This is a genomic window from Sphingobium sp. SA916, from assembly GCF_002894065.1.
Taxonomy (GTDB): Bacteria; Pseudomonadota; Alphaproteobacteria; order Sphingomonadales; family Sphingomonadaceae; genus Sphingobium; species Sphingobium fuliginis.
Window position 1 is genome coordinate 1 of record NZ_LXYF01000056.1, and the last position, 42314, is coordinate 42314.

The 42314-nt window shown below is 64.1% G+C and carries 48 protein-coding genes and 1 tRNA gene; 16 read left to right on the top strand and 33 right to left on the bottom strand.

Features of this window, described 5'->3' with window-relative positions; translation table 11 throughout:
• Nucleotides 1–77 precede the first annotated feature (77 nt).
• The 16 genes from A8G00_RS17390 to A8G00_RS17470 form a co-directional block, all read right to left on the bottom strand.
• Nucleotides 78–1211 (bottom strand): phage tail protein, encoded by a 1134-nt coding sequence (locus A8G00_RS17390; protein WP_253258027.1) that lies wholly within the window; start codon nt 1209–1211, stop codon nt 78–80.
• Nucleotides 1212–1222: 11 nt separating this feature from the next.
• The gene (locus A8G00_RS17395) at nt 1223–1774 is read right to left on the bottom strand and encodes a phage tail protein I (protein WP_103001265.1); all 552 of its coding nucleotides are present in this window, start codon (nt 1772–1774) and stop codon (nt 1223–1225) included.
• On the bottom strand, nt 1771–2664 hold the full coding sequence (locus A8G00_RS17400; protein ID WP_103001289.1) for a baseplate J/gp47 family protein: 894 nt from the start codon (nt 2662–2664) through the stop codon (nt 1771–1773). Before A8G00_RS17400 ends, A8G00_RS17395 begins: the two co-directional genes overlap by 4 nt.
• A gap of 78 nt (nt 2665–2742) precedes the next feature.
• Nucleotides 2743–3447 (bottom strand): hypothetical protein, encoded by a 705-nt coding sequence (locus tag A8G00_RS17405; protein ID WP_216365635.1) that lies wholly within the window; start codon nt 3445–3447, stop codon nt 2743–2745.
• The gene (locus A8G00_RS17410; RefSeq protein WP_103001266.1) at nt 3440–3964 is read right to left on the bottom strand and encodes a TIR domain-containing protein; all 525 of its coding nucleotides are present in this window, start codon (nt 3962–3964) and stop codon (nt 3440–3442) included. Before A8G00_RS17410 ends, A8G00_RS17405 begins: the two co-directional genes overlap by 8 nt.
• Before the next feature lie 78 nt (nt 3965–4042).
• Complete coding sequence (locus A8G00_RS17415) at nt 4043–4714, bottom strand: phage virion morphogenesis protein (protein ID WP_103001267.1); 672 nt, start codon at nt 4712–4714, stop codon at nt 4043–4045.
• Nucleotides 4711–5229, bottom strand: coding sequence for a phage tail protein (locus tag A8G00_RS17420; RefSeq protein WP_103001268.1), 519 nt, complete (start codon nt 5227–5229; stop codon nt 4711–4713). Before A8G00_RS17420 ends, A8G00_RS17415 begins: the two co-directional genes overlap by 4 nt.
• 132 nt (nt 5230–5361) lie before the next feature.
• Nucleotides 5362–5757: a hypothetical protein gene (locus A8G00_RS17430; protein ID WP_103001269.1), complete on the bottom strand. Its 396-nt coding sequence runs from the start codon at nt 5755–5757 to the stop codon at nt 5362–5364.
• Nucleotides 5754–6206 (bottom strand): D-Ala-D-Ala carboxypeptidase family metallohydrolase, encoded by a 453-nt coding sequence (locus tag A8G00_RS17435; protein WP_103001270.1) that lies wholly within the window; start codon nt 6204–6206, stop codon nt 5754–5756. Before A8G00_RS17435 ends, A8G00_RS17430 begins: the two co-directional genes overlap by 4 nt.
• Nucleotides 6207–6208: 2 nt before the next feature.
• Nucleotides 6209–6541 carry a hypothetical protein gene (locus A8G00_RS17440; RefSeq protein WP_103001271.1) on the bottom strand — a complete coding sequence of 111 codons (333 nt, stop codon included), beginning with the start codon at nt 6539–6541 and terminating at the stop codon, nt 6209–6211.
• A 3-nt stretch (nt 6542–6544) separates the two neighbouring features.
• Nucleotides 6545–6769 carry a tail protein X gene (locus A8G00_RS17445; protein WP_103001272.1) on the bottom strand — a complete coding sequence of 75 codons (225 nt, stop codon included), beginning with the start codon at nt 6767–6769 and terminating at the stop codon, nt 6545–6547.
• Nucleotides 6769–7251, bottom strand: a complete 483-nt coding sequence (locus A8G00_RS17450) for a head completion/stabilization protein (protein ID WP_103001273.1) — start codon at nt 7249–7251, stop codon at nt 6769–6771. The genes A8G00_RS17445 and A8G00_RS17450 overlap by 1 nt, the downstream gene beginning before the upstream one ends.
• Nucleotides 7252–7345: 94 nt before the next feature.
• Nucleotides 7346–7573, bottom strand: coding sequence for a hypothetical protein (locus A8G00_RS17455; protein WP_103001274.1), 228 nt, complete (start codon nt 7571–7573; stop codon nt 7346–7348).
• Between the two features lie 124 nt (nt 7574–7697).
• Nucleotides 7698–8504: a phage terminase small subunit gene (gpM, locus tag A8G00_RS17460; protein WP_103001275.1), complete on the bottom strand. Its 807-nt coding sequence runs from the start codon at nt 8502–8504 to the stop codon at nt 7698–7700.
• A 39-nt stretch (nt 8505–8543) separates the two neighbouring features.
• Nucleotides 8544–9626, bottom strand: coding sequence for a phage major capsid protein, P2 family (locus A8G00_RS17465; protein ID WP_103001276.1), 1083 nt, complete (start codon nt 9624–9626; stop codon nt 8544–8546).
• A 60-nt stretch (nt 9627–9686) separates the two neighbouring features.
• A complete protein-coding gene (locus A8G00_RS17470) occupies nt 9687–10505 on the bottom strand; it encodes a GPO family capsid scaffolding protein (RefSeq protein ID WP_172451900.1) in 819 nt (272 codons plus the stop codon).
• A gap of 218 nt (nt 10506–10723) precedes the next feature.
• Between A8G00_RS17470 and A8G00_RS17475 the strand changes: the two genes are divergently transcribed.
• Together A8G00_RS17475 and A8G00_RS17480 are read left to right on the top strand one after the other, a co-directional pair.
• Nucleotides 10724–12538, top strand: a complete 1815-nt coding sequence (locus A8G00_RS17475) for a terminase family protein (protein ID WP_103001277.1) — start codon at nt 10724–10726, stop codon at nt 12536–12538.
• Complete coding sequence (locus A8G00_RS17480; protein ID WP_103001278.1) at nt 12535–13584, top strand: phage portal protein; 1050 nt, start codon at nt 12535–12537, stop codon at nt 13582–13584. The genes A8G00_RS17475 and A8G00_RS17480 overlap by 4 nt, the downstream gene beginning before the upstream one ends.
• 53 nt (nt 13585–13637) lie before the next feature.
• Here A8G00_RS17480 and A8G00_RS17485 read toward each other — a convergent pair whose 3' ends face one another.
• On the bottom strand, nt 13638–13961 hold the full coding sequence (locus A8G00_RS17485) for a hypothetical protein (protein WP_103001279.1): 324 nt from the start codon (nt 13959–13961) through the stop codon (nt 13638–13640).
• Nucleotide 13962: 1 nt separating this feature from the next.
• Nucleotides 13963–14136, bottom strand: a complete 174-nt coding sequence (locus A8G00_RS25270) for a hypothetical protein (RefSeq protein ID WP_172451902.1) — start codon at nt 14134–14136, stop codon at nt 13963–13965.
• A 933-nt stretch (nt 14137–15069) separates the two neighbouring features.
• On the opposite strand from A8G00_RS25270, the gene A8G00_RS24865 reads away from it, so the two are divergent.
• The 8 genes from A8G00_RS24865 to A8G00_RS17515 all read left to right on the top strand — a co-directional run bounded on the left by A8G00_RS24865 (nt 15070) and on the right by A8G00_RS17515 (nt 20876).
• Nucleotides 15070–15621 (top strand): hypothetical protein, encoded by a 552-nt coding sequence (locus A8G00_RS24865; protein ID WP_146032613.1) that lies wholly within the window; start codon nt 15070–15072, stop codon nt 15619–15621.
• Between the two features lie 277 nt (nt 15622–15898).
• A tRNA-Val gene (locus tag A8G00_RS17490) sits at nt 15899–15974 on the top strand.
• Nucleotides 15975–16062: 88 nt separating this feature from the next.
• A complete protein-coding gene (locus A8G00_RS25275; protein ID WP_167706718.1) occupies nt 16063–16236 on the top strand; it encodes a hypothetical protein in 174 nt (57 codons plus the stop codon).
• A gap of 55 nt (nt 16237–16291) precedes the next feature.
• Nucleotides 16292–16519 carry a zinc-finger domain-containing protein gene (locus A8G00_RS17495; protein WP_025549953.1) on the top strand — a complete coding sequence of 76 codons (228 nt, stop codon included), beginning with the start codon at nt 16292–16294 and terminating at the stop codon, nt 16517–16519.
• 306 nt (nt 16520–16825) lie between these two features.
• Nucleotides 16826–18268 carry a metalloprotease TldD gene (gene tldD, locus A8G00_RS17500; RefSeq protein WP_044661254.1) on the top strand — a complete coding sequence of 481 codons (1443 nt, stop codon included), beginning with the start codon at nt 16826–16828 and terminating at the stop codon, nt 18266–18268.
• 55 nt (nt 18269–18323) lie between these two features.
• Nucleotides 18324–18899 (top strand): DUF924 family protein, encoded by a 576-nt coding sequence (locus A8G00_RS17505; protein ID WP_025549955.1) that lies wholly within the window; start codon nt 18324–18326, stop codon nt 18897–18899.
• A 283-nt stretch (nt 18900–19182) separates the two neighbouring features.
• On the top strand, nt 19183–19521 hold the full coding sequence (locus A8G00_RS17510; protein ID WP_013847864.1) for a P-II family nitrogen regulator: 339 nt from the start codon (nt 19183–19185) through the stop codon (nt 19519–19521).
• An 11-nt stretch (nt 19522–19532) separates the two neighbouring features.
• On the top strand, nt 19533–20876 hold the full coding sequence (locus A8G00_RS17515; RefSeq protein WP_025549956.1) for an ammonium transporter: 1344 nt from the start codon (nt 19533–19535) through the stop codon (nt 20874–20876).
• 101 nt (nt 20877–20977) lie between these two features.
• Here the strand turns inward: A8G00_RS17515 and A8G00_RS17520 are convergent, their stop codons facing one another.
• From A8G00_RS17520 to crtY, 4 genes are all read right to left on the bottom strand, one after another.
• Complete coding sequence (locus A8G00_RS17520; protein WP_103001280.1) at nt 20978–21931, bottom strand: phytoene/squalene synthase family protein; 954 nt, start codon at nt 21929–21931, stop codon at nt 20978–20980.
• Between the two features lie 354 nt (nt 21932–22285).
• Entirely contained in the window at nt 22286–22867 is a 582-nt protein-coding gene (locus A8G00_RS17525) for a TIGR00730 family Rossman fold protein (RefSeq protein ID WP_103001281.1), read from the bottom strand.
• Nucleotides 22868–22881: 14 nt separating this feature from the next.
• The gene (locus tag A8G00_RS17530) at nt 22882–24363 is read right to left on the bottom strand and encodes a phytoene desaturase (protein WP_061940066.1); all 1482 of its coding nucleotides are present in this window, start codon (nt 24361–24363) and stop codon (nt 22882–22884) included.
• A 13-nt stretch (nt 24364–24376) separates the two neighbouring features.
• A complete protein-coding gene (gene crtY / locus A8G00_RS17535; RefSeq protein WP_061940068.1) occupies nt 24377–25537 on the bottom strand; it encodes a lycopene beta-cyclase CrtY in 1161 nt (386 codons plus the stop codon).
• Nucleotides 25538–25612: 75 nt separating this feature from the next.
• On the opposite strand from crtY, the gene A8G00_RS17540 reads away from it, so the two are divergent.
• From A8G00_RS17540 to A8G00_RS17550, 3 genes are all read left to right on the top strand, one after another.
• Nucleotides 25613–25885 carry a metal/formaldehyde-sensitive transcriptional repressor gene (locus tag A8G00_RS17540; RefSeq protein WP_025552137.1) on the top strand — a complete coding sequence of 91 codons (273 nt, stop codon included), beginning with the start codon at nt 25613–25615 and terminating at the stop codon, nt 25883–25885.
• Nucleotides 25882–26901, top strand: a complete 1020-nt coding sequence (gene dmeF, locus A8G00_RS17545) for a CDF family Co(II)/Ni(II) efflux transporter DmeF (protein ID WP_103001282.1) — start codon at nt 25882–25884, stop codon at nt 26899–26901. The genes A8G00_RS17540 and dmeF overlap by 4 nt, the downstream gene beginning before the upstream one ends.
• Nucleotides 26902–27073: 172 nt before the next feature.
• Entirely contained in the window at nt 27074–27328 is a 255-nt protein-coding gene (locus A8G00_RS17550) for a hypothetical protein (protein ID WP_048577896.1), read from the top strand.
• 359 nt (nt 27329–27687) lie between these two features.
• On the opposite strand, the gene A8G00_RS17555 is transcribed toward A8G00_RS17550, so the two are convergent.
• The 4 genes from A8G00_RS17555 to A8G00_RS17570 form a co-directional block, all read right to left on the bottom strand.
• Nucleotides 27688–28872, bottom strand: coding sequence for an NAD(P)/FAD-dependent oxidoreductase (locus A8G00_RS17555; RefSeq protein ID WP_103001283.1), 1185 nt, complete (start codon nt 28870–28872; stop codon nt 27688–27690).
• Nucleotides 28872–29300 (bottom strand): TIGR01244 family sulfur transferase, encoded by a 429-nt coding sequence (locus A8G00_RS17560; RefSeq protein ID WP_025551865.1) that lies wholly within the window; start codon nt 29298–29300, stop codon nt 28872–28874. The genes A8G00_RS17555 and A8G00_RS17560 overlap by 1 nt, the downstream gene beginning before the upstream one ends.
• Nucleotides 29301–29407: 107 nt before the next feature.
• Nucleotides 29408–31180: a DNA helicase RecQ gene (recQ, locus tag A8G00_RS17565; RefSeq protein WP_025551867.1), complete on the bottom strand. Its 1773-nt coding sequence runs from the start codon at nt 31178–31180 to the stop codon at nt 29408–29410.
• 84 nt (nt 31181–31264) lie between these two features.
• Nucleotides 31265–31579, bottom strand: a complete 315-nt coding sequence (locus A8G00_RS17570) for a hypothetical protein (RefSeq protein WP_048577894.1) — start codon at nt 31577–31579, stop codon at nt 31265–31267.
• Nucleotides 31580–31617: 38 nt separating this feature from the next.
• Between A8G00_RS17570 and A8G00_RS17575 the strand changes: the two genes are divergently transcribed.
• Nucleotides 31618–32739: a serine hydrolase gene (locus tag A8G00_RS17575; RefSeq protein ID WP_048577893.1), complete on the top strand. Its 1122-nt coding sequence runs from the start codon at nt 31618–31620 to the stop codon at nt 32737–32739.
• Nucleotides 32740–32814: 75 nt separating this feature from the next.
• Here A8G00_RS17575 and A8G00_RS17580 read toward each other — a convergent pair whose 3' ends face one another.
• The 6 genes from A8G00_RS17580 to A8G00_RS17605 form a co-directional block, all read right to left on the bottom strand.
• Nucleotides 32815–33603, bottom strand: a complete 789-nt coding sequence (locus A8G00_RS17580; RefSeq protein WP_048577892.1) for a PhzF family phenazine biosynthesis protein — start codon at nt 33601–33603, stop codon at nt 32815–32817.
• Nucleotides 33604–33714: 111 nt separating this feature from the next.
• Nucleotides 33715–35493 (bottom strand): SLC13 family permease, encoded by a 1779-nt coding sequence (locus A8G00_RS17585; protein ID WP_103001284.1) that lies wholly within the window; start codon nt 35491–35493, stop codon nt 33715–33717.
• 327 nt (nt 35494–35820) lie between these two features.
• Entirely contained in the window at nt 35821–36909 is a 1089-nt protein-coding gene (gene aroC / locus A8G00_RS17590) for a chorismate synthase (RefSeq protein WP_103001285.1), read from the bottom strand.
• A gap of 89 nt (nt 36910–36998) precedes the next feature.
• A complete protein-coding gene (fabI, locus tag A8G00_RS17595) occupies nt 36999–37805 on the bottom strand; it encodes an enoyl-ACP reductase FabI (protein WP_025552145.1) in 807 nt (268 codons plus the stop codon).
• On the bottom strand, nt 37802–38773 hold the full coding sequence (locus tag A8G00_RS17600) for a YihY/virulence factor BrkB family protein (RefSeq protein ID WP_103001286.1): 972 nt from the start codon (nt 38771–38773) through the stop codon (nt 37802–37804). The genes fabI and A8G00_RS17600 overlap by 4 nt, the downstream gene beginning before the upstream one ends.
• Nucleotides 38774–38787: 14 nt before the next feature.
• Nucleotides 38788–39726, bottom strand: coding sequence for a DnaJ C-terminal domain-containing protein (locus A8G00_RS17605; protein ID WP_103001287.1), 939 nt, complete (start codon nt 39724–39726; stop codon nt 38788–38790).
• 123 nt (nt 39727–39849) lie between these two features.
• On the opposite strand from A8G00_RS17605, the gene pdxH reads away from it, so the two are divergent.
• Complete coding sequence (pdxH, locus tag A8G00_RS17610; RefSeq protein WP_103001288.1) at nt 39850–40425, top strand: pyridoxamine 5'-phosphate oxidase; 576 nt, start codon at nt 39850–39852, stop codon at nt 40423–40425.
• Between the two features lie 174 nt (nt 40426–40599).
• The gene (locus A8G00_RS17615; protein ID WP_025552151.1) at nt 40600–41931 is read left to right on the top strand and encodes a dicarboxylate/amino acid:cation symporter; all 1332 of its coding nucleotides are present in this window, start codon (nt 40600–40602) and stop codon (nt 41929–41931) included.
• 88 nt (nt 41932–42019) lie between these two features.
• Here the strand turns inward: A8G00_RS17615 and A8G00_RS17620 are convergent, their stop codons facing one another.
• Nucleotides 42020–42202, bottom strand: a complete 183-nt coding sequence (locus A8G00_RS17620; protein WP_007685461.1) for a hypothetical protein — start codon at nt 42200–42202, stop codon at nt 42020–42022.
• Between the last annotated feature and the right edge of the window lie 112 nt (nt 42203–42314).

Genomic DNA, 42314 nt, shown 5'->3' on the forward strand with positions numbered 1-42314 from the left:
AGACCATCGAACACCGACGCTTGCAGCACCGCAAGCTCGCCGCTTAATATCAACCCCAGGACGAGGCCCGCGCTCCGCTAATCTACGCCGCGATCTGCGCCAAATGTTCTGACGACAGACACTCCCGTTTCATGCAGGTAGATGATGGCCTGATTGGCACCACTATTCGGCAGCGCCACTTGCCCCGCATAGATGGTCGGAACAGCGATGTTCCCTGTAAACGTGTCGCCTGCCCTGTTCGCTGGCGTATATCCAAGCCGGGCCGTGATGTTGCTATAGTAGCTCCCGTCCTGCCCATCGAGCAGATCGGCGTCGAGGCCGGATCCGCTACCATCATTGTCAGGGCCGAATAGATGGTTGCTACCACGGCGAACGATCGCGCCGTTTATATCCAGCGCGCCACCAGAAAGATTGTTATCAAAAACGAAATTGCCTTGATCGGTGACGTCAACGGTCCCCTTCAAGCGTGTTCCAGACCATCCGATTTTGACGACGTTGGCCGCCAGTTGGCCGTTGCCCGTGCCCTGCTGGACCGGCGTGTATCCGAGGCGAGCGGTGATGTTGGAATAATAGCTGCCCTGCTGGCCGTCGAGCAGATCGGCGTCGAGGCCGGAGCCTGCGCCGTCGTTCGCCGGATGCCAGATGCCCGAATTATTCGCGCCAAAACGGGCATCGAGCCATGCGGCAACGGCATCCTTGACCATCTTTTCAGCCGGGACGCGCGAGGTATCGAGGCCCGCAATCGTCTCGGCGAGGGTGGACAATTCCACCACGCCCATCCGTTCCGACGTGGCAGGCGGGTTGAGGAAATTAGCGTTGCCAAAGGTGATGGTAGTGGCAGCGATGTCTTCGAATTTGACGTCGATGCCGAGCAACATCATGGCCTGCGCGGATTTCTCGATCAGCACGGAGGCCTGACCGTAGATGCCGAACAGCGTGCCATCGGCCAGATACATGGCGAGGCTGCGGACCGTGAAAACATCGCCGCTTTCATCGCGGACAATAAGATGGATTGTGTCGTCCGCCACGACGTCACCCGAAAGGGTAGCGAGGCGCTTGAACTCACCGGGAAGCGCCGCCGTTGCGAGGGTGGGTGTGACGGCAGTTGCCGTTAATCCGACCTGCGTAATGGTTACGGGGGCGGTGCCCGTATTGGCCGCGTTTACAAGCGCGGCGCGGCCCGCATTAGTGACGATGAAGGTAAGGGCCATGATTCCTCCGGTCAGGCCGCCGGTGCAGTACAGGACAGGCGGGCGTAGATGGTCGGGCGAACAGCCGCGATCAGGCCGACGCTGGCCTTCGCGGTGATTCCTTGGGTGAAGGTGAAGTGGCTGCGCACCGGCTTGGCGCGGCTGACTTCGGCGATGACCTGATCGACAAATGCCGCCGAAACTGGCGCGCCGCTCTGGTCAAGGTTGAGAACAAGGCTGAATGTGAAAGGGTCGCCTTTTGGCTCCATCTGCCACCATTCGCGGATTGCAACTGAGCCGCCGAAGCTGGCGACCACTGAGCGCACGGAATCTGCCGTTCCCTTCTGGCGCGCAATGGCGATGGCCTTGCGCACGCGCTCGCGCTTGATGCCTTCCGGCCAATCGCTGGACCAATTATCGAGCGACAGGCCCCAAGCCAGCCACGGCAAAAGGGCGATCGGGCAGTTGGAGGGCGACCAGACTTCCCTGACCAGCACGGCGATGTCGAGCAGTCGGGCAATGACCTGTTCCAGCGCCTTTTCAAGATCCGTCGAGGCGGGGGGCAGAATGGACGGATAGGTCATTCGCCCGTCCCCGCGTAGCTGAGCGTGATGCCGGTGCAGTGGGGGGCCTGCTCGCGCGAAACGACGATGTCCGCAGCCGGGGACGTCAGCATAACATTCTGCACGCCCTCGACATGCAGGGCGGCGAAGATTCCCGATCGGGTGATGTCGCGGCCAAGACGGTGGCTGGAGGCGACATAATCATCCAGCTTGGCGCGGGCCGCGTCGAGAACCACGCTACCATCGGGGCCGCTGAATGTCGTGATGGTGGCGTTGACGTTGTAATTGACGATCGCGGCGGATTGGACGGTCACAAAGTCGGTCAGCGGGCGGCGCGTTTCGTCGGACACATAGGCGGCGACAGTGGCTATCAGCCCGGCGGACGCCACGCCGGATCCAGTGCGGGACAGAACCGACACCAGCACTTCGCCGGGACCGGGGCTGGTCGCGCTGGCGTCCAGCACATCCGGGTCTGCCGACAGGGCGTGGAAGATATAGGCCCCTTCCGGCCCCGCCACGGAATAGCCTTCGGGGGCGAGCACCATGCGGCGGCGGAAATCGGCGTCGCTCTCCATGACAGCCGGGATCCCCAGCACGTCATCCGCCGGGGTGATGGTCAGGCGGGTGATGCCGAACAGGGCGGCGATATTGTCCAGATCCGCGCCCACGGCATAAGCGGGCATGACAGCGCGGGCGGCGTCGTTGACACGCTGGCGCAGCAGCTGGGCGAAATAGGCGAATGTCTGGAGCAGCTTGGACGCCGGGTCGCTGTCCCGGCTCACAAAATCCGGCATCAGCGTCTGCAGATATGCGACGGCATCCGCATAGATCGTTTCGAAATCTAGCGGGTCGATGATGTCCGGCGCGGGAAGGCGCGACAGATCAACGGCGGTGAAGGTTGCATCGGCCATGGCGGCCATGTCGGGGCAGGCGATGGGGGTGCGCTATGCCCCTGTATTTGGACAGGCGGCTATCCAAATGGACTGTAATTACGACAGCTTCATTGAAGGGGTCTGACCGCCTGCCTCTCCGTAGACGAGAGCCCTCATGGCAGCACGATAGGCTATAAGGCGCGCATTCACTTGGAGAAGATCAGCCTGCAATTCAGCGAAAGCCGGGAAGTCCCGCTGGACTAGTTGTGGCTCCAGCCCCTTCCGTTCGGCTTGGTCCATCTGATGCTGAAACCAGCCCCGAAAACGGGCCTGCCAGCGGGTCAGATGAGGCCGAAGGCCCTCATTCAGAACTGCAATAGACATATTTATGATTTTCTGTGTGCTTTTATCTGTAACTTTCGTCACAGGCACTGACTTGATCAAGTCACGAGTGACCCCGAAAAACGTATGCCAGGAATCGTAAATTTCTGAAACGACATCGTGTTCTAGGTCAATTTCCAGACCGATCTTTCGAGTGCTGAGTTCTACCCAAACTTGATAGGCAACTTGGCGATCTGTGTTGTTTGGACGAAGCTTCATTTTGCCGCTTCCAATGCCAATGACGGCTTCGTCAAACTCCATGGAGCGAGTCCAGCGCCCGATCCTACCCCTAAGAATGAACAGAGCGACAAGAAAGATCGCCGCCGCGCAGAGCAGCAACCACGCATTCGCATGAAGAACGATCTCGTGCTTGCCGGTGTCGAACACCAAGTTAAGCAATGATATAGTCGTCTCAGCTTCCGCAATATTCTTGTCAGCCATTACGCAATCGCCGCGCCCGCGAATTGGTGATAAGAAGTTTGGACCGTTTATTCGCTTCCTCTACCGTTGCAGTCATTGCTTCTGCGTTAATAGTAAAGTTCTCCCACCATGTCCAAACGGCATAACCGCTGTCTATGTTGTCCTGTAGCCTAGCAGGTTTGTCGCAACCGTCACCTATGACTGTTAGATCTGGCAGCTTCACTGCAACAAGCGCCATTTTTTGGTCCAGAGCCGCCTTTATTTCCCAGTCAACGTACTTTCGCTTATTGGTCCCTGAACCGCACAACACGACGAGCGTGGACGCGCCCTTAAGGTGTGTCTCCCGTATATGCCGCATAATGTAAGTTGGATCATCGCTGTCGCGGGCGCGATCCAACGAACGATCTGTGAATAGGTCGAGTTGCGTGCCGAAGTGATGCGAGAACGCATCATAGTAGGCTTGATGCCCGCGATGAAAGTAGCTCACGAACACCTTCCGCTTTGGAGGTGGTGCCCAACCATTCCAGATACTTGCCATATCGATTCCCCCCGGCCAGCTATAGCGTTTTTGCCAAAGGATGGGAGTCGCTATTTCGCCTCTGATGCTTGACGCAACTTATTGCTGATCAAGGTGGATTAGCAGGGTATCGAGCAGCTGCTGGCGATCGGCAGCGGTTGCGCCGAGCAGTTCACGCTTGGGGTAGGGCACAGCCTGTGCCCGCAGGGACGGCTTGTCGCGCAGGCCATATTGGTGGACGCCCGCGATCTGCGACACCTTGCCCGAAAAGCCGACCCAGAAGCCCTGATCGTCCGTGCCGGTGCGCAGGAATCGCCCGCTCGCCAAGCGCCGGAACATGGCGCGGCGACGCAGGCCACCCCGGCGGCGCAGGCTGCTGCCGCCCGCGTTGCGATGCTCCTCCGGGACCGGGAGCCATTTGACGACCTTGTCGAACTCGAATGAGCGGATCCCGCCCGCCTCAATATCGAAGCCGGTCATCATGCGGCCTGTCGTCCAGGCGAAAGACTTCATGATGACCTTGCGCGGCTCGCCGCCGCCGCCGGAAGGATAGAGGAAGCATGTCGCGCCCCGGCCCGACACTGGCGGGGCTTTCTCCTTTCGCGCCTCGAATTTTGATCCGTCAGGCTGGCGCTGGGCGGCGATGCGCTCGCGCTGGCTCTGGGCCAAGGTGCGGGCCATGCGGCGCATGAGGGTGCGGCGCTGGCCTGACGACAGACTGCGGATGAGCGCCCCGGCAATGCGCTCGATCTCGGAAAGATCTTCGCTCATGCGTCGGGCGGAATCGCCGGGGTCAGATCGGCGTCGGGATCGGACGTTTCAACCAACAGTTCGGCATTGCCGAAGCCCTGAAGGAAGGAAGCTGTCACGCCGTCAAAGGCGTCGCAGAAATTCGGTTCCGCCGGGTGCTGGACGTCATAGCCGCTGCCATCCTCGCGGGGCAGGACCAGCACGGTTTCGGTCAGGTCGATCGAGATCAGGATGTCCGACGCTTCGCTGTCGAGCAGTTCGGCCTGAAAGGTGAAGGGCTGGCTATCGGTGCGGCGCAGCAGCTGGGGCTGTTCCTTCTCGATCCATGCCAGCATCGGCACCATGATCGTGTCGGCATCCCCGGCAAATTCCCAGATCCCGACCTTGAGCGTATAGGCATAAACGAATGACAGGGTGCGGGACTGGCGCGTGCCGATCTGGCCTTCCTCGACATAGATCTGAAGGCGGTCAGGATGGGTTTTCAGGTCGGGCAAGAAGGCGGTGAGCCACTGCCGCAGGCTGTCGGCCTTGCGCATCGTCAATCCGCCCGTGCGTTCGCCATGCGGGCCTGCGCCTGCAATTCGATCAGGGTGGCGCGGATCTGGCCCGCGACGTCAAAGATGCTGGTGAGACTGCCGAGGCATTGCGCCCCGGTCATCTCGCCCCCGTCAGTCCGCTGGACTTTCGGCAATGGGGCGGGTGTCGCCAGCAATCCCCCAGAGATCTTCGCTGTTGGCCGTGGCTGCGGCGCGGTCGAGCAGGCCGACGCCATCAGCATCGACGCACAGATTGCGATAGACCGGCTTTTCGATGACCTTCTGAGTTTCATTGTAGATTTCCCTGACATTGCCCTGCCGGGCATATTCCGCCGCCTGTGCGCGCTCGGTCGAGGCGTCCAGCTGGGCCTGTAGCTTCTTGGCGGCGGCCTCCCGCGCATCGTCGGCGCGTTTCTGCGCCGCCTGTTCCTGCGCGCTGCCGACGCTGGTGCCGTAGAAGAAGCCGCCGATTCCTGCCGTGCAGGCGGCCAGCGCGGCGGCCATGGCGAGGTGCGATTTCCCGATCATGCCAGTAGCCCCTTGAAATAGGCCCGGCGCGAATAGGTCAGGACGTCCTTGCGCAGCCGGCCATCCCGATAGCTGACATGGACCCAGCCGCTGTTGGGCTGGCCCCGCGTGTAATTTTCGAGGATCAGTTGATCAAAAGGCAGGTGGTCGCGGATGAAGGTCGCCACGGTCACATTGTCGATGCCGACAATTTCCAAATCACCGGCTTCGCCCTTCGGATGCTGGCTGCTGTCGGTCGACCCAACGGCGCGGTTCAGGCGCGACGAGCGGAACCCCGAATTGATCCGGACGGGCCGCCCGAAATGGGCGCGCAGCGGCTCCAGCACCTTGACGCATAGCAGGCGCATGGCGGCGATCTGGGCAGCGTTGGGCGTGTTGTCGATCCGCTGCGCGACGGCGGTCGCCGATGCGGTGAATTCGGCCAGGCTAAAATTGGGCGACAGCTGCATGGTCAGTCCTTCTTGGGCAGGAAGCGGTCAGCGACGCGGCCCGGCACGCTGGTCAGCGTGTCGATCGCGGCCTTGGCGATGCGGGGGGTAGCGTCGAAGGCGAGCAGCGCGACGGCGAAGGCGATCGACTGCGCGGCGAAGTGGTTCCATCCCGTCACGGCGATGATGGCGATGGTCGCGTAATAGCTGACCGTCGATCCAACCACCCACTGGAGGAAACGCTGGCGGAAAGGCAGGGCGGGCTTCCATGCCTGCGCGACGGCGGAACCGATCAGCGACGGGGTTAGCGAGCCGATCAATTCGGCGGCGGATTCCAGAAGGTGGCGCAGGTCCATGGATCAATCCCAAAGCTGAATGAGGGGGCGCACGCGGGTTGCGCTTGCGTCGGCGGTTGCGGGCACGATGACGATCGTGCCGAGCGGAAGAATGGGGCCGAGATCGGCCAGCCCCGGATTGGCGTCGCAGACGCGGGAAATCTCGCTGGGACCAAGCCCGGCATCGCGCCACAGCAGCAGGTCCAGCTTGTCCCCTGATCGGGCGACAAGGCGCTGCTCGGACGCCATCAGATCAGATCCACGACGGTCCGCGTGACGCCCAGCATGTCGCGGATAGCGTGCATCGCGTCGCGGCGCAGTTCGCCGATCGTCGGGGTGAGTTCGTCCGCCTGCCCGCCACCGGCGGCGGTGGTGTCGAAATCCCGGTGCCGCTCGATCAGTTCGGCCTTCGCATAGAGCGCGATGGCACGGCTGTAGCGGAACATCTGCACGCTCTCGCCGCCCATCGGCGGCGCGGGCACGTCGGCAAGGGTGGCATGGCCTGCGGCGATGGAAGCTGCGGCGAATGCGCGCAGGTCGATTTCCACCGTCATGATCGCGCCGAGGATGGCGGCGCGCAGACGGGCGGGCGTGATGCTGGTCGGAATCCTCGCGGCCTCGCGCACCGCCGCCGGGTCAACATCGGGGAAAAAGCCGTCGTTGCCGATGACTGTTTCTTCTGCCGGGGGCTGTTCGATCTCGGAGGCGGGAGGGCGGGCGACGAAGGTCATGGCAATACCGCATCAAAAAACAGAAGGAGCCAGATGGTGGGGATCGCAGCGAGAAGGCCGCCCATCGCGCAGGCGGCAATGCGCTCGCGAACCGTCATACCATCGCGATCTGAGCGAGGCCGGAACCCGCATAGATGAAAGCGAGGACGCCGAGGCCCGCCAGACCCCAGCAGAGCCATGCGAAGCGCGCGATGGTGGAGGGATGGGCCTCCAAGCCCATGACAAAGCGGAAGGTGATGCCGAAGGCGACCATGATGCCGCCGATCGCCATGATGATCAGCAGCAGGACGGCCTTGATGATCAGCCAAGCGAGAGTGAGCATTGATGATTCCTCCGATTTTCGGCCCACCGGCTTACAGGGGTGAGGATCGGGGCAGAGTGCGGCCCTACGGCCCGAAAGCCTCCCGCATCGCGCGATCCGCCCCTGAGCGCCGGGGGCGAGCCTGTCAGGCGGCAGCGCCGCCCTGTTCGTTATTCTGTTCGGTAATGGCCTTCTCGCGGGCGGCGGTGATGACCGCCATCAGCTTGAGGCCGCGCTTGATCTTGTCCTTCACACCGACGCGTTCATGCAGACGCTGGGCTTCGTTGAGAGTGGAAACTGCCGCCGTCAGCGCGTTGAAGGCATCGTCGGCGGGAAGATCCTCAGCATCGCTCAGTTGCTCGACGCCGATCGCCTTGAGCAGCTTGGCACGGACTTCGTCATGAATGTCCAAACTGGCGGTCAGATCGGAGACGCGATCGAGAATTTCGAGGGGGAAGGATGCGCCTGCGCCCTGCGCCTTGAGGGCTGCGGTGGCGATTTCCTCCACGACGATCGTCGCCGCGTCACGCTGATAGCGCGAAGGCATGGCGACCTTGTGCGCCAGCATGAAGGGGACGAGGTCGAGGGCATCGGCGTAAGCGCCGGTGTCGATCAGCCAGACCATGACAGTGGGCACGACTTCGGCGGCGAGGCCGGTGCCCACGCCAGCATCTGCCCCCACGATTCCGGCTACCCAATCCCGATATTCGGGCAGCATTTCACGCTTCGCTGCCACCTTGGCGTCGATCGAGCGGATTTCCTTGAGGCGGCGCAGATCGTGCGTCAGGCGCAGGCCGATCTGCGCCGCCGCGCGGGCTTCTGGGGAGGCGTTGGCCGCCCCCGCTGCCGGCAGAGTTGCGGCAGCGGGGGTGGCGTCCGCTCCACCTTCGGGAGCAGACGCGACGGTTTTTGCAGCAAGGATCCTGTCCCTGTGGCCGCGAGCAAGGCTCATGTGCGTGTCCTGTCAGATGGAGGGGATTGCGGGATCAGATCAGGCGGGCTTCTTGCCCATCACGACGTTTTCGACCAAGGCGCAGCGGCCATAGTCTTCCACGACATAGGCTTCGTTGACGCTCTCATAATTCTCGATCTGGTCGAGGGCCGGTTCGTCCTTGATCTGGCGACGGCGGGTCTCTTCCTGCCAATAGATCGACAGATTATCGAGGCTGGTGATCAGCAGCGCGTCTTCCGGGAAGAAGGGCACGATGACGGCGCGCTTGCCCGCCAGCTGCTTGGGTAGGGTCAGGATGCGGTGCGCCGCTTCGCCTTCGGTTGCAGTGTCGCCCGCTGCCTGGAGCAGATTGGAATATTTGTCCTTCACCAGCTTCCAGCCGACGATGACGACAAGATCGGTGTCGCTGCGGTGCCAAGGATCGAGCAGATCCAGCGCGTCGAAGGCCAGCGCGTCGAGATTGGCGAAATCCGCATCGGCGGTGGCGACGTTGGTGGCGTCGGCATCGACCACTTCGACCCCGGCGGCGACGTAGATCGCCGTGGTGCCGCCCGAGGTCAGCGCGCCATCGCTCAGCACCCGCTCTGCGGCATGGGTGCGGATCTTGTGCAGCCAGCCTTCGTTGACGTCCTGCAATAGCGGGTTGGTGCCGACATTGGTGGCGGCGGCGGCGGACGTGCCGTTGAAACCGATCATGATGCGGTCGCGGCCCTGCTGCTTGAGGATCACGTCGCGCAGCAGCGTCTGGAATTCCGGCTTATGGCGCCAAGCGTCCAGCTTCGCATATTTGATCGCATGATCGAAGTTGGTCTGCTTGCAGAAATAGCCGCCGTCGTCCGTGGTGTCGGTCGGATCGGTGGGGGTGCGGCGGGTGCCGCCTGCGGTGTTGGTGCGGCTCGCCAGCGGACGCGTGACGGTGACGCCGACCTTCTGACCCGACTGCTCGGGCACGCCGACGACGTTGATCTGGCTCAGGAACTCGCTCGATTCCTGAATTTTCTCTTCCAGCTTCTGCTCCACGACGGGCGCGACGCTGAATTTGACGGTGGCGTCGGCAACGCTGTTCAGCAGGGCGATCTGGCTGACATAGGCGGTGAAGAGAAGGCGGGTCGAATTACGCATGTGCGTTGGCTCCTAGTGGGGCGTTTGGGCGGGGCGAGCGGGATCGGGTGTGGCGGCTGATCAGCAATCGGTCTGGATGGTGCCGTTGCCGCCGGTGGCGGGCGTGCGCTTGAAGGTCTGCTGCTGCTCCGTCGATCCCAGCTTGGTCTTGAGCGCGGTCAGTTCGGACTGGAGGGCGGTGACGGCGTCGCCGACGGGCTTCACGGCGTTGGCGATCTGGGTGCTCATGACGGTGGCGAACCGCTCGACATCGAAATTGTCGTTAGCCGGGGGCTGCTGCGGCGGCGGTGCTGGATTTTCCTTCGGCGGCGTCGCCTTGAACAGCGTCGCGAAGGCGCTGAGGAAACCGGCCTTCGCGCCTTCGGCGATCGTGGCGGCATCGGTCGGCAGAACAGCCAAAAGCTCGATCTCCGTCTCATGCGCCGACGTGAACACGTTTGGGCGCGACATGACGGCGAATTTCAGGGCTTCGGTGCCGAGGGACGCGGGCTGATCGGTCACAGCAAGGCCGACCAGATAGGCTTTGCCCTCGCCCGCGAAGTTGGGATGGATTTCGCAGCTGGTGAACAGCTTCTGACCGGCCTTGTTGATCTCGACCAGCTGATCATTGGCGTCGATCTCGGCATAGAGCGCAAGCAGCGTCTTCTTTTCGCCGTTGATGGTCAGTTCGACTTCTTCGGCCTTGAGGGACAGGACGGAGCCATAGGCATTGAAGGGGCGATCGGGGCTGTAACCGGCGATATGCTCGCAATTGATCCGCGCCGTGTAGGTGGCCGGGTCATAGCTGGCCGCCATCTGCTCGATCCATGCGCGCTCGATGACGCGGCCATCGACGGTCGCACCTTCGACTGCGACGCGGAAAAATTTGGTCTTTGCCATGATCGGTCCGGTTCCCTTGGTTGCTTGGGCGAGCAGGCGGTGGCCTGAATGACCGCAGAAAGGGGCTGTCGGGCGAGCAGGCTCAAGGCCCTGCATTTGGATAGCTGCCTGTCCAAATAGACGCCCATGATCAGGCGCTTGGGCGCGGGGCATGGTCCGCCACGATGACTGATCTGAATTCCTCTGGGCAATCCCCCCAGCCCGGCGCGCCCAGCGTTATGTGGCAGTTCGATCCGCGCCGCCACGCACGGAGCCTCTACTGGCGCGGCTATGGCGTGACGCAGATCGCGGAGGAATTCGCACTGCACGGCATCGTGGGCGACAGCGGCGGGCCAATCCCCCGCGCGACGATCGAGGCGTGGAAGCAGCGCGACCGCTGGGATGATGCGCCGTCGATCCGCAAGATCGAGGATTCCCTTGAGATCAAGCTGATGCAGCTAATCCATAAGGAGAAAAAGACCGGCGGCGACTATGTCGAAATGGACGCCCTGTCCCGGCAGATCGAAACGCTGGCCAAGGTCCGCCGCTATGAGGCCCCCGGCGGCCACGCGGGCGATCTCAACGACAAGGTCGCGAACCGGAACGCGGGCGAGCGCAAGAAGCCGAAGAAAAACCATTTCACCGCCGAGCAGGCGGAAGAACTCAAGCGCATCTTCCTCGACGGCTTGTATGATTATCAGCATCGTTGGTGGCAGGCGAAGGATCAGCGCACCCGCATGATCCTCAAGTCGCGCCAGATCGGCGCGACCTATTATTTCGCCTTCGAAGCGTTGATGGACGCGATCGAGACGGGCCGTAACCAGATCTTCCTGTCGGCATCAAAAGCCCAGGCACATCAGTTCCGGTCCTATATCGTCAGCTTCGCCAAGCTGGTCGGCGTCACGCTGACCGGCGACCCTATGCTGATCACATCGGATCTGCGGCCAGCGGAGGAAGCGGCGGCGGAACTGCACTTCCTTGGAACCAATTTCCGCACCGCGCAGGGCCGTCACGGCAATTTCTATTTTGACGAATTCTTCTGGGTCCATTCGTTCGAGGAATTGAACAAGGTCGCCTCTGGCATGGCGACGCATAAGAAGTGGCGGAAAACCTACTTCTCGACGCCGTCCAGCGTGGCGCATCCCGCCTATCCCTATTGGACCGGCGAGCGGCGCAACCGGCGGCGCAAGAAGGAAGATCAGATCAAGATCGACGTCAGCCATGCCGCGCTGGCGATCGGCATGGTCGGCCCGGATCGGATCTGGCGCAACATCGTCAATATCCGCGACGCCGAAATGGGCGGGTGTGACCTGTTCGACATTGAAGAACTGGAAGACGAATACGCGCCCGACGAATTCGCCAACCTCTTCATGTGCGATTTCGTGGACGACAGCCAGTCGGCCTTCAAGTTCAACGACATGATCGCCTGCGGCGTCGATAGCATTGTCGAGTGGGAGGACTTCAACCCAGAGGCGGCGCGGCCCTATGGCAATCGGTCGGTCTGGGCGGGCTATGATCCGCAGGAAAGCGAGAATGGCGACAATGCCGCGCTGGTCATCGCCGCGCCGCCGCTGGTCGAGGGCGGCAAGTTCAGGATCCTTGAGCGTCACCAGTTGCGCGGCCTCGATTTCGAGCAGCAGGCGGAATTCATCAAGGCGGTTCTGAGCCGCTATACCTGCACCTATCTGGGCATCGACGCCAAGGGGGTCGGCGCGGGCGTCTATCAGATGCTCGCCAAGCCGGGCGCGCTGCCGGGCTGTTCGGTCGCCAAGATCGAATATTCGCTCGAACTCAAGGCGCAGATGATCATGAAAGCGCAGAATGTGGTGCGCCGGGGCCGCCTCGCGTTCGACGTCGGGTTCCTCGACATCGTTTCCGCCTTCGTCTCGATCAAGAAGACGCTGACCACCAGCGGGCGCAACATCACCTTCAAGGCAGGGCGCGGCGGCAATGACGGCCACGCGGATCTGGCTTGGGCGACCATGCACATCCTCATGAATGAACCGCTCGACGGCAAGGAAGCGCCCAAGGGCACGATGGAGATTATCGAATGAGCAAGCGTGCACGCCGTATAAACCGCCGGGAATCGGCAGCAGCGTCTGACGGCGCGATCGTCGCGACCAACGATAATCGGCGGGGCGTGGTCGAAGCGTTCACCTTCGGGGATCCTGAGCCGGTGCTGAGCCGGGCCACCATGCTCGACATGCTGGAATGTTGGGACAATGGCCGCTGGTACGAGCCGCCGATCGCGCTGGACGGTCTTGCCCGCGCCTTTCGCGCGTCGCCGCACCATAGCAGCGCCATCATGCTCAAGCGGAACCTGTTGGCGGCCAGCCTCGATCCCACGCCGTTTCTGTCGCGCAAGGCTTTCGCCGGGATGGTGCAGGACTATCTGGTGATGGGCAACGCCTATGCGCAGGAGATCCGCAACCAGTTGGGCGGGGTCATGCGGCTTGAGCATCCCCTCGCGAAATATACGCGGCGCGGTGTCGAGCCGGGCCGCTTCTGGTGGGTGCCAGGGTATCGCAATGAGCGCGAGTTCGAGCCGGGGACAGTACATCAGATCCTCGCGCCCGACATCAATCAGGAAATCTACGGCCTGCCCGAATATCTGTCGGCGCTCCAGTCCGCCCTGCTCAATGAAAATGCCACGCTGTTCCGCCGCCGCTATTTCGAGAATGGGAGCCATGCGGGCTATATCCTCTATGCCACCGGCGAGTTCGCCAATGGCGACATCGACGCGATGCGCGAGGCGCTGAAACGCGCGAAGGGGCCGGGCAATTTCCGCAATATGTTCGTGCATTCGCCGAACGGGAAGGACGGCGGCATCAAGATCATCCCGATCGCGGAGGTCGGGGCCAAGGACGAATTTCTGGGCATCAAGAACACGACGCGGGACGACGTGCTGGCCGCGCACCGCGTGCCGCCCCAACTGCTCGGCATCATCCCGGCGAACGCTGGCGGGTTCGGCGATCCGGCCAAGGCGCTCGACAGCTTCTTCGAACTGGAGATCGAGCCGTTGCAGTCCGTCTTCCTCGATCTGAACGACCAGTTGGGCTTCGAAGCGGTCCGGTTCATCAAGCGGGTGAAGGCGGTGTAGGAGCGGCAATCCTGCTTTTCGCTGAGGCGGTCCGGTTCCGGGCCGCCTTTTTGCTATCCGCGAAAGCGATTGACCGCGCGCTTCCATTCCCGTTCGTCGGGCAGGGGCAGGCAGATCCGTGGCGGATCATCGCAGGTTTCTATCCATGACGGGCGCACCTTGCGCCCCGCGCGCTGCGAACAGGACCGGCAATAGAAGCGACGGCGCGCATCGCGGAAGTCATCCGTCCAGCCCTTGCGCTGGAATTTCCACCATAGGCCGTGGCCGTCGAACAGGCCGACGTTCCCGCACCGGCATTGGACCTTGACCGTGCGATGCCATGCCGCCGCCTCGAATATGCAGGTGGCGACCTTCAACCCATTGGCGTAGCGCGCCACATCATTCCGCCGCGACTTCCATGCGGCACATCTGGGCGCAGGCGAGCGCGCCGATCATGTAGGGACCGTCGTCCCGCTGGCCGTCGCGGATCTCGCCCAAGAACTTCCGGTTGTCGAGGCCGCGCGCCTCCAGCGCCTTCGCGACCGCGTCGCGAATGTCGTCAATGCGTTGCATGTCGTGTCTCCTGATTTGGAACATATGAAGAACATCGTTCGAGTCGGTCAACAGGATTTCGGCGAGTGGTGGACGCGGCCTGATCGGGATCGCGCAACATTCTTACGCGCGATGCCACGGTGTTCGGGGGCACCGCCGGGGGTGGCGAGGCAGCGAGGCCGCCGCGCGCCCGCACGCCGGGGTCTCCCGCCGGGGCCGCCCCCTACCACCCCTCAAAACGCGCTTTTCCCCCCGCCTCGCCCGCGCGCTTTTCATGTCCCTTTTGATGCACATAGAGACCGTCAGGAACGCGGCTCAGATCCTTGGCCTTTTGCCAGTCATGCGGCGATCTGCGCTGATGCGTTTTGATGCACCTAGAGGAAGATCAGCGCCCCCAGAGCCACGCCTATTATAAACCCGGCCGCAATGAGGAGCGGCAGGCTTATAGGTTTCCGCTTCGGCGGGTTGAAATGAAGGATCGGACCTTAGCACTCATCCAAGGACTTCAGCCGCTTTTCACGACGAAATGGTTGAATGTCAGTCATGATGCCCCCTGACACTCATTTACCCTTTAAGGTCATGCTGACGCAATCCGCCTTCCCTGTTGTGAGCGGGAGGGGTCGGGAAAAAGGTAATCTCGCCAACATGATCCGATCATCCGCTAAAAAGTGGCGGACTTCTGCGGTTTTAGGGGTTGGCCTTTCCCTATAATCTTCTGCAACCTCTGAGGCGGTAAAACTATAATCCCTTTGAAAAGAAAGGCTTTTTTCTGGCCGTCAAATCACTCTCAAAAGGTATAATCTGGTTATAGAAAGATTATAGGTAATGTTATCTGTAAGTGATTGAATTTACAGGGAGGTTATAGAGATTACCTTTTTCCCGACCCCTCCCGCCTTACTAAATGGCTTACCCCCTACAGGGGGGAGAAGGGCAGATCATCGTCGCAATGCTCGATTGAAAATCGAAGCAGGAGCCTCAATCGGACGTGCCACGAAAGGGCTGGCATGGGTGGTTAGCGGACGGGCGGGTTTAAACTATCGTGTAAGCTATACCTGCCATTATCGGCCGATCATTCGAAAGGTGCCCATAGAAATGAATGGCCTAGAAAAATTTGGCATCCGGTCATCTGATGATATTGCCCTCAATGAGTCCGCCGATGATTTAGAGCGTGACATACGTGCGGTGCCGGGGCTTGCAGGCTTATTGGAAGATGACTGTATGTCGTTTCATCTCGGTCATGCCATGATAAATAGCGTAGTGCGCAACTTAAACTCTCCAAAATTTCTGGATTTGTCTAGTGATGCCATTGGTCAAATGCTGGCAAATCTCCGGGGTAGATCTGAGAACTGTTTATTTTTTATGTTCATACGCGGTTGCAATAAAGATACTATTTCTATGGAGCCAAATTCTTTTCTTCAAAAGGCAGGCTGGTCAATTCTCCGTGGCGACGACGAGCTTATTTTCTATGAGGCGTGGTTAGAAGCTGGCAAAAAATGGACAGCTTGAGTGACCGTTTCTCCGGCAATTAAATGTGGCTCGGAATGGCAAAAAATGGTCGCCTGCGGCCCGGCGGCTATCATTTGGGGCGTTGGCAAAGGACAACGCATAGACGCTTCCATTCGCTCAACCTTAGTGACCTAAGGGCAAGGCCGTCCCCTGAGCGACTTCGGGAATAGTTCGGGACTCTCAGGTCCGTTCCGTTCTGGCTGTTGCTGTTACGTTCCGCAAATGTGCGCTTGACCGGTGGGCAAAATCGCCTAGAAGCGCCGGGAAATCCCCACGGGGGCGATTAGCTCAGTTGGTAGAGCGTCTCGTTTACACCGAGAATGTCGGCGGTTCGAGCCCGTCATCGCCCACCATGCCCCCTTCTTCGAGAAAGCTGTTCCCGCGGCCGGGGGAATGGCGTAAGGTTCCGGCAACGGAACGCTTTTGTGAGGCACTTGCATCATGTCTCTCACGCTTCTTCTCGCTGGAACAGTGGCCCCCTTCCTGCTGATGTTTTCGCCGATTTCGCTGGCGGCCGCCCGCGATTGCCTGGATTGGGAAGCGCCGGCCAAGGCGGTGGACCTGGGCGTGGAGAAGCCCTGCCCGAAAAAGAAGCCGCCATTGCTGCTGATGTAAGCCCCGTCTCCACGGATATTGCGGCGCAGCGCCAGCGCTGCTAATCGGTGCGGCCATGATCCAGCCGCCTGAAATCATCCGAGTCACCAAGTCCCGCGTCTCCTGCGACGGTTCGGGCGACATTCCCGCCGCGCTCGGCCATCCGCGCGTCTTCCTTGAGATCGATGAGCATGGCTATATCGACTGCGGCTATTGCGACCGCCGCTTCGTGCTGGCCGGCAGCGTTGCGGATACGCCGGAAATCGCCGGGCTGCCGGATATTCCTTCGGGCGCCAGCCTTTAAGTACGGCAATCCCATTCAAATCGTCATTCCCGCGAAGGCGGGAATCCATCTCCTGCACGTTCCGCCTGACGCGAGTGGGGGAGATGAATCCCCGCCTTTGCGGGGATGACGGAAATGCCTTTTTAGTTGGGCTTAGAGCCAATCGACATTCAGAAGATGACGAGCCGAAAATGGTGGATTTCCGTGACCCGGAGCGCAGCCTACTCAAAGTAGGTGAGCACCGGAAGCAAGGAAAAGCGTCATTTGCAGGCCGTCAGGGCTGAATGTCGATTGGCTCTAGCCTCTGCCGCTCCTATATCGGACGGCATGACCGATGCTGCTCCCCAGTTCACCGACGCCCGCGGCCTGCTCTACCGGCCCGGCCTCCTCGATCCCGACGGCGCGCGCCGCCTGACCGCCGAGGCGCTGAAAGGCTGCGACGATGGCGAACTCTACCTGCAATATCGGGCGAGCGAGAGCTTCGGATTCGATGACGGGCGGCTGAAGACCGCCGATTATTCGACCGATGCGGGCTTTGGCCTGCGCGGCGTGTCGGGCGAGATGACCGGTTTCGCCCATGCCAATGACATCAGCGAAGCCGCGATCCGCCGGGCGGCCGAGACGCTGACGCTGCTCGATCCGGCCAAGGGGCAGCCCGCGCCGCCGCCGCAGCACACCAACCGCCATCTCTATACCGACGTCAATCCGCTGGAGATCGTGCCCTTTGCCGAGAAGGTGACGCTCTGCGCCGCCATCGACGCCGCCGCCCGTGCGCGCGATCCGCGCGTCGCGCAGGTGTCGGTGAGCCTGGCGGGAAGCTGGTCGGTGGTCGAGATCGTGCGCGCCGACGGCTTTACCGCGACCGACATCCGCCCGCTGGTGCGGCTCAACGTCTCCGTCATCCTGGAGGAGAATGGCCGCCGGGAGACGGGCGTGTTCGGCATTGGCGGGCGCTATCTCTACGATGAGGTGATGGAACCCGCCATCTGGAACCGCGCCATTGACGAGGCGCTGGCGCAGGCGCGGGTCAACCTGCGTTCCGTGGCCGCGCCCGCGGGCGAGATGACCGTGCTGCTGGGACCGGGCTGGCCGGGCGTGCTGGTGCATGAAGCCATCGGGCACGGCCTGGAGGGCGACTTCAACCGCAAGGGCACCAGCGCCTTTTCCGGCCGCGTGGGCCAGCGGGTCGCCGCGCCGGGAGTCACGGTGGTCGACGACGGATCGATCATGAGCCGGCGCGGCTCGCTCTCCATCGATGACGAGGGCACGCCGACGAAGGAAAATGTGCTGATCGAGGACGGCATCCTCAAGGGCTATATGCAGGATCGGCTGAACGCCCGGCTGATGGGCGTCGAACCCACCGGCAACGGCCGCCGCGAAAGCTATGCCCATGCGCCGATGCCGCGCATGACCAACACCTTCATCAAGGGCGGACAGGACGATCCGGAAGAACTGCTGAGCCGGATGAAGTCGGGCATTTTCGCGAAAAGCTTCGGCGGCGGGCAGGTCGACATCGTGTCGGGCAAGTTCGTCTTCTCCTGCACCGAGGCCTATAAGGTCGAGAATGGCAGGCTGGGCGAGCCGATCAAGGGCGCGACGCTGATCGGGGACGGGCCGACGGCGCTGACCAAGGTGATCGGCATCGGCCATGACTGGGCGCTGGACGAAGGCATCGGCATGTGCGGCAAGGCCGGGCAGAGCGTGCCGGCGGGCGTGGGCCAGCCGACCCTGCTAATGGAGGGCCTTACCGTGGGCGGCACGGCGACCTGAGGCACCAACGCCACGGGCGGAGGAACCAGCGTGAGACTGCGTCTTTATCTCTTTCATGAACATGCTGACCGACAGCCATGATGCGGTGACCGCCGATTGGGCGGCTGCCCTGCTGGATTTCTGGTTCAACCGGATCGGGGAACAGGGGTGGTGGAGCCATGATCCGGCGCTGGACCGGGCCTGTCAGGCGCGCTTCCGCGCATTATGGGAGGAAAAGCGCCATTTGCCCGCCGAAGAGTTTCTGGAGCGGGCCGATGACGCGCTGGCGGCGGTGTTGCTGTTCGACCAGTTGCCGCGCAACATGTTCAGGGGATCGGCGGCGGCGTTTTCGACCGATCCTCTTGCCAGGGAAGTGGCGCGCGGTGCGGTTGCCCATGGCTATGACATCCAGATCGGCGGGGCGGGGCGTCTGTTCTTCTACATGCCCTTCCAGCACAGCGAAGCGCTGGACGACCAGAAACTGTCGCTGAGCCTGTTCGAGGGAGCGGGCGACGAGAAGTCGCTGGCCTTTGCGCGGGAGCATTATGAGATGATTGAACGCTTCGGTCGCTTTCCGCATCGTAATGCGACGCTGGGTCGCGCGAACAGACCGGGCGAGGAAGAAGCGGCGAAGGAAGGGGGGAGTTGGTGAAGGCTTGGTAAGGCTTTACCCCCACTCCTCCGTCATGCTGGACTGTTTCAGCATGACGTTGGGGATGACTTCGTTACGACTGGGCTGATGGCTTCATCCCAATTGGGGAGGGCCTGATCATAGGCAACGGCCGTGCCTAATTTTTAAGCATCGTCCTGACGCTGCCCATTTTTTCAGCGCCCTGTTTTGACGCACCGCATCAAAAGCCCGCATTAACCCGCCTTTTACGAATTGGCACGCCTCTTGCTGAGTAGTTTGTCGCACACCAGTAACAGGGGGCGACATGAAACTTGTCATGGCTATCATCAAGCCGTTCAAGCTTGACGATGTCCGCGAGGCACTTTCCTCGCTCGGCATCGCCGGCATGACGGTGAGCGAAGTGAAGGGCTTCGGCCGCCAGAAGGGGCAGACCGAAATCTATCGCGGCGCCGAATATTCGACCAACATGGTTCCGAAGATCAAGATCGAGGTGGTCTGCGACGACGACCTCGCGCCGCGCGTCGTGGAAGCCACCCAGGCCGCCGCCAATTCCGGCGCCATCGGCGATGGCAAGATCTTCGTTCTCGATGTCGAGCAGGCAGTGCGCATCCGCACCGGCGAAACCGGCGAAACCGCTCTGTAAGGGGGGAATTAATGACCTTTTCCAAGAAGCTTAGCGGCGTCGCGGGGGCCATGGGCCTGTCGCTGTTCGCCGCGATGCCCGCCTGGGCACAGGCCGCCGCGCCCGCGGCCACCGTCGACAAGGGCGATACGGCCTGGATGATGACCTCCACGGTCCTGGTGCTGGCGATGATCCTGCCCGGCCTGGCGCTGTTCTATGGCGGCCTGGTCCGCACCAAGAACATGCTGTCGGTCATGACGCAGATCGGCGCCGTGGCCTGCCTCGCCATGCTGATCTGGGTGATCTACGGCTATTCCATGGCGTTCGGCCCGGATTACACCAGCGGCCTCAGCAACTTCATCTCGACCTTCGACAAGGCCTTCCTGAAGGGCATCACGCCCGCATCGCAGGCGGCGACCTTCACCGCGGGCGTCGAAATCCCCGAATATGTGTTCGTCAGCTTCCAGATGACCTTTGCCGCGATCACCGTGGCGCTGGTGCTGGGTTCGGTGGTCGAGCGCATCAAATTCTCGGCCGTGATGGTGTTCGCCATCGTGTGGCTGACCATCGTCTACTTCCCGATCGCGCACATGGTCTGGGCGGCGAGCGGCCTGTTCTTCAAGGCTGGCGCGCTGGACTTCGCGGGCGGCACCGTGGTCCACATCAACGCCGGCGTCTCGGCGCTGGTCGCCTGCCTCATCCTGGGCAAGCGCGTGGGCTTCCCCAAGGAACCGATGCCGCCGCACAGCCTGACGCTGACCGGTGTCGGCACCGGCCTGCTGTGGGTCGGCTGGTTCGGCTTCAACGCCGGTTCGGCGCTGGAAGCCAATGGCTCGGCCGCTCTCGCGATGATCAACACCTTCGTCGCCACCGCCTCGGCCGGTCTGTTCTGGATGCTTGCCGAGCGCGTCAACGGCCACAAGGGTTCGGCCCTGGGCTTCTGTTCGGGCATCATCGCCGGTCTGGTCGCCGTCACCCCGGCCGCCGGCAATTCCGGCCCCTTCGGTGCGATCGTCCTGGGCGCCGTCGCTTCGATCGTCTGCTTCTATGCCGTCACCGTCCTCAAGCCGAAGCTCGGCTATGACGACTCGCTGGACGCCTTCGGCATCCACGGCATCGGCGGCATGATCGGCGCCATCGGCACCGCCATCGTCTACTCGCCCTCGCTGGGCGGTCCGGGCGCTGCGGACTATGACATGGGCGCCAAGCTGGTCGTCCAGATCGAAGCGGTCCTGACCACCATCGTCTGGGCGTCGATCGGCACCGCCATCGCCATCTTCATCGCCAAGGCGGTCACTGGCCTGCGCGTCAGCAAGGAGGTCGAACTGGAAGGCCTCGACCTCGGCGAACATGGCGAGCGCGCCTACAACCCGTAAGTTTGGCAGGGCGGGCCGGTAAGGACGGCCCGCCCGCCCCACCTTGTTCCTCCTGCGAACATGCCTTGGGACCGATGCGCAAGTATCGGTCCCTTTTTTTGTCAGGTCCGGGGGCGGGTCCAGAGCATGTCCGGCCGCGATGTTCCGGCGGGCCAGCGGCGGGCGCGGCCCGGCACCTGAAGGCCCGCGCGAAGGACCCAGCGGAGCTTGTCGCCTTTCGGCGTGGTGACGCGATGGTCCCAGGCATGGTCGCCCCGGCGCGCCACTTCTCGGGCGATGTCGCCATAGATGCCGGCGGCGGCGAGGACCGCCCACGCGGATCGCGGCGGCAGGGCGCCGGTGCCGTGGCGGGCGCTTTCCTCATAGGCGGCGGCCATGTTGGCTATGCGACGGGCAAGGATGGCGAGGCGCGGGCGGACCCACGGCTTCATATGCTCGCCCGGCGGGATGTCCATTTCGACCAGCCATTCCTCCGGCAGGTAGCAGCGGTCGGCGGCCTCATCCTCGCTGATGTCGCGGGCGATATTGGCAAGCTGGAAGGCAAGGCCCAGGTCGCAGGCGCGGTCGAGCGTGGCTTCGTCGCCGGGATCGACGCCCATCAGGACAGCCATCATGCAGCCGACCGTGCCCGCCACATGGTAGCAGTAGCGCAGCATGTCCGCCTCGCTGCGGGGGCGCCATTCGCGTGCGTCCAGGGCGAAGCCTTCGATCAGGTCATGAGCGTAGCGCTCCGGAATCGCGCATTCGCGCATGACGAGGCCGAAGCCGTCGAAGGCCGGATCGCCGGTGGGTTCGCCCTGAAGCGCCGCACCGGTCAGCACGCGGATGGTGGAGAGGCGCGCCTGCCCGTCCGCGACGCCGCGCATCGTGCCGCCATGGTCCTGCCCGTCCGCGATGTCGTCGCATTTGCGGCACCAGGCGTAGAGCAGCCATGCCCGTTCGCGGGTGGAACGGTCGAAGAGTCTGGAAGCGAGCGCGAAGGATTTTGAACCCCTGGCGATGCTGTCGCGAGCCTGGGCGATGAGGGAGGGGCGGTCAGGAAATTCGGAGGACATGTTCAGGACATGCCCTGCGCAGGCGCCAAAGTCACCCGACCTCCGTTCATTTCGAGCGAAGTTGAGAAACGGCTATGCGGCGTGGACAAATTCAAGACTCGCCGGATTGGGTGATTTGGGTGGATTGCGGACATTCCCCCTCCCGCAGGCGGGAGGGGGCTAGGGGGTGGGCTGGCGCGGCATCTGCGTGAATTTTCAACGGCTAAGCTGGAAGCTCGCTACGCTCGCGCCCACCCCTAACCCCTCCCGTTTACGGGAGGGGAATGTCTTGGATTGGCCATTTCCCGACATTCCGAATTTATCCGCAGCGTGGCTCAGCGCTTCCCGTTTCTCGGAACGGGTCTTGCTATGGGATCACAACCGATCCGCCTTCATCGCGAAGATGGTTTCATGCGGCTGATAGGCCGCCATCCTGTCGAGCAATGCCTCGATCGCGTTGGCATGGATCAGGATATTGGCGTGTTGCGCGCGGATGAAGCCCGCCTCCACCATATGCTGGTTGAAGGCGATGAGTTGGTCATAGAAGCCCGCGACATTGAGCAGGCCGACCGGCTTGCGGTGATAGCCGAGCTGCGCCCAACTGATCGCTTCCCACAATTCATCCATCGTGCCGACACCGCCCGGCAAGGTCACGAAGCCGTCGGACAGGTCGGTGAAAAGCTGCTTGCGCTGGTGCATGGTCTGGACGACATGCAGTTCCGTGCAACCGCGATGGGCGACTTCGGCCCCGACCAGCGCTTCGGGGATGACGCCGATCACCTCCCCACCCGCTTCCAGCACCGCATCGGCCACCGCGCCCATCAGTCCCAGCCGGCCACCGCCATAGACGACGCCGATGCCCCGTTCGGCTAGGATGCGTCCGACATGGCGGGCGGCTTCGACATAGGCGGGATCGGCCGGGGTGGCCGAGCCGCAATAGACAGCCAGTCTCTTCATAAATCCTTCATGTGTCAGGCCAGGTCTTCCAGCATCAACGCGGCCGTCGCCTTGGCGCTGCCGACCACGCCGGGAATGCCCGCCCCCGGATGCGTGCCCGCCCCTACCAGATAGAGGTTGGGAATGACGTCGTCGCGATTATGCGCGCGGAACCAGGCGCTCTGGGTCAACAGCGGCTCCAGGCTGAATGCGCTGCCCAGATGCGCCGACAGGTCGCGACGAAAGTCTGGCGGCGCATAATGGAACCGCGTCACGATGCGCGAACGGATGTCGGGAATCAGGCGATGCTGGATCTCGTCGAGGATACGTTCCGCATAGGCCGGCGCGAAACGGTCCCAATCGATAGGCAGCTTGCCCAGATGCGGCACCGGGGCAAGCGCGTAGAAGGTCGAATGGCCCTCCGGCGCCATGCTGGGGTCGGTGACGGTCGGATGGTGCAGATAGAGCGAAAAATCCTGCGGCAGCACGCCATAATCATAGATGTCGGTCAGCAGCCCTTCATAGCGCGGGCCGAACAGGATCATATGGTGCGGGATGCCCGGCCAGCTTCCCCGGATGCCGAAATGCAGCACGAACAGGCTGGGCGACCAGCGCTTGCGGGCAAGCTTCGCCGCCTGTTTCTCGCCCCTGGGATGATGGCCGATCAGGTCGCGATAGCTGTGCATCAGGTCGGCGTTGGAGGCGACGGCATCCGCCTCCCCCCGCCAGCCCGAAACGGTGCGCACGGCGACGGCGCGGTCGCCATAGGTTTCGATCTGCACCACCGGATCGGCGAGGCGCAGCGTGCCGCCCAGCCGCTCGAAATGCGTGGCCATCGCCTGGACGAGGCGGTTGGTGCCGCCCTTGGCGAACCAGACGCCGCCATCCTTCTCGAGCTTGTGGATCAGGGCGTAGATCGAGCTGGTCTGCATCGGATTGCCCCCGACCAGCAGCGTGTGGAAGGAGAGCGCCTGCCGCAGCTTCTCATCCTTCACATGGGAGGAAACCACAGAATAGACGGAGCGCCACGCCTGATGCTTCATCAGCGCGGGCGCGGCGCGGACCATGGAGGCGAAGTCGAGGAAGGCGACCGAGCCGAGCTTGCGATACCCCTCCTGATAAACGCCGTCGGCATAGTCGAGGAAGCTCTCATAGCCCGCGACATCCTCCGGATTGAGCCGGGCGATCTGGGCGCGGAGGGCGGTTTCGTCGTTGGAATAGTCGAAATTCGTGCCGTCGCGCCAGTTGAGCCGGTAGAAGGGGGAGACGGGGACGAGGCTGACATCCTCCGCCATGTCGTGGCCCGAAAGGCGCCACAACTCGCCCAGGCAATCGGGATCGGTGATGACGGTCGGCCCGGCGTCGAAGACGAAGCCGTCCTTTTCCCACATATAGGCGCGGCCCCCCGGACGGTCCCGCGCCTCCACCAGAGTGGTGTCGATTCCGGCGGATTGCAGGCGGATGGCCAGCGCAAGGCCGCCGAAGCCCGCGCCGATGACGATCGCTTTCCGGTTCATCGGGTCCGGTTCATCAGGCGGGAGGGCTCAACAGGGCGCGCATGGCGTCCCTTATGGGCACGGGGGGCCGCCCGCACAAGATGCGGATGCGATCCCCGAGCGTCGAGCGGCCCGCATAGAAGCGGCCGATAAGGGAGGGATCAAGCCGATAGAAACGTTCGAAGATGCGCCAGCGCTGGTCCGGTCTGGCCGCGCCGAACAGCATGCGGCCGAGCAACCGGTAATAAGCGCCCTGCCGCCAATGGTCCCGCGCCCAACCGCGCGTGGCCTGGGCGAGCAGTTGCCCCTCCACCGGCCATTCATTCGCCAGGCGCAGCGCGAAGCGCACCGCATCGGGCAGGGAATAGCCGGTCATGGGCTGGAATAGCGCCGCCCTTGCCCCCAGCCGCGCGACCGGATCGTCGTGCGGCCAGAAGCGGTCGAAATCGCCGCCGTGGACGACTGGCAGGACGCCGCTCTCGCTATGGACGACCTCCTCCACCTGCCAGTCCCGTGCCCGCGCATAGGCGGCGATCCGGGCGCCGAGCATGGGCACGTCGAGGTCCGGCGTGTCGCTATAATAGGTGTCCTCGACGAAGACGGTCCGTTCGTCCCAGGGCAGCAGATAGACGAAGCGATAGCCGTCCATCTGCTCGACCGTGGCGTCCATGATGACCGGGCGGGAAAGGCCGTGCGGAGCATGCAGGCGCAGGGTCTGGCCGACGAATTTCTGCCAGCCGCAGCGCAGGGCGGAAAGATCGCCGCCCCCTCGGGCGTCGAGCACGGCCTTGGCGCGGATGACGCGGCCGTCGGACAGGGTGACGCTGGTGGGCGTCAGCCCGGTGGCCTGCGCGCCGGTCAGCACGGCATCGCCAAGCCGCTCCCGGACATGGGCGTCGAGGCGCGCCGAGGTGATGCTGTTATAAGGCACGGCAAGTTGGCGGCAGTGGCCGGGGAAGCGGACCTCATAACCCTCCGGCCAGCGATGGGCGATCAGGGGCTCGACCAGCCAGCGGTCCCCGGCATCCACGTCGCTGTCGAAGAAGGACCAGATATGATTGCCGCCCAACCTGTCGCCGCTTTCCAGCAGCCTCAGGGAGACATGCGGGTGGCGCGCCGCGAGGGCGAGCGCGGTCAGACAGCCGGCAAGGCCGCCGCCCACTATCGCTACGTCGCAATCGGTCATGGTCGCCATCGCACCCTTGTTAGGGGCTGTGCGGGGAAATGCACGGATTGATTTTCAGACCGGCATAGTATAGGGGGGTACCCTATGCATATCGTGGCGGATCGGGACAAGCTGCTGGCGCGGGTGCGGCGCATCGCGGGGCAGATCGGCGCCGTAGAACGGCAATTGTCGGGCGACGCGGGTTGTTCGGAAACGCTGCAACTCGTCGCCTCCGTGCGGGGTGCGGTCGGCAGCCTGATGGAAGAATTGATCGAGCAGCATATGCGCGAACATGTCGCCCGGCCGGGCATCAGCGACGCAGCGCGAGAGGCTGCGGCGGAGGAAATGCTGGCGCTGATCCGGCGCTACGGGAAATGAGCATGCACGACGACCATGGCCATGGCGGCCACCATCATCCTGAGGACCATGATCATGTGCATGGCATTCCGGTGGCCAATGCGGATGATGGCGAGGAAAGCCATTATTTCGACCATATCTACCTGACGCGCGGACATGACGAGAATGCCCGCAAGACGATCTGGGTGGTGTGGCTGACGGCGGCGACCATGGTGGTCGAGATCGTCTTCGGCTGGCTGACCGGGTCGATGGCGCTGCTGGCCGACGGCTTCCACATGGCGACCCATGCCGGCGCGCTGGCGGTGGCGGCCGCCGCCTATGGCTATGCCCGGCGGCATGCGCGCAACCCGCGCTATACGTTCGGGACAGGCAAGGTGGGCGACCTGTCCGGCTTCGCATCCGCGCTGATCCTGGCCTTCACCGCCCTGTTCATCGCCGTCGAGTCCGTGATGCGCTTCTTCGAACCGGTGAAGGTGGCCTTTGGCGAAGCGACGCTGGTCGCGGTGATCGGCCTGGTCATCAACCTGATCAGCGCTCTGCTGCTGGGACACGACCATAGCCATGATCACGGGCATGATCATGATCACAGGCATGATCATGATCACAGGCATGGCCATGATCACAGGCATGGCCATGCCGACAATAATCTGCGCGCCGCCTATGTGCATGTGCTGACCGACGCGCTGACGTCGGTGCTGGCGATCATGGCGTTGCTGGCGGGGCGCTATATGGGCTGGTGGTGGCTGGACCCCGCCGTCGGCCTGCTGGGCGCGGTGGTGATCGCGCGCTGGGCCTGGGGGCTGATGAAGGATACCGCCGCGATCCTGCTCGACACGGCCGAACCGGCTCTGATGGCGCGGATCAAGGCGCTGGCCGAGGCGGAAGGGGCGGCCATCCGCGACCTGCATGTCTGGCGCATCGGGCCGCATGCCCATGCCGCGATCGTCAGCCTGGCCCCCGGCGCCGATGTCGCCGCCGTGCGCCGCCAGGTCCGCGCCCTGCCGCGCATGGAGCATGTGACAGTGGAGTGCGGATAACCGTCGCAGACTCCCTTACCGAAGAGATAATCCTTAAGAGTTAGAGCAGCGAAACCGCCGGGTTAAGGCGGCAATTCACCACGATGGCAGATCGGCATGGCTTGACTCGACTCGGGCGGCCATTCAATTTCCCTTACGGAAATCTATAAAATACCGTCGGAGAGGAGGCTTTATGCCGGTTGCAAAGCCGTTTGCGGGAAAGGTTTTTCACGCCCTCTTGATGGAATGTTTCGCTGAACAGCGAAGGCCCACCGCCGATGAAGTGGACTCGGTCGCCTCCAAAATCTGGCAGGACAGTCATGGATCGATGACCGGGCAGGATTGGCGGGATGTGGTCAGGGGAAGCGACGCCCACCGGCAGATGATCAATGCGGCTCTGATGGCATTCGGGTCGGCTCCGGCGGAAATGCATAGGGAGATATCCTGACGCTCGGTCGATGTTGAAGCCAAGGCGGGGATGCAGGCGCTGGCTCCATCCTGATGATGGAGGTTTTGAATGGCGACTGTTCCCTATCAGCCATCGCGAGGCGCGAAGTAGACGCACCAGCCCCAAGAAAATTCTCCGTAGCATCTTGAAACTGAAATAGCTCTTCCTATTTCCCTCTTGTCCCGGCCTTCTCCCCCCTCCCGCCGGGACATCCCTCTTTGTGGCCCCGGCGTTCCCTTGCGCCGGGGCTGCTTTTTTAAGAGCATCGTGCGCAAAAGTGGGAACCGGTTTTGCGCTTAAACGATGCGACAACAAAAGCTTAGAGCGCGCGGCCTGCGTCTGATGTAACGCAGCGCGCTCTAGAGATATTGGGCCGCTACCCAGCCGCTCGCCCAGGCCCATTGGAAATTATAGCCGCCCAGCCAGCCGGTGACGTCGACCGCTTCGCCAATGGCATAGAGACCGGGGAGGTGGCGCGCTTCCATCGTTTGCGAGGACAATCCCGCGGTCGAAATGCCGCCGATGGTGACCTCCGCCTTGGCGAAGCCTTCGGTGCCATTGGGCGTGAAGGGCCAGGCCGACAGGCGGCGTTCGGCGTCCTGCAGCTTGCGATCCGGGATGTTGCCCAGATCGCCGGAAAGCGCCAGCCGCTCCGCCAGGGCGTCGGCCAGACGGTCGGGCAGGTGGCCGCGCAGGCATTGCATCAGCGTGGCGCGCGGCCTGCCGCGCTTCGCCTCCGTCAGCCAGCCTTGCGGCTGGTCGGGCAGGAGGTCGAGAGCGATGGAGTCGCCATGCCGCCAATAGGATGAAATCTGCAGGATCGCCGGGCCGGACAGGCCCCGGTGGGTGAGCAGCGCGGCTTCGCGGAAGGCGGTCTTGCCATGGCGGGCGATGACCTCGGTCGAGACGCCGGAGAGCGAGCGGAAGAGCAGCTCTTCGCCGCCGAGGGTCAGGGGCACCAGCGCCGGTCGGGGTTCCACCACCTTGAGCCCGAACTGGCGGGCGAGGTCATAGGCAAGGGCGGTTGCGCCGATCTTGGGGATGGAGGGGCCGCCGGTGGCGATGACCAGTGCCGGGGCCGTGGCGGTCCTGTCGCCATGGGTGACGCAGTATCGGCCATCGGCATGGGTGACGGCGGCGATGGCGTGGTCGAGCCGGATGGTGACGCCGCCCGCCTCGCATTCGGCCAGCAGCATGGCGACGATCTGGCGCGCGCTCTGGTCGCAGAAGAGCTGGCCCAAAGTCTTTTCGTGCCAGGCGATGCCGTGGCGTTCGACAAGCCCGAGGAAATCCTGCGGCGTGTAGCGGCCCAGCGCAGATTTGGCGAAATGAGGGTTGGCGGACAGGTAGCGGTCGGGCGCGGTGTGGATATTGGTGAAGTTGCAGCGGCCGCCGCCGGAAATCAGGATTTTCTTCCCTGCCTGATCGGCATGGTCGATAACGAGGACGCGCCTGCCCCGCTGGCCCGCCACGGCCGCGCACATCAGGCCAGCGCCGCCAGCGCCCAGGACGATGGCGTCATAGGTTTCCGCTGGGGAAGCCATCAACCGGCGGCGAGCGCGTCCATGATCTGGCGGACGGGCGTGACGTCATAGCCGGCGGAGGCGGCCTGCTCGGTCAGCGCCGCCGGATGGTCGCCCGCGCGGGCACGGGTCAGCGCCCAGAGCAAGGTGCTGCGCGTGCCGGAACGGCAATAGGCGAGTATCTTGCCCTCGCCCGCCTGTTCCAGCGCGGCGGCCATGCCGTCGAGCTGCCAGGGCGCAAAGCCGCCATGGGCCACGGGGACGGCGGCATAGGCGATGCCGGCGGCCCTGGCGGCGGCTTCGATCTCCGCGCCGTTGGTCTGGCCCGGCTCCTCGTCGTCGGGGCGGTTGTTGATGATCACCGTCACGCCCAGCGCCTTGGCTTCCGCCACCTGATCGACGCTGATCTGCGGGGAGACGTAGAGGCTTTTGGTGAGCTGGCGGAACATGGGCGGGACTCCTTTTCGGGTCTCCTTGCGCTTGTGGGCGGCGGGATTCAAGAGGGTAGGCCACAGAGCAACATGCTCCTTCGCAGGAGCAGGTCAATTCCTCCGTTCTAAAGATAAGGGCGGATCGCCGCGAGGAAGGCGTCGCCATAGGCGTCGAGCTTGCGCTGTCCCACGCCGCTGATGTGGCCGAGTTCCGTGAGGCTCGTCGGACGCTGCTCCGCCATTTCACGCAGGGTCGAATCGTGGAAGATCACATAGGGCGGCACGCCCGCCTCCTGCGCCAGTGCGCGGCGGCAGGCGCGCAGGGCGTCGAACAGCGGATCGCCCACCGGATTTTCCGCGCTGCCGTTGCGGGCGCTCTTGCGGCGGCGTTCCTTGCGGGGCGGGAGGACCAGGCTGACCTCCTCCTCCCCGCGCAGGATCGGGCGGGCATTGGGGCCGAATTCCAGCCCGCCATGCTCGTTGGTCTGGAGCGCGTCGCGCACCAGCAGGGCGCGGGAGACGGGGCGCAGCAGTGCCGTCTCCTCTCCGTCGACGATGCCGTAGACCGAAATCCTGTCATGGCCGCGCTCGCGAATCTTGTCGGTGACGGCGCCGGTCAGCACCTGCTCGATATGGCCGACGCCGAAGCTCTGGCCGGTGCGGTAGACGGCGGACAGGAATTTGCGCGCGGTCTGGGTCGCGTCTATGCTGGGCGGCGGATTGAGGCAATTGTCGCAATTGCCGCAGCCCGGCGGGGGATTTTCCCCGAAATGGCGGAGCAATATGGCGCGGCGGCAGGTGCCGGTTTCGACCAGCCCGCCCAGCGCCGTGATGCGGGCGCGCTCGCCCTGCTGGCGCAGGGGATCGAGCTCGCCGATGCGCTGCCGGGCGCGGGCGAAATCGTCGGCGCCCCAGAAAAGATGCGCTTCGGCGGGTTCTCCGTCGCGGCCTGCGCGGCCCGATTCCTGATAATAGCCCTCGATCGACTTGGGCAGCGCCGCATGGGCGACGAAGCGGACGTCGGGCTTGTCGATGCCCATGCCGAAGGCGATGGTCGCGACCATCACCATGTCCTCGCTGGCGATGAAGGCGGCCTGGTTGGCGGCGCGGACCTGCGGGTCGAGCCCGGCGTGATAGGCGCGGGTCGGGCGGCCGGTCTTGCTGAGGGTTTCGGCCAGCTTCTCGGTCGCGGCGCGGGTGGGGGCGTAGACGATGCCGGGGCCGGTCTGGCCGGCGATCAGGTCGGAAAGCTGGCGGGGCAGGCCATCGCGGGGATGGACGGCGTAGCGGATGTTCGGACGGTCGAAGCCCGCGATGATCAGGCCTTCGCGGGGAATGCCAAGCTGGACGAGGATGTCGTCGCGGGTGTGGTGGTCGGCGGTCGCGGTCAGCGCGAGACGGGGAACGTCCGGAAATTCATCGAGCAGCGGGCGCAGCAGGCGATAGTCCGGGCGGAAATCATGGCCCCATTCGGAGACGCAATGGGCTTCGTCTATCGCGAAGAGGGCGATCTTCGCGGCGCGCAGGAGGTTGCGGAACCCCTCCCCGCTGGCGCGTTCGGGCGCGACATAGAGCAGGTCGAGATCGCCATTGCGCAGCCGGTCCTGCGTCTCGCGCCAGTCGGCATCGACGCTGGTGAGGCTGGCGGCGCGGATGCCGACCGCCTGCGCGGCGCGAAGCTGGTCGTGCATCAATGCGATCAGCGGCGATATGACGACGCAGCAGCCTTCGAGCGCGACGGCGGGAAGCTGGTAGCAGAGCGACTTGCCCGCGCCGGTCGGCATGATCGCCAGCGTCGCCTGCCCCGCCATGATGCGGCTGACCACCTGTTCCTGCACGCCCCTGAAGCCGGGAAAGCCGAAAACATCGTGGAGGAGGGTCGGGATGTCGGGACGCATGCGAAGGGGCTGTAGCGCTTTGAGGGGATTGGGGCCAGCTTCCCACATGGTCATCCCAGCGAAAGCCGGGATGACCATGGAAGCTCAAGGCTCCAGCAGACAGCCCCAGCCCTTGCGATAGCGCGCCGTGCGCGAAGCAAGCAGCGGAACCGCCGCGTTGACCGATTGCGATTCGGGCATGTCCTTCAGCGACACGGCCCACATGCCGGGTTCCTTGTCGCCCTGACAGCTTTCCATCGACCGGCCTTCCACATAGCGGCAGGAGCAGGTGACGCGCGCGCCGAAGCCCGCGCCGACCTGGGCATGGGCGCGAAGGGCGCTCCAGTTCCACGCCAGCAGTGCCAGCGGCAGCAGGGCCACCGCCAAAACCCCATAAATCCATTTCCGGCGACCGGACATGCTCCCCTTTCCCGCGCTCCATGCTAAGGCCGCGGCTTATGAGGCTTGAGCGGAACAGCGTAAAGCGCCTTGGCATGCCGGGCGGGATTTTGGCGATTCTGGCCGTGGCCGGGTTGTGGACGGTGCGCGCCGCCGGGCCGGAGCCGGTCTACCATGTCGCAGGCGATTCGGACGCGGACGCCGCCGCCCTGCGCGCGGCCATCGATCCTTTGTTCGAGGATGCGGTGGGCGAGACCCGGGCGCTGGTCGTCATGCACGATGGCGAGATCGTGGCGGAACGCTATGCGCCGGGCTATGGGCCGCGGACGAAGCTGCCGTCCTGGTCCACGGCCAAGAGCGTGACGGCGGTGCTGATCGGGCTGATGGTGTCGGACGGGCGGCTGGCGCTCGATTCGCCGGTGCCGGTCGCGGCCTGGGGGCAGCCGGGCGATCCGCGAGGGCGCATCACCCTGCGGCAGTTGCTGGCCATGACGTCGGGCCTCGATCATGTCGAAGACAGGGAACCGCTGGCGGAGGCCGACACGATAAGGATGCTGTTCACCGACGGAGCGCAGGACATGGGCGCCTTTGCGGAGGCCAAGCCGCTTGCCCATGCGCCTGGGACCGCCTTTTCCTATTCGACCGGCAACAGCGTCATCCTGGCCGACCTGATGGCGCGGATGCTGACCAACAGCACCGATCCCGACGTGCGGCGGCGGGCGATGCAGATGTTCATCGACGGGCGGCTGAAGATTCCGGCGCGCCTCGACAGCCTGGCGGTGGAATATGATGCGGCCGGGACGATGATCGGCGGCAGCTTCATGCATATGACGGCGCGGGATTATGCCCGCTTCGGGGAATTGCTGCGCAATCACGGGCGCGGCGTGGCGGGGCATCAGATCGTGCCGGAAAAGTGGATCGACTATATGCGCGCGCCCTCGCCCCGCAATGCCGCCTATGGTGCGCATCTGTGGCTGAACCGGGACAGCGAGGACAGCGCGCTGATGCCGGGGCGGGCGCCGCGCAGCCTGTTCGGCTGCGTCGGGCATGGCGGGCAATATATACTGGTCTCGCCGTCGCAGCGCCTGACGGTCGTGCGGCTGGGCATGTCGCCCACGAAGGCGGAGCGCGATGCGCTGAAGACGGGGCTGGCGAAGCTCGTCGGGCTTTATTCGCGGTGAACTGACCTCTATTTTCTTTGCGCAGGGTCGCCGGTTGGCTGGAATTGGCCGGACGGCCTCAGCCATCGCCACCTCTCAAAGCAGGAAATTGCCTTCGATCACCGTGCGGCAGGCGCCCGTCAGGATCACCCGGTCGCCTGAAAGCCGGCACGTTAAGCGCCCGCCGCGCTGCGATGCCTGAAATGCCGTCAGCCTGATCTTGTCGAGCCGCTTCGCCCAATAGGGCGTGAGCAGGCAATGGGCGGAGCCGGTCACCGGGTCTTCGTCTATGCCCGCGCCGGGAACGAAGACGCGGCTCACCATGTCGCTGTCCTCGCCGGGTGCGGTGGCGATGAGCAGCAGCGGCCCCGCCTTCTTCAGCGTCGCGAAGTTCGGTTCCAGCGCATGGATCGCGGCGGCATCGCGATAGACGAAGATCGCGAAGCCGCCCTCGCGCCACTGGGTTTCGAGGACGTCCCCGCCCATCGCCGCCGCCAGCTCCGGCAGCGGGCTGGGCGCGGTCGGCCAGGCCGGGAGCGAGAGGCCATAGCCGTCGCGGTCCCGCGATACGGTCAGGATGCCCGCTTCCCGCGTGCGGAAGCGGACGGCGGTACGCCCGCCCATCAGCACATGGCCGCTCGCCAGCGTGGCGTGGCCGCAGAGCTTGACCTCCACGGCGGGGGTGAACCAGCGCAGCGCATAGTCCGCCTCCGGATCGTCGGGGGTGGGCACGGTGAAGGCGGTTTCGGACAGATTATTTTCCGCCGCTATCGCCTGAAGCGTCGCATCGTCCAGCCATCGGCCAAGCGGCATGACCGCAGCCGGATTGCCGGTGAAGGGAGCGTCGGCGAAGGCGTCGACCTGAATGATGGGCAGGCTGGTCACGGGCAATCCTTTGGTTTTCGGGCCATCATGACGATGCGTTCGATGCGGGGACAGGGCCGGTCCGCCGAAAATGGCTTGGCATCGCCCGGCTCCTCAGGCCAGGCCCGCTCCTCAAGCCAGGAGGGTGAGCGTGGTGCAGACCGCCAGCCAGACGATCAGGTTGAGCGGAATCCCGATACGCACGAAATCGGAAAAGCGATAGTCGCCCGCCGCATGGACAAGGGCGTTGGTCTGATAACCGATCGGCGTGGCGAAGCAGGCCGACGCGCCGATCATCAGCGCGATCACCAGCGGACGCGGATCGGCGCCGAGTTGATGGGCGAGCGCGATGGTGAGCGGCGTGAGCAGCGCCGCAACCGCATTGTTGCTGAGCAGTTCGGACAGCAGAAGCGCGAAGAAATAGATGAGGAACACCAGCGTCCATGCCGGAGCGGCGGCGAGCAGCGGCTCGATCCAGCCGACCATCAGCGCGACGCTGCCCGCCTGTTCAAGCGCCAGCCCGACCGCGAGCATGGCGAAGATCAGGATCAGCACGTCGCCGTCGATGGCGGCCCAGGCTTCCTCCGGGTCGATGCAGCGGGTGACGAGGATCACGCCCACGGCGATGAAGGCGGCAAGGCCGATGCCGATGAGATCGACGGCCGAGAGCAGCACCACCGCCGTCAGGGCAAGAATGGCGATCCATGCCTTTCGCGGGCGGAAGGCGCGGGTGCGGCTGATGTCGACGCCGATCAGATGGGCATTGTCCTTGAGCGAACGGATGCTGTCGTCGCTGCCCGCGATCAGCAGGCGGTCGGCGCCGCGCACGCGGGTTTCGCTGAGGTCCGGCCCCGGCAGGTGACGCGCCCGGTGGATGCCGATGATCCGGACCCGCAGCGCGTGCAGGAAGGGAATGTCGATCAACCGTTCCCCGATGGACGGATGGCTGGGCGCGATCATCGCTTCGATGACGGTGCCGCCGCCGGGAGTTTCCGAGGCCGCGGCCAGGCCGATTTCGAAGTCGCCGGATTCCCGCAGGGTCATGATCGTCGCGCCGTCGGCATGGACCAGCAGGCGGTCGCCGGCGTGCAGTTCCTCTTCCTCTATCCCCCGGCGCCGTATCTCCCCCGCCCGCTTGAGGCCGAGCAGGCTGGCGGAGCGGCCGAAGATCGACAGGGAGCCGACGGTGCGGCCGATCAGGTCGCTGTCCCGCGACAGGATGAGTTCGGTCAGATAATCCTGCACATTGCCGCCATCCTCCCCCGCGATGGAGGGCGGATCGCCGGGAAGCAGGAAGGACAGGCCGGCCAGCGCGGCGATGCCGGCCGCGACCCCGGCCAACCCATAGGGCGTGATGTCGAATATGCCGAAGGGCGCCATGCCCTGGTCGGCGGCAATGCCCGCGACGATCAGGTTGGTCGATGTGCCGATCAGCGTCACGCAACCGCCCATCACCGCGACGGCGTTCATCGGGATCAGCAGTTTCTTCACCGGATAGCCGGTCGCCTGCGCCAGCTTGAACATGATCGGGATCAGCAGGATCACGACCGGCGTGTTGTTGAGGAAGGCCGAAAGGACGACCGTGCCGAGCGTGACTTCGGCCAGCGCCAGGCGGGGGTGTCGCTGGGCGCGGGCCATGACCAGGTCGGCGACGCGGTTGATCGTCCCCGTGCGGATCAGCGCGCCGGAAAGCACGAACATCGCGCCCACCGTCAGCGGCGCACTGTTGGAGAAGACGGAAAACAGGCCCTTTTCATCGAGCAGGCCCAGCACCGCGAAGGCGCACGCCCCGACCACGGAGACGACCGTGGGCGAATAGCGTTCGCGCACGAAGGCGACGAACATCAGGGCGAGGATGAGAAGTCCGATTTCCGCGCGATAGATGCCGATCAGCGCGGTGATGAAATGCATGCGTCTTGTGCCCCGGATCGCTTTTTCGCGTCCTGCCTGAACGAAATGGGCCAGCCATGGTTGCATGGCTGGCCCGTGTTCGCGGCTGAAGGGGACGTTTTGACCGTCAATCCATGGAAACCATGGTGACGCTCCCCAGGCTTACGCACTGCCGCTCGCCCTCCCGCGGGCGATCTGTGACGATGATGTTACCGCAGATTGGCTGAGTCGTCTCGCGCAAATCCTGCCTTTATCGAAAGAATGGCTCGATTCGGCGCGTTATATTGCGGCGGTGAACGCGGTTCTCCTGCGGGCTCCTGCCCTTGCAGGAGCATGGCGATACCTGACTCAGCCTTCACCGCATTGCGCGCGGTGGAGCAGCTTCTGGTCCGCCAGCACCAGCGCCATCATCGCTTCCACCACCGGCACGCCGCGAATGCCGACGCAGGGGTCGTGGCGGCCCTTGGTGATGATCTCCGACGCCTCGCCTTCGCGGGTGACGGTTTCGACCGGGATCAGGATCGAGCTGGTCGGCTTGAAGGCGATGCGGACCTTGACCGGCTGCCCGGTGGAGATGCCGCCCGCAATGCCGCCCGCATGGTTGGCGAGGAAGACGGGGTTGCCGTCATTGCCCCCGTCCATATTGGGCCGCATCGGATCGGCATTCTGCTCGCCGCGCAGGCGGGCGGCGGCAAAGCCGTCACCGATCTCCACGCCCTTGACCGCATTGATGCTCATCATCGCGGCGGCCAGTTCGCTGTCCAGCTTGGCATAGAGCGGCGCGCCCCAGCCCGCCGGAACCCCGCTGGCGACGCATTCGACCACCGCGCCGAGCGACGAGCCGTCCTTGCGGGCGTCATCGACCAGTTTCTCCCAACGCTTCGCCGCTTCCGGGTCGGGGCAGAAAAAGGGGTTGCTGTCGATCTCGCTCGCGTCGAAGCGGCCATAGTCGATGGCGTCGCCGCCAATCTCGCTGACATAGGCGAAGATGTCGACATCGGGGATGACGAGCCGCGCCACCGCACCCGCCGCCACGCGGCTGGCGGTTTCCCGCGCTGAGGACCGCCCGCCGCCGCGATAGTCGCGGAAGCCATATTTGGCGTCATAGGCATAGTCGGCATGGCCGGGGCGATAGGCCTTGGCGACCTCGCCATAATCCTTGGAACGCTGGTCGGTATTCTCGATCATCAGGCTGATCGGGGTGCCGGTGGTCCGCCCTTCGAACACGCCGGAGAGGATGCGCACCTCATCCGGCTCGCGGCGCTGGGTGGTGAATTTGGAGGTGCCGGGCCTGCGCTTGTCGAGGAAGGGCTGGATGTCGGCTTCGCTGAGCGGCAGGCCCGGAGGGCAGCCGTCGACCATCGCGCCGATGGCGGGACCATGGGACTCGCCCCAGGTCGAGAAGCGGAAGACGCGGCCGAATGTGTTGAAGCTCATGATCCCTGCCCTTTGGGTGAGGTGGTTCGCCCTCACCCTCCCAGCGCTTCGCGCCGGGCCCCTCCCTCTCCCGGCGGGAGAGGGTTTTGTTACTTGTCCAGCGCGATGTCGGGGGCGTCCTCGGCCTTCATGCCGATGACATTGTAGCCCGCGTCGACATGATGGACTTCGCCGGTCACGCCCGCCGCCAGGTCGGAGAGGAGATAGAGGCCGGCGCCGCCCACATCCTCTATCGTCACATTGCGGCGGAGCGGGCTGTTCAGCTCGTTCCACTTCATGATGTAGCGGAAATCGCCGATGCCGCTCGCCGCCAGCGTCTTGATCGGTCCGGCGGAGATGGCATTGACCCGGATATTTTCCGGCCCCAGGTCCATCGCCAGATATTTGACGCTGGTTTCCAGTGCCGCCTTGGCCACGCCCATGACGTTGTAATGCGGGATGACCTTTTCCGCGCCATAATAGCTGAGCGTCAGCAGGCTGCCGCCCTCCGCCATCAGCGCCCGCGCGCGCTTGGCGACGGCGACGAAGCTGTAGGCGGAAATGTTCATCGTCAGCAGGAAATTCTCCAGGCTGGTGTCGACATATTTGCCGCGCAGCTCGTTCTTGTCGGAAAAGCCGATGGCATGGACCACGAAATCCAGCTTGCCCCACTTCGCCCTGACCTCTTCAAAGGCGGCGTCGAGCTTTTCCATGTCCGACACGTCGCAGTCGATCAGGAAGTCGGACCCCAGTTCCTCCGCCAGCGGCCTGACCCGCTTGGCCAGCGCGTCGCCCTGATAGGAGAAGGCCAGTTCCGCTCCCTGGGCGTGCAGCGCCTTCGATATGCCCCAGGCCAGCGACTTGTCGTTCGCCAGCCCCATGATCAGACCGCGTTTTCCCGCCATCAAGCCTGTCATTTCGTCGTCCCATTCCCTTTGTCGGCCTGCGCGGCGGCCGCGGCTTCCTCTTCCGGGAACTCCGCCAGCGCCGCATTCAATTCCGCGCCAATTACCACGCCAAGCCCGACAAGGAAGAAGAAAATGAGGGTGATCATCACGCCGGCCAGGCTGCCATAGGTCATGTCATAGCCGCCGAGCATGGAAAGCGTGACCGGCAGCAGCAGGGTGACGCCGTACCACCAGAGCGCCGTGGCGATGGCGCCGGGCCATTTCGGGAAGCGCGGATCCTTGTACAGGCTGGGGGTCAGGGAAACGTAGAGATAATAGAGCGCGACGCACAGGATCGCCATGGGCGCAAGCTTGGTCAGGCCGACGATCTGTATCGCCTGGTCAGCAAAGGGCAGGATCTGGTGCAGGAACTGGTCGATGCCGGTGATGATCACCTGCATGGAGAAGGCGAACATCACCGCGAACACGCTGACCAGGGTGATGCCGATGGCGGTCAGGCGATAATGCCAGAAGGGGCGCGTGCTCCTGGTGCCATAGGCGCGGCGCAATATGTCGCGGATCGTCTCTATGAGGCTGCCGACGGTCCACAGCCCGACCAGCCCGCCCAGCCAGAGCAGCGGCCCCGTGCGGGCGTTGAGCACATCGACGATCGGCTGGCGCACCACCTCCGCGACGCCGGGCGGCACCGTTTCCAGAAAGGCGCCGACCGCCGCCAGCCCGTCCTGCGACCGGCCGAAGATGCTCGCCACCGCCGCCGCCACGATGAAGAAAGGGAACAAAGTCATCAGCGAAAGATAGGCAAGGTTCCCCGCATGGATGAAACCGTCGCTATAGGTGCCGACCGCCACCCGCTTCGCGATTTCGAAGGCATGGCTGCCGGGGCGCACCCGGGCGATCTGGCGGTGGAACTTGGTGCGGGCTTCTTCGGCGAGCCGCTGGCGACGGGACTCCGGTGAATAGGGGGACGGCTGCGGCATTCCCCCCTAACCCCTCAAACGCCCAGATGGGTCCGCACGGCGCGGCTGTCCCGCCAGCCTTCCACCAGCGCCTTGATCGCCGGATCGTCGGCGGGCACGTCGATCAGCAGGGTGACGAGCTGGTCGCCGCGCTGGCCGGTCTTGCCGGTGAAGCCCCTGCCGCGCAGCCGCAGCGTCTTGCCGGAGGAGGCGCCCGCCGGCACGCCCAGCATCACCGGGCCGTCGACCGTCGGCACCTTGACTTTCGCGCCCTGCACCGCCTCGTCCAGGGTGATGGGCAGGTCGAGCAGCACATTGTCGCCGTCGCGATTGAAGAAGGGGTGGGGCTTCACCTCTATGGTGACGATCGCGTCGCCCGCGCCGCCGGGACCCTGCTGCCCCTTGCCGGAAAGCCGCATCTGCGTGCCCGTCTCGACCCCCGCGGGGAGCTTGAGGTCGATGGTCTTGCCGTCCTGAAGCGTGATCCGCTGGGGCGCGAGCGTCGCGGCGTCGACGAACGGGACGGCGAGGCGATAGGTGACGTTCGCCCCCTTCTGCGGCGGCGCGCCACGGCCGAAACCGCCAAAGCCCCCGCCCGCCGCGCCACGGCGGCCTGCGCCGCCGCCGAACAGGCCTTCGAATATATCCCCGAAATCGGCGCCGCCTTCCTGGAACTCGAACCCGCCGCCCTGACCCGGCCGGCCCCGAAAGCCGCTCGCCCCGGCGCCGCCGAAGCCGAAGGGCGCGGTCGGATTGCCCTCGCCGTCGATCTCGCCCCGATCGAAGCGCGCGCGCTTGTCCTTGTCCGACAGCAGGTCGTAGGCGCTGGTGACGGCGGAGAATTTCTCCGCCGCCTTCGGATTGTCCTTGTTCCTGTCGGGATGCAGTTCCTTGGCGAGCTTCCGATAGGCCGATTTGATCTCTGCCTCGCTCGCGCTGCGCGCAACGCCCAGGGTGGAGTAGGGATCAGCCATTGCCGCCAACATATCCTTTTGCATGAAAAACCGTTTGCGCCTTATGTGGCGAAAGGCGCGGGATCGTTCAAGCGTGGGAAAGCCTTATCGACATGGCTTTATGAGGGGCGTACATCACCGCGCATGACCGATCCCTTCGTCCTGTTCGATGCCTGGTATGTCGAGGCGCGCGAAACCGAGATCAACGACAGCAACGCCATGGCGCTGGCCACCGCCGATGCGCGCGGGCGGCCTTCGGTGCGGATGGTGCTGCTGAAGGGGCATGGGCCGGACGGCTTCGTCTTCTACACCAATTTCGAGGGGCGCAAGGCGGAGGAGCTGCACGCCAATCCCCATGCGGCGCTGCTGTTCCACTGGAAGTCGCTGCGGCGGCAGGTCCGGATCGAGGGGGCGGTGGGCCCGGTGGAGGAAGCCGCGGCCGACGCCTATTTCGCGACGCGCAGCCGTGACAGCCAGTTGGGCGCCTGGGCATCCGACCAGTCGCGCCCGCTGGAATCGCGCGACGTGTTCATGGCGCGATATGAGGAAGTCAGCCTGCGCTTCGAGGGCGGGCCGGTGCCGCGCCCGCCGCATTGGTCGGGCTTCCGCCTCATCCCCGAACGAATCGAATTCTGGCAGGATCGCGAACATCGCCTGCATGAGCGCCGCCTCTTCGAACGGACCGGCGACGGCTGGCGCGAGGGGCTGCTCTACCCCTGAGGCCGTGCTTTTCCGGCGCCGGACGGGGCGCGGAATATGATTCCTCATTCGTCTAACCCGATGACGGCAGGCGCGCGCCTTCGATTGCGGGCGCTGCGGGTGGCTGTTAGGTGTAGCCACCATTTGGGACAGACCATGAATGCGGTGCGCCCACGCGCCGGTTAAAGGAACGAGATGCGAAATCGACTGACGGCGTTCATCCTGACGGGCATGGTTCTGGGGGTGATCGTGGGCTTTGCCACCAATATCTGGGTGGGTGGCGACAAGGCGCTGGCGAAGGATGTGGCGGGCTATTACCACCTGCTGGCGGACATCTTCCTGCATCTGATCAAGATGATCATCGCGCCCCTGGTCTTCTCCACGCTGGTGGCGGGCATCGCGCATATGGGCGACAGCGCCGCGCTGGGACGGATCGGCGGGCGCGCGCTCGCCTGGTTCATCATCGCCAGCCTGATCTCGCTGACGCTGGGCCTCATCTTCGTCAATTTCTTCGCGCCGGGCGAGGGATTGAACCTCGTCCGGTCGGGCGCGGATTCGGGCGTGAATACGGAGGCGCTCAACTTCCGCGACTTCATCCTGCATGTCTTTCCGACCTCCATGGTCGGGGCGATGGCGGAAAATTCGATCCTGCAGATCGTCGTCTTCTCCCTGTTCGTGGGCATCGCGCTGACCGCCATCGGTGAGAAGGGCAAGCCGGTCGTCACCGTGATCGAGGCGATGGTGGAACTGATGCTGCAGGTGACCGGCTATGTCATGCGCGTCGCCCCCTTCGCCGTGTTCGGCGCGCTGGCGTCGGTGGTGACGACCGAGGGGCTGGGCGTGCTCAAGACCTTCGGCGAACTGGTGGGCGAATTCTACCTGTCGCTGATCGCGCTCTGGCTGCTGCTGTTCGCGGCGGGATCGATCTTCCTGGGGAAGCGGATGGTGAAGCTGATCCGCTATGTGCGCGAGCCGATATTGATCGCCTTCTCCACCGCCTCGTCGGAGGCCGCCTATCCCAAGATGCTGGAGCAGCTCGACCGCTTCGGCGTGCCGCGCCGCATCTACAGCTTCGTGCTGCCGCTGGGCTACAGCTTCAATCTGGACGGGTCGATGATGTATTCGACCTTCGCGACGATATTCATCGCCCAGGCCTATGGCATCGACCTGCCGATCGCCACGCAGATCACCATATTGCTGGTGCTGATGGTGACCAGCAAGGGCATCGCCGCCGTGCCCCGCGCGTCGCTGGTGGTGGTCGCGGCGACGCTGGGGCAGTTCGACCTGCCGGTGGAGGGCGTGGCCTTCATCCTGGCCGTCGACCATTTCATGGACATGGGCCGCACCGCGACCAACGTGCTGGGCAATGCCATCGCCACATCCGTCATCACCAAATGGGAAGGCATGCTGGAGGTCGAGGAACCCGAATATGTGCCCCACCCCAAGGCGCCGGCGCATACCGCCGCGCACGGCCGAGCCGGGCTGGAACTGGCGCCCGACATGGTGGAGGAAGAGGAAAAGGGCTAGGGCGCGCTGCGTTGAATCGGGCCCGTTGCCGCCATAAGGCGTGCCGTGCCCCCGCGCTTGCGGGAACACGGCATGGTCCTTGGCTGAATTAACGCAACTTCGCGATGTTCAGCCCATCCTGCTTGGCGCGGGCCTTCACGGATTCCTCGCTGCGGGTCAGGGCCTTGGCGATGGCTTTCAGCGCCATGCCCTTCTTCGCCAGCGTGTGGAGCTTTTGCAGCTCGTCCGCCGTCCAGGGTTGCTTGTGACGCTCGAAGCGGTCGCCGGCCATCGGATTTCCTTCTAGAGCAGATTCCGATCCGATTGCATCGGCTCGACTGCTCTAAGTTTTTGTTTTGTCGCGTTTTCCGAGTCAGCAGATGATTCCATCTGCTTGGAAAACG

What these genes read in the sequence shown, in the direction of transcription:
- A8G00_RS17455 (WP_103001274.1), bottom strand. Translation starts at nt 7,573, where the DNA reads ATGCTCACTCTCGCTTGGCTGATCATCAAGGCCGTCCTGCTGCTGATC.
- A8G00_RS17410 (WP_103001266.1), bottom strand. Translation starts at nt 3,964, where the DNA reads ATGGCAAGTATCTGGAATGGTTGGGCACCACCTCCAAAGCGGAAGGTG.
- A8G00_RS17515 (WP_025549956.1), top strand. Translation starts at nt 19,533, where the DNA reads ATGACCTTTTCCAAGAAGCTTAGCGGCGTCGCGGGGGCCATGGGCCTG.
- A8G00_RS17585 (WP_103001284.1), bottom strand. Translation starts at nt 35,493, where the DNA reads ATGCATTTCATCACCGCGCTGATCGGCATCTATCGCGCGGAAATCGGA.
- A8G00_RS17395 (WP_103001265.1), bottom strand. Translation starts at nt 1,774, where the DNA reads ATGACCTATCCGTCCATTCTGCCCCCCGCCTCGACGGATCTTGAAAAG.
- A8G00_RS17540 (WP_025552137.1), top strand. Translation starts at nt 25,613, where the DNA reads ATGCATATCGTGGCGGATCGGGACAAGCTGCTGGCGCGGGTGCGGCGC.
- A8G00_RS17470 (WP_172451900.1), bottom strand. Translation starts at nt 10,505, where the DNA reads ATGGCAAAGACCAAATTTTTCCGCGTCGCAGTCGAAGGTGCGACCGTC.
- A8G00_RS17430 (WP_103001269.1), bottom strand. Translation starts at nt 5,757, where the DNA reads ATGATCGGGAAATCGCACCTCGCCATGGCCGCCGCGCTGGCCGCCTGC.
- A8G00_RS17440 (WP_103001271.1), bottom strand. Translation starts at nt 6,541, where the DNA reads ATGGACCTGCGCCACCTTCTGGAATCCGCCGCCGAATTGATCGGCTCG.
- A8G00_RS17495 (WP_025549953.1), top strand. Translation starts at nt 16,292, where the DNA reads ATGATCCAGCCGCCTGAAATCATCCGAGTCACCAAGTCCCGCGTCTCC.
- A8G00_RS17390 (WP_253258027.1), bottom strand. Translation starts at nt 1,211, where the DNA reads ATGGCCCTTACCTTCATCGTCACTAATGCGGGCCGCGCCGCGCTTGTA.
- A8G00_RS17600 (WP_103001286.1), bottom strand. Translation starts at nt 38,773, where the DNA reads ATGCCGCAGCCGTCCCCCTATTCACCGGAGTCCCGTCGCCAGCGGCTC.
- A8G00_RS17520 (WP_103001280.1), bottom strand. Translation starts at nt 21,931, where the DNA reads ATGTCCTCCGAATTTCCTGACCGCCCCTCCCTCATCGCCCAGGCTCGC.
- tldD (WP_044661254.1), top strand. Translation starts at nt 16,826, where the DNA reads ATGACCGATGCTGCTCCCCAGTTCACCGACGCCCGCGGCCTGCTCTAC.
- A8G00_RS17400 (WP_103001289.1), bottom strand. Translation starts at nt 2,664, where the DNA reads ATGGCCGATGCAACCTTCACCGCCGTTGATCTGTCGCGCCTTCCCGCG.
- A8G00_RS17480 (WP_103001278.1), top strand. Translation starts at nt 12,535, where the DNA reads ATGAGCAAGCGTGCACGCCGTATAAACCGCCGGGAATCGGCAGCAGCG.
- recQ (WP_025551867.1), bottom strand. Translation starts at nt 31,180, where the DNA reads ATGCGTCCCGACATCCCGACCCTCCTCCACGATGTTTTCGGCTTTCCC.
- A8G00_RS17615 (WP_025552151.1), top strand. Translation starts at nt 40,600, where the DNA reads ATGCGAAATCGACTGACGGCGTTCATCCTGACGGGCATGGTTCTGGGG.
- A8G00_RS17620 (WP_007685461.1), bottom strand. Translation starts at nt 42,202, where the DNA reads ATGGCCGGCGACCGCTTCGAGCGTCACAAGCAACCCTGGACGGCGGAC.
- A8G00_RS17450 (WP_103001273.1), bottom strand. Translation starts at nt 7,251, where the DNA reads ATGACCTTCGTCGCCCGCCCTCCCGCCTCCGAGATCGAACAGCCCCCG.
- A8G00_RS17550 (WP_048577896.1), top strand. Translation starts at nt 27,074, where the DNA reads ATGCCGGTTGCAAAGCCGTTTGCGGGAAAGGTTTTTCACGCCCTCTTG.
- aroC (WP_103001285.1), bottom strand. Translation starts at nt 36,909, where the DNA reads ATGAGCTTCAACACATTCGGCCGCGTCTTCCGCTTCTCGACCTGGGGC.
- A8G00_RS17570 (WP_048577894.1), bottom strand. Translation starts at nt 31,579, where the DNA reads ATGTCCGGTCGCCGGAAATGGATTTATGGGGTTTTGGCGGTGGCCCTG.
- fabI (WP_025552145.1), bottom strand. Translation starts at nt 37,805, where the DNA reads ATGACAGGCTTGATGGCGGGAAAACGCGGTCTGATCATGGGGCTGGCG.
- A8G00_RS17525 (WP_103001281.1), bottom strand. Translation starts at nt 22,867, where the DNA reads ATGAAGAGACTGGCTGTCTATTGCGGCTCGGCCACCCCGGCCGATCCC.
- A8G00_RS17575 (WP_048577893.1), top strand. Translation starts at nt 31,618, where the DNA reads ATGAGGCTTGAGCGGAACAGCGTAAAGCGCCTTGGCATGCCGGGCGGG.
- A8G00_RS17530 (WP_061940066.1), bottom strand. Translation starts at nt 24,363, where the DNA reads ATGAACCGGAAAGCGATCGTCATCGGCGCGGGCTTCGGCGGCCTTGCG.
- A8G00_RS17510 (WP_013847864.1), top strand. Translation starts at nt 19,183, where the DNA reads ATGAAACTTGTCATGGCTATCATCAAGCCGTTCAAGCTTGACGATGTC.
- A8G00_RS17415 (WP_103001267.1), bottom strand. Translation starts at nt 4,714, where the DNA reads ATGAGCGAAGATCTTTCCGAGATCGAGCGCATTGCCGGGGCGCTCATC.
- pdxH (WP_103001288.1), top strand. Translation starts at nt 39,850, where the DNA reads ATGACCGATCCCTTCGTCCTGTTCGATGCCTGGTATGTCGAGGCGCGC.
- A8G00_RS25270 (WP_172451902.1), bottom strand. Translation starts at nt 14,136, where the DNA reads ATGCAACGCATTGACGACATTCGCGACGCGGTCGCGAAGGCGCTGGAG.
- gpM (WP_103001275.1), bottom strand. Translation starts at nt 8,504, where the DNA reads ATGAGCCTTGCTCGCGGCCACAGGGACAGGATCCTTGCTGCAAAAACC.
- A8G00_RS17435 (WP_103001270.1), bottom strand. Translation starts at nt 6,206, where the DNA reads ATGCAGCTGTCGCCCAATTTTAGCCTGGCCGAATTCACCGCATCGGCG.
- A8G00_RS17405 (WP_216365635.1), bottom strand. Translation starts at nt 3,447, where the DNA reads ATGGCTGACAAGAATATTGCGGAAGCTGAGACGACTATATCATTGCTT.
- A8G00_RS17465 (WP_103001276.1), bottom strand. Translation starts at nt 9,626, where the DNA reads ATGCGTAATTCGACCCGCCTTCTCTTCACCGCCTATGTCAGCCAGATC.
- crtY (WP_061940068.1), bottom strand. Translation starts at nt 25,537, where the DNA reads ATGGCGACCATGACCGATTGCGACGTAGCGATAGTGGGCGGCGGCCTT.
- A8G00_RS17420 (WP_103001268.1), bottom strand. Translation starts at nt 5,229, where the DNA reads ATGCGCAAGGCCGACAGCCTGCGGCAGTGGCTCACCGCCTTCTTGCCC.
- A8G00_RS17605 (WP_103001287.1), bottom strand. Translation starts at nt 39,726, where the DNA reads ATGGCTGATCCCTACTCCACCCTGGGCGTTGCGCGCAGCGCGAGCGAG.
- A8G00_RS17475 (WP_103001277.1), top strand. Translation starts at nt 10,724, where the DNA reads ATGTGGCAGTTCGATCCGCGCCGCCACGCACGGAGCCTCTACTGGCGC.
- A8G00_RS17555 (WP_103001283.1), bottom strand. Translation starts at nt 28,872, where the DNA reads ATGGCTTCCCCAGCGGAAACCTATGACGCCATCGTCCTGGGCGCTGGC.
- A8G00_RS17560 (WP_025551865.1), bottom strand. Translation starts at nt 29,300, where the DNA reads ATGTTCCGCCAGCTCACCAAAAGCCTCTACGTCTCCCCGCAGATCAGC.
- A8G00_RS17445 (WP_103001272.1), bottom strand. Translation starts at nt 6,769, where the DNA reads ATGGCGTCCGAGCAGCGCCTTGTCGCCCGATCAGGGGACAAGCTGGAC.
- A8G00_RS17505 (WP_025549955.1), top strand. Translation starts at nt 18,324, where the DNA reads ATGAACATGCTGACCGACAGCCATGATGCGGTGACCGCCGATTGGGCG.
- A8G00_RS25275 (WP_167706718.1), top strand. Translation starts at nt 16,063, where the DNA reads ATGTCTCTCACGCTTCTTCTCGCTGGAACAGTGGCCCCCTTCCTGCTG.
- dmeF (WP_103001282.1), top strand. Translation starts at nt 25,882, where the DNA reads ATGAGCATGCACGACGACCATGGCCATGGCGGCCACCATCATCCTGAG.